Below are 57,154 nucleotides of genomic sequence, written 5' to 3'. Positions count from 1 at the left end.
AGCTGCTCTTCGGTGATATTCTCTTTTGACGGCTTTCTCGGAAGGGGCAAATGGACAATATGCTTCTCTTCCCACGGTGTTTCATAAGCTTCAATTGTTCGACCTTCGGTATTGAGTCCATGTTCTTGAAATAAGCCTGTCAAATCACTCTTCATACGTTCCTTGAGTTCAGGATTTGTCCATGATTCCGCGACTAATTTTTCATAGACATACATGAACACTTCTGCCTTTTTTTTATCAAAGGGTAAATCGAAAGTTCCTGCGGCAGCTCCGAATGGCATAAGTAATCAGCGAATGAATGGTTTTTGAAAAAGTGTCTTATTAATACTGATGATCAATTTTTACCATCCCCTATTTCCCCCCCCTAGGGTGCGGTTACAATGCCTGTGATTGTCTGACTGCTAGTCTTCCCCCCCTCCGCATTGCACTGGCAGCCAGCTGATCCGACTGATCCTGCTGAACATGCAGGACAACTCAACGTACTGGCAGACCCGGCACTACCATTAGTTGATGTACCGCCAGCAATAACTGCTAACTCTTCCTCTGTAAGATTAGTCGAAGCAGGTTTATTGGGTAAAGGAATCTTGATTGATTCAGTTTCAGGATCAGATAAATCTGTCTCAACCATTCGAAATCTGTAACCTTTTTCTTTCATCTCACTGGTATCAAATCCTCGCTCATTAAAGACTTCTTCTGGATTCTCTATTAGTCGAGCGCGAAGTTCTTGATCATCCCAAGATTCTTTAACAAGCTTTTCATACATCAGCATGAATTCTTTAGCCGTTGCTCTTTTTTCAGTGGGATTTTCATACAAATCATCTAATCTAATTTTACCGCTTCGAACCCCAAATGGCATAATAGACTAAGCGAATACTTCATTATACAAAGAAGATCCAAAAATCTCCAATCTTTTTACTTTTTAAACAATTCACTGGAGAGCCTTGGATATTACAAACATGCTTGATGTATCATATGATGACTTGAATAATGACTTTCGTAAGAAGAAAACTTTTAAATCTATCGTTAAAAAAGACAAGGTATTAACCCTCGAACGATGAGTTTAAATAATCTGGTCATTCAAATTCAAATTTGACGTTACTTGGTAATTCATATCCAAGTTCTTTTAATGCTTCGTGCGGATGATCCCTAAGCATGTCTGCAAAGGACTCATCTGACCAAGCCACAGCAATCGCATGCTTGATAGCAAGCTGCGTATCTAAACTCAGTTTTTCAAAATTAATGCTGCTCATTCATGAAATCTACCAGCCTCATGCAAGCCATGTCTTAAATTATTATTTATTAATCAATAGCTTCTTTGTTGTCAAGGCATATACTATAGATTAATCTTACCTCCAAGGCTTGAATCTTTGTTCTTGCTTTTGCTATATTTATTGCACTTTTGATCACATAAAATTTATCTAAGGTCCTCCGATGTCAATCAGGAGTTTATTTTTAAGCCTTGCATCAATTTCCAGCCGTATTAAAGCATCCGATCTTTCTCTTCTCTCCCTATGCGTCAATAGTGAAGCCATCGGTAACAGTTTATTTCACCGAGACATTGATCTAAAGCTCGTTGAATCACGGGAGTTTCAATTTTTCGCTGATCTATTGTCAACCACTTTTTTTTCTGAATTTCTTATTGATATCAATTCTCTCACCAACTATTTCGAATATCAAATTCATTCTGAATTGAAAAAATCATTTACTGAATTCCCTTCGATTCAAAGTTATCAATTTAATACTTTGAGGATCAGCACAAGTTTAGCGGAACAAAGCTATCATATCTTAAGATTTAATACTCAATTTCTCAAGGGAAACAGCCTCAATCAAGCATTTTTATATTGCTATCGCATCGCTGTAATTCTTTCCAACAAGATCCAAGAGTTACTTTTATTTTTAAACGACTTTGATGTTTGCAGAGATGAGATTCAAAAATTAATCATGCCAACTGAGTTTTTGCTGTTTGATGGCCTTGGTGATCCACACAATAATGCTAGGTCGGTCTTGAAGTTGTCTTGTACGAAGACAAGGCAATTTATTTTTTATAAACCAAGATTTTATGATGGTGAAATTCTTTGGGATTCAATTTGTTCTTGTCTATCCCCGCCAGCTCACTATCAATCAACTCAAAGAACTCGTTTATTGGCATCAAATGGATTTTTTGAGGAAGGAGTTAGTTACTCGCAAGTAGCCAGAGATCGATGGCCATCACTTTATCAAAAATTTGGTTTCGAACTTTTTGTTGCCCATCTGAGTCGACATACCGATCTTTGGTTTGATAACTTAATTTGCACATCTGAAGGTTTTATTTTCATTGACCATGAAAATATCATGCAACCGATCTCGATATCTCCCTTCCGACTCCGTAATCAAAATGGTTCTGAAAGAGACATATCCTTAGATCCTGCTTTATCGGTGCTTATGACGATGGCATTGGCACAGCCTATGGCTATGTCATCGTCTTCCATGTTTCAAGATATGGGATGTTTAAGTTATCAGTCTAATTATCGCTGGCCACATCTGCTTAACGATGATTCTATGTGGAGTCATCCCGAACATCTTCCTGATGTAGAGGGTCAGTGTTTTCCTTTTGAGTTCATTGATTCCATTAAGCTTGGTTATACTCAAGCTCATAGTTTAATGATAAAACATAAAAAAAATGTTGCCAATTTATTGCATACATTTAAGGGGCGAACTCGTGTGATTCGGAGATCCACCTTTGACTACTATGACATTCAAAGAAATCTTTTCTCATTGCAAAACTGCATCACAGGCCTTCAAAGATGGACATACTTGGTGAAGACGCTATCAGATCAAATACATACAACATCTTATGGCGACTTTTCCTGGGATGAAAATCTAGCACTCACCTCAGAAGTTATCCAATTAGATAACGGAGATATTCCATACTTTTATTCAGATTTTGATCAGTACAATCTTTTTGATTCTTCTATGAATGCCGTTGGCACGTTTAGTCTTGATATTGATGCGCATCTCAGAAACTTAGATTCTCCTGTTTATATTTCACATCAACTTGAGCTCCTATCGCTTAGCGCATCTCTTCACGCATCTATTTCACCTTCTCAATTACTGGTGTGTTCTGATAATCTTAAACAACAATCAAACCTCACCTATAGAGATGAATCACAGGACTTTGCTCTGATACTTTTCAATCGGCTATCTAATTATTTGGAGCAATTTGTTGAAAGTTCAACAATGTCTCCTGTTATTTTATACAATTTTCATGCTAACTGTTTATACATTTCAGAGCCTATTCCTTATAGTCTTTCTGGCATAGCCTCAACATTGGATGCCTATTTGAGTCTTTTACTTCTCCGTCCAGGTTTCTTTCAACAATCCAATCTGAGCACGCTATCAACCGCATTTCACTCTTTAAATTCATGGCTTGACAAAGAAAACTCTAGAATTACTGATTCCCTATCCAAATTATTATATTTGAATAACATAGATTTGTTGGCACATAAGCTTGGTTTTTGCATGGATTATATTGATCGAATTGATCAGTCAGCAATAGGGTCAGATGGTTGTCTGGATCAAGAAAACACTTTTAAGTTCACATCTGATTTATTTTTGCCCAACTTTTCTTTGCATGAGTTGTCTTTAAACATTAAATCATCAGATCCCAGGGATTCTCTGTCAACGGATAAAATCATCAGTCTTCGGTATAAGACTTATCAAGCGCTAGTTGAACATGATATAGATGCTTTTGGGGTATTCATTCGTGATGAGTCGTTACAGCATTTATTGGTTCCTTCCATCGTAGACAATTCCAATTCCTTGGTTGACTTGTCTATCTCTCAATTATTCGCATCGGCTTGTCGAGGTTTTGATTCCGGCTGGAAAGGCTGGATTAATTGTGGCATTTTCCTCGATTTGGCTCTGATTAAGCATCTGAAACCCATGCGTTGATATAATTTCAGCAACCAAATCTGTATGTTGTTCCTGTTCTTATTCCTTCTAAACTTCAAGCTCTTTCTCGACTAGACATTGGTGGATCGTTTTTTTAGATGGATTCAATATAATCTCTTTTGAATCTTTTTGTTCATTGTTTTAAATCGATGAGTTATAGTTAAGATTGATCTTCGATTACCGGAAATTAAATCTATTGCATTTTTTCTGGTTAACCAAATCGCTGCCTGAACAACCTCCACTGCCACAAAGCATCTGAAAGGGATAGCGGGCGCTTAATATTGCGCCGCTCAGTACATGATGATCATCCGATTCAATCGCTCACAAGACCTGCAGAGATAAACTGTTGATGCCCCGAGGAACAGTCTTCCAGCTCAGGTCATCAGACGGATCATTGATGCGGTTGATACAGATCCATCGGTGTCCACACCAGTCATCAGGGCAGAAACAGCGATATCAGCCGCCGGCCACTTTGAGCCTCGACCACTTGCTCACCAAATTTTCTCAGTTATTGCAATGAGTTTCAGCACTGCGGCACTGTTGAACTCAAACGGCTTCTTTCCACCAAGCCTCGACAGAGATCAGGTTCGACAACGAATCTGGGAGTTGGAAACCGGAAAGGTCGGCTTCTACAGCGTGGGGCTTTATCCCGCTTCTCTCGCCTACAACTGCGCCATGCAGCAGAAGGACGAGGACAATCTGCTGCTGGCCCCAAGACCGGAGCGTGAGCTGCTCGGTGCGTTCTCGCAGTCTGATTTAGACGGCATGGACCCGAAGCACGTTGCCGTCATGGAGCGGATGGGCAGCCATCCAGGCGATGGCGGACGTCAGCCCAACACCCTGGCTGACCTGCTCAGGCGCTGCGAGCTGGTGGTGCTCAGTGCCAACAGCAACCATGTGGAAGAAGACCTGCTTGAAGCGATTCAACTCCGGGATCAACTGGGACGCCAACATGTTGTACTGGCCTGTCTGGCCGGATCGTTCAGCCATGACAACCTGGCCAACGAGTCGTATGTGCTGTGCGAAAAAGTCCCGAGCCTGGGATTTTTCTCAGGGTTTCACCGCCATGGCGCTCTGCGCAATCCTCTCGACAGTTTCACGGCCAACTTCTGCCATCCCAACGCACTGACAGCACTGCTTGGAGCACGAATGCTGGATCGATTATCCCCGAACATCCAGGTCTCAGCTGGCGTTCACAACATCGAGGGGCAGTACATCAAGGCAGCAAAAAACATGTCGTCGGTGTTTGCCGGCTTCGGGTATGCCTACCACCAGGACAACCCTGGTGTGCTTCCAACCCTGCTGACGCTTTTGCTGGACCAGTGCCTGGATCAGGCAGCCACGGTGTCAATGGCCAGGCGCAATCGCCAAAGGCTCTACAACCGCCAACCGTTTGCCCTGACAGAGCTCGGGTATGGCGTCCAAAGAATCGAGGCCGCTCTGGTGCGCGGCGGAGACATGGAGAAGGTGCGCGACCACACCTTTGCGCAACTCACAGCCATGGTGGCTGATGTTCGCGGCAGCATGATGTTGCCGGTTTCGGGAACGCCGACCCGTAATTTCCATGCAGGGCAGGTGTTGGCAGAGCACATGCGAGCCGAAAATCGCTGTCCGCACTCAATGGAAGAGCTGGAGAACTGGTGTGAACAGGCAGGTCTGCGCAAAGGCGGGCTGGAAGGTCTCAAGTCGCTGCGCTACTGGCCACAGATCGTGCGCAAGTACGCCATTCCCGCTCACGACGCTTCGATGGTGAACCTGCTCTACATGGCCATCTATGGAAATTCCACCACCAAGGATGTGGCGTTTTCGGTGATGACCGAAAGCCGGGAGTTGTCGACCTACTGCCAGGAATCGGTACGACCCACCCACAGTCGGCGTTATGCAGAAGCAATCCAGAACCTTGATCAACCAGAAGCGATGGATCTACTGGTGAATGCCGTGATTGCCGATAACGCCCGTCGCTTGATTCGGGATGACAACGGCATCGAGGAATCAGAGACAGCCGACGAACCACCGGCTTACCTCAAAGCCATGAATGTGATCGAAAACGCACTCTGAGTCAGCACCCACCCATTCCAGAACATCAGTGATGATCGAGATCAATCACTGAATCAGCAATCTCTCGGTAGGGATCAGGGTCGCAACTCAGAAGCACCACCTGAAGACCCAGATCGACAGCCTGCCGGAGCATGCAGCCCACCGCTTCCAGTCGCGACGGATCGCTGTTGGTAAAGGCGTCATCAAACAGCAAAGGAAGACAGCCGTCATGGCCATCGCGCAGGGCCTCGGCAATGGCCAGGCGAACGGCGGCATTCAGTTGTTCCTTGAGTCCTCCGCTGAGTTGTGAAAACTCGAGGGTCTGACCTGAACGTTGAAGACGCAGATCCTTCAGACCATCGCTGGCATCAAAGCGGAGCTCAGAGCTGTCGCCGGGGTTCTGCAGAAATGGAGCAATGAAACGGTTGATGCTGGACTTGAGTGGTGATGAGTAGCGCCGTGAAAGATCGGCGCGTGCTTCCTGAAATCGTTTGAGAAGCAGCACGCGTGCCTCAACCAGCTGGGTCTCCTGTTGTTCTGCCTGCTGGGCCACCTCCAGACGATTACAAGCTTCCTCCAGTTCTGCATGCAGTTCCCGACTTCCGAGACGTTCGCAGCGCTCCAGTAATGAGCCGCGTTCACGGCTCAGATCCGTACGCTGACGAATGAGCTTCAGCTCACGGGCATCCAATGCAGACAGTGATGTCTCAACGTCGGCGTCGACATTGAGGCCACAATCACGACTCAACACAAGCAGTTGGTCCTGCAATTGCTCACATTGATGAGACAGCTTCCTGAGATCGTCGGCGATTGTGTTGGCTGTGCCATGCCGTGTCTCGATCTCGTGTTGCTGTTGAAGCTGCTGGGCATGCCGTGCCTCCTGACGCTCCAGTCGAATCTGCAGCTCCTGAAGCTGCTTGGTGTGTCCGTTCTGTTCACGTTCTGCACGATCACAATCGGAACGCAGAGAGCGAACCTGTTCCTGGACTGATTGATAGGTCTTGCGACAATTGTTCAAGGCCTGCTCGAGATCCTCCTCCGCGGCAAGGTCTGGCTCATCTTGATGTTGTTGCAATTCGGCGAGCTGCTGATCAAGTTGTTCAAGAGTTTCACCACCCTTCTGCTCGCCACGGTGCTGCTCCATCAGCTGACGAAGACGTGCTTCGAGAACAGCGAGCTGATGTTGAAGCTCCTTACGTTCCTGCAACTGAGCCTCCGCAGCTTCAATGTTGCTAACCCCCCAGAGTTTGAGGTTGTGCACCAACTGAGCCTCACATCGTGCCCTCTCAGCCAACAGTGAAGACAGGCCTGTTCCTTCACCAGGACTGACAAGCAGGGTGACACCTTCACCGACATCGACTCGGAAAGCCCCCGTCCTTTGTGCAACGTCGCCTTGCCTGAGCTGTTCACCATCAAGACGCACAGTCGTGTCTGAAGACTGCAATTCGATCCTGGATGCCATGCTTTGCAAACGAATATCCAGCTCACGAAGCTGAGATTGCTGAGCCTGCAAGGCAGCCAGAGCGTTGGCATCACGCCCTGGTAATTGCATCAGCTGTTGTTTGAGCACAGATTGCTGTTGTTCCAGTTTGGTCCTTTGATCGCTTTGACGACGAATGCTCTCAATGCGTTGCTGAAGCCGTTGCTGATCCTGACGACGTCGCAGAGCATGGCCACGCTCCTCAAGCGCCTGACGTTTGCGGTCGAGTTGTTCGAAGGCACCCCGTTGTCGAGCGAGATTGCTTGCAAGAGTTTCTGCGGAATCGTTCATCACACCGAGCTCCAGTCGATGCGCCTTCATCGTTGTTTGTGAAGCCTGCATCTCCTGCGCCAGACGATTCAGAACACTGAATTGCTGCTGCCATTGGGTCTGCTGAAGACGCAGCGGGGCTAACTGTTGTTGAAGATCCTTCAGTGAAAGAAGCTTCCGACGCAGCGTCTGCACTTCTGGTGCATCACACTCCAGCTGATCTAGAGCCTGCTCGTTCGCATCGAGCTCGATGCAGGCCGTTTCGTAGCTGAGCAGACGATCCTGTGCTTCAGCCTTGCGTTCAGAAGCCTGCTGCAGCTCCTGCCGACGTTTCCACAGTTCACTGTTCTGTTTCACCCCGCGACTGGTGAAACTGGAGGCAACAAGCTGTTCAAGTTGGTTGAAGACCTTTTGGTCGATCGGCGACTGCAGCGATTGCTCCGCCTGTCCCTCCAGAGCCGTGATCAATCCCTTGAGGTCATAGTGCTCGCCACTGAGTTCCAGCAGATTGCGACCGGCCAGTCCCTGCATCACCCAGAGATGTGCCCAACGGGTGGGAAGCACACGGTTCACCTGGCGGCTGCCGATGATCTCCTCGACTCCAAGCAGAGCGGCCAGTTGATCCTCGGCATCTCCACCGAGCAAAACCTGCTGACCAGCTCGGCTGAGGCGGCAGGTTCCGCCGGCACCGCTGAAGCATTTCAACAACGACCAACGCTGCCCGCCGACATCGAAATCGATTTCCACCTGCGGATGGCCTGCATGTGTGGCAGATCTCAGATCACGAATGGCAGCTCCGGTGGCAGAGGCGCGCACAAACAGAGCCCGATGCATCGCGTCCACAAGCGAGCTTTTGCCGGATTCATTGGCACCACCGATCAGAGTCAGCCCTGGAGCGAAGGGAATCTCCAGAGCTCGATGACGGCGAACGCTTTCCAGCCGGCAGCGAATCAGGCGCATGAGTCGGTGGTCACAGGGTGCGTGGCAACTGGAACCGTTGCAAGTGAATCCCTGGCGCAAAGACGATGCAATTCGATCAGAGCCTGCTCAACCAGAGGATCAGCATTGCTCTGCAGCTCCTCCTGAAGACCAGCAGCGATCGTGCTGACCAGGGGGCTGTCCATCCGAAGCAGCAGCTCATCCCTCTCCTCGGCAGTTGGTTGACGGTGCAGCTTGCCTCGCAGACGCAGGTGAAGAAGCTGTTGACTGAGCAGCGCCAAACGGTCCTGCAGCTGGAGGTGTCCCTGGAGACCCAGTTGACCGTTGAGTTCAAGCCGCAACAGGTCGCGCCCTACGCGACTGCCGACAGACTCGGCCAGCTGTTGCTCCAAGCGGGCCAGATCGGCATCGCCGTTGAGCGTCATGGTGATCCGATGCCAGCGCATTCGACCGGTGGACTGGACCTTCACGATCGGCTGTTGACCTCTCTCCAGATCAACCAGCAGAACCTGTGACCTCAGGTCATCGGGCCCGCTCGGAAAGCGGTCGGGTTCCGGTGTGCCGCTGTACCAGGTTTTGCGATCGATCTCCATCAGCGCATGCCAGTCGCCGAGAGCGATGTAATCGATTTGATCCCGGGGAAGGGAATCGAGGCAAAGCTGATTCACCTGGGCTTCGCCACCGAAACCCTGCACCGAGCCATGGGCCAGAACAACACGGGGTTGCAGAGAATCGAGCTCAGTCCAGTTGAGCTGATTAAGCCAGAGAGACGGGCTGCGGCTCTCCCGCTGCCGAAGCAATGGGCATGGCAACAGAGTGATCCCAGCAACACTGACCGGTTCCTGCTTGAGCAGCAATTGGAGGTTGGCGGCACGCTGCCGCATCTGCCCGAGCAGATCTTCACGCCTCCAGATGCCACCGGCTCCGCCGTGATCATGATTGCCCGGTATCACAACTACAGGTGATGGGATCGATCCGATCGCTTCCAGCACCTCCATGACCATGTCAGCGGCCACAGTGCTCGAGTCGAACAAATCACCAGCAACCAGCACAACGTCCGCCTGTTGCTGACTGGCCTGCTCAGCAATTCTTAGAACCGCATCAACACGCTCCTGCTGCAAACGAGCCTGTTTCTGCGAGTTTTCGATCCAGCGATAGGGCTTGCCGATCTGCCAGTCAGCGGTGTGAAGGATTCGTGGCACCCGTGCCGTTCAAATATCGCTCACCATGCTGCCGCCTTCCCGCCTGATTTTCCGCACACTCATCGCTGGCAGTGGGGGAAGAACACGGCATGTTTCGTGATGAGACCCATGCGATTCGACGTGCCTTCCCCATTCTCCAGCTCCAACTCGATCCTGGAGACCATCGCTGGACTGTTCCACCCGCCAGAACAGATCGACGGGATCAGCCAGCTGGGGTCAGGAAATGTCAATGACACTTTTCTGGTGACACTGAACCGCAGTGCATCACGATCAGCCTTCGTGATGCAGCGTTTGAACACTGAGGTGTTTGAACAACCTGAATTGGTGATGAGCAATCTGCTGAAACTGGGCAACCACGTTGAGCAGCGTCTTGCCCAGCAACCACCGGAACTCCTGGGCCGACGCTGGGAGGTTCCCAAAGTTCTGCCGACCCTCGATGCCCACGGACACTGGGTTGAGCATCAGGGTGAGTTCTGGCGATCCATCACCCACATTGGTGCAGCAACCACGACGGATGTGATTCAAGACGACCTGCATGCCCGCGAACTGGGTTACGGGTTGGGCATGTTTCATCACCTGATCAGTGATCTGGCCACTGACGAACTGGCTGACACGCTGGAAAATTTCCACATTGCCCCGGCCTACCTTGCCGAATTTGACCTGGTGTTCTCCAGGGCGAATGATCGAAACAGCCATCGCATCGCCAATGCTGTCTCCTTCATCGAGAACCGAAGGACAGGGATCGACGTTCTTGAGCAGGCCTGTGCAAGAGGTGAACTGAAGCGGCGACCAATCCACGGAGATCCGAAGATCAATAATGTGATGATCGATAACGCCTCCGGACAAGCCGTGGGATTGATCGACCTCGACACAGTCAAACCGGGCCTTGTTCATTACGACATCGGTGACTGTCTGCGTTCCTGCTGCAATCGATCGGGCGAAGAGGCTCTCGATGCCCAGAACGTCAGCTTTGATTTGGATCTTTGCCGGGCAATCCTTGAGGGTTATCTATCCGTGGGTCGATCATTCCTCACGCCGGAGGATTTCCGCTATATGCCTGATTGCATTCGTCTGATTCCCCTTGAGCTCGGTATCCGCTTTCTCACAGACCATCTTTCCGGTGACCGTTATTTCCGCACAACAAGGCCTCAACACAATCTTGACCGTGCTGAGGTTCAGTTTGCACTCACCCAATCGATCGAAAATCAGTGGAGGGAACTGAGTAACCTGATCGACGAATTATCGCAAGAATTGTGAGATAGAGCATCTTCCAGTGATGATGAATCATCTCAGGTTGAAGTCGATACGATTCACATGATTCGCACTTTAGATCAGACCTTGATCAAAGATAGGGTGATATAAACAAAAATGTTTAAACAAAGAAAAAATAATTTCGTTCTTATCGTTACCAACGACCTGAGAATTGCCGAGGAGGACTCACAGCTTTCAAAAGGACTTCAGCGAAGAGAACGTAATGCGCTGAAGACAACCAACACAAACAGAATGACTGTTGGGTAAAACGTCAAGGCAAAACCGATGGCTCTCGAAGCAGCGCCTTTAAGGAATCCTGTGATAAACAATATCCGTCCAACAAGGAAGCAACCGGCAGAGAGAGGAAGTACTGACAACCACACAGAGGGAGTCATCAGGATCCATAAAAATAGACAATCGCAGCAAGAACCGTTTACTCAAGAGTGTTCTGGAGAATGGATTGAAGGCATAAAAGTGATGAAGATGGTACTGCAACCGCAGTCGAATCTATATCTTCACTAGAAAAGAAGCGGTACCTAGCAATTCTTGCAATGGAGAAGATGAGTACAAACAATGGGATCAGCGAACACCTACCAAACACAACAAGCTTCTCATCAAACGTCTCCAATTCAGGACCAGAGAATGGGTTAAAGATGATGCCGTAGAGAACCAGGAAAAAAGAAATCAATAATCCCAGTCCCATGCCACGCAATACGCTTGCCTGCATTTCTGCCAAGGTCAGTGCCATCTTCATGGGTTGCACTCTTGACCATCAATACTATGACAGCGAACCAAAACCTCTTTGAAGGAATAGAACTTCAAAAATCCGATAACAACAAGAACTGGTGATGACGAAATCACCTACTCAACAGCCATAACAAGGACCTTTCTGCGCAATCCCAAAAAGTGTGCTGGTATCATTGTCCAGTCCTAAATCTTATATTAATTGGTAAAAAATATTATCATGGAATCTCTAAAATTAAATTTACTATGATGTTATTTGCATCAAATTGATTTGAATCCCATACCCCATCCCAAGCCATTTCGCACTTACAAACTGGATCTATTGTTTTAATTAAGCAATTGAAAAAACGACGTTATTCTGTATAAATTAGTTTTTTAAAGGCTTGTTCAATCTGGCCAAATCATAAAGCATGAACAGCCAAATTTTTCAGATCCTTGGCTTTGTTCTCGTCGTAGCAGCCTGCACCGCCAATGATTCTCTACAGACCCTGGGCACCTTCCTGGTCAGTAATCGTGGAAGAACATCCATTCATCTGCAGGTGATATGGATCTGTTTGGCAACAACCTTTATATTGATTTTCGGCTGGTTTATATATTCAGGTGATCCTGCGTGGGGACTGCTGTCTCAGTTCCCATTACCAGGTAATTTCACTCTTTATTATCTGATCCCACCATTGACCGTGGCGGCTCTTACCTGGTGGGGTGCACCGGTCGGGACTTCCATCCTCGTGTTGGCTGCTTTTTCACCTATACAAACATCTGCACTGATTACTACATCAATCTTCGGCGGAGTCTTCGCGCTGATGGCCTCAGCTGTGGTTTATGGGCTGACGTTATGGATTCTCGAGCGACGATTTGTCGTCAATCCACAGGACAGCCATCAGCTACCACGACGGTGGTTAATTCTTCAATGGTTCAGTACTGCCTGGCTATGGTGTCAGTGGATGATTCAGAATGCAGCCAGCTTCTATGTTTACCTGCCGAGAAAACTCAGTTTTTTTGAACTTTTAATCAGTATTTTTGTAATCTGCTGCTCTATTGCATTGATTTTCGCATGGGGTGGAGGAGCTGTACAGAAGATTATTCGTAGAAAGGCTAATATTCGTGATATCCGGTCAGCAACACTTTGCGACTTAGTATTTGGAACAATTTTATTTGCACGAGCACTTAGCTTATCCGTGATTCCGATGAGCACCACATGGGTCTTTCTTGGCTTGCTGGCTGGCCGCGAATTAGCCTTGGTTGCCCGAATAAAAGTTTCAACGCCATTGGCAGCATTCAATCAGCTTGCCAAAGACTTCTTTAAAGCTTTCGTTGGTGTTCTGGTGAGTGTGGGAGTGGTCTCCGTTCTTCAGTGGCTGAAAACCTGAGCCATCCAAACCAACCCTTAGTGTGGGTAAAACCTGAATACAATGTTATTTGTCATTGAGCTGACTTCAGCACCTTGAGACACCAGGCTAACAACTAATCAAGTTAAGAAACACTCTGGAATCAGTAAAGAGAAGCTGATTTCATGAAATTCTGGAATGGTCTTTCATATTTCAAATGTTGCTTCAATGCAACCAATCCAATGGCGACCGATTTTAAAATTCTTTTTTCATAACAGTTATATTGTAATTCTTTGAGATGAGAATAGAGATAGTCGCGATCGCTTGCTGCAGAACAAGATCAGTATGTTGATTCATCTCTTCATTGAATTCGGGAATCATTGCTTCAGAATCCTGTACTTCTGGAGCTGCAATCAGCTTCAAGCGCGCTCGATCGTCCTCTGAACAATGATCAAGCGAATCTCGACAGCAGCAGCGATCAACCAGCTCCTAGCAGTTCTGTATTGATGGGAACAAACATCCAGTCCAGCAGCTTTTGGCATCCTGTATTCCTTGTTAGGCATCAAACCACAATGACTCAATGCAGTCTCAATCGTGACCGACTCGCCCCAACTTCAGTTGGGTCAACCCCTCAGACAGCATTCGCATCACAGAGATTGCTCCTGTGAGCTGAAGTCAACAAATCAGCCCTCATGAGTGTGCTCTTGTTCATCGTTGTGTTCTTGCTCATCGTTGTCGTCCTGAGGGATGGCCAATTCCAACTGATGCCTAGTGAGCTCAACTGAACAGGACTCAATGAGGTCTGCTGCAAGGTCCTGCTCTTCTCCCTCCAGTCGAAGGTCCTGAGAGATCGGTGCTTCTGGGCAACTGATGGCAGCAACCTGCTGCAAAGCATTGGTAATGGCGGAGAGATCGTTTTGCCAGGTCACTGCCAGACCCTCGATCTCAGCGAGCACTTCAGGACTGGCAGCTTTGACACCAGAAGCGGCATTGATCCGAGCAGCGATTCGCCTTTCGTCCCAGACGGAAGCACCGACTAAGTGGGCTGCATGAAGGGTGGCAAGGGAACTGATCGCTTCAGCCTTGAGGGTTTTGACTGAGCGACTGATCACGCGTTGATCAAGCGATAAGGGTTCCACCGAAGGCAGATCGGCAGCATCCGCACAAGTGGAGTCGATGAGGGATTCACCCTCCTGTTCTGGCTCCAACCGCAGCGTCAACTCCCTGATTTCATCGGATTTGACGGGTGGTGCGATACGGCAGGCAGCTCGAATCAAAAGATCAGCAAAGCGTTCTCTCAAACTCATCTCTGGTCAGTTGCCCTTACACCCATTCTGACTATGGCCCTAATCTGCCGATCTCAACAGGCCGAACGGAACAACTCAACAGAAACAACGAGACAGGCCATCAATCACAGAGCTGAACGCACAACTGCCTTCAGGAGGCCGAGGTGGAAGCCGTAACGCTGGATTTGGTGACTGCGGTCAGAGAAATTTGCCTGGGAGCTTTGGCAGCGGAGAGAAGAGGCAGCCACCGGATGCCCAATGTGTTGTTAGGGCGCTCCAGCAACGTCGCGCCAATGCCGATCGACCCCGCAAAATCCTGGTCAACTTCGATCATGGAAAGAAGCAGAGCCTGGTCTCAGCACCGTGCTTGCTTGTGATGGCAAAAGCCAGTTGGAATGGGTTCAGGACCGGCCCATAGTCAATGTCTGCCCCCCCGGGTCAAACGATCGACCGGTGCTCGGGCAGCACGGTGGATGCGGCTGTTGATTGAAGGTCTTGGCCGGAGTGTCTAGTTGATAAAAGGCTTAAATTGTGATTTAGGCTTGAACATCTCTGCTCAATTGCGATCAATCGTGCCAGATATTGGAGGCTTATTCATGGGATTAGTTAGGCTATTGAAGTAATAAAAAACCCCTGCCACTGGTGGGACTTGGGCTGAGTGAGCTAATTGTGAAACTTTCTAGGGTTGGGATTTCTTTTCGAGTGTTTGTGTCTTAATGCTCTTATTAATCCTTTAAGCTAGGAATCCAAGGTGACATGTAGCACTGTCCCCCAGACACGCCTTCCAGCTCCTCTTCACTGAGATGACCGAAGTTGTCAGAAGTGAAATCATGACCATGTTCTTTAGCAATACCTACAACATCTTCAGGTGACTTAGCTGTTTTTAGTTTCTCCTGAAGATTCGAATTATCTTTCACTTTGGCAAGGAAGGCTTTGAGTTGTTCTAGCGACATGGGCATCAAATGTGTTTAGGGGTTATCGCAACGTATTACTGCAGCATCATTAACTAATAATTACTGCACTCAATCGCACCAAGCACCAGAGGATGATTAGTGGAATTCATCATGCTATTTCAGCAATTAAACCCTCAGCATCCTCAGGGGCTTTAATTACTGAATTACCTTATTTCGTTGGAGCTGTATCCATACAGCCCAAACAATCAGTGTCCTTGTTGCCACCAGCCACGCCTTCCAGCTCCTCTTCAGAAATCTCTGATTGAAATAGCCTCTTAGGAGCCTTCTTCAATTCGTCAGCCGAGATGCTAAATCCTGCTTCTTTCGCAATCGCGACTACTGCATCAGGATCAGCAGCTGCTTTTAGCTTCGCCTGCAGATTGTCGTCTCCCTGAACCTTCTCAATAAAGGTTTTCAATTGTTCTTCTGACATGAAAGTGAGATATCTTCAGTATTTATAGCAATTGCACGGAAATTAAATGGTATAAGCTGATGGCCCCTGCTCCTTTTTAGTGAAGATGATTGCATCAAACATTTAGAGCGAAGGTAATGGACGAGTCAATTCATCGCCCTAACTGACCCTCCCCCTGTATCAAAGGTACAAGGAGTACAGGCCTGGCCTCCGGCAAGCCCTTCAAGTTCTTGTTCGCTGATTTGGTTGAGCTGGTCGGCAGTAAACCTATAACCAAGATCTGAAGCAAGACTCACCACATCATCCGCTGACTTGGCAGTTTTGAACTTTTCATGAAGGCTAGTATCTCCTTTGACTTTATCCAGAAATGCTTTGAGTTGTTCTTCAGACATGAATGATTTATCTCCAAACTGTTGATAGCAATAATCAGATAGTGGCTCTGTGCTGAATGTTGCAGCAACAAAACACAAAAGAATCACTGATGATGAGAAGGGAAGCGCTAACTATTTTGAAACAATCAAAAGGCAGTCTTGTGCACTTGACGACAAGTTTTGGGTTATCGGATCACGATTTAAGAGCTTTGCACAGTTGACTAACAAAACGACGCATGGCGGTAGTAGGCAGTATAATTTGTACATTGAATGCAATCACCTCCAACCAGAGCTTCTAATTCTTCATCGCCAAGCTTGTTGATCATTTCTACAGAAACTTCATAACCGTGCGCCTTGGCGACAGAAACTACTTCTTTAGGTGACTTTGCAGCTTTGAGCTTCTGCAGAATACTGTTGTCTGCTTTGACCTTCTGAATGAACGCTTTAAGTTGTTCTTCTGACATGGACATTAGGAGTCTTTAACGGTTATAGCATTAATGGCATTAACTGTCTTTTGCTAATATTTACTGCGCTCAATCGTTCCAGGTATCGGAGGCTGATTTGTGGGATTATTGGCGAGATTGAAGAAGGATAAGCCCCTGGCAAGGCAGGGCCGATGGATGACGACAACTCGCACATGGCTGAGGCTACGGCCTGCATGACAATCGCGATCAGCAAGGGGCTCACATCCTGGACAGTCCGCAGCAGCGAGAGCATTTCGGTCTGGTGATCATCACTTCACTTCAACGACAAGACTGAAGCGCTGAGGAGACAGGTGTTCCCTTTCACGAATCAAAAATTGCCCTCAAAAGAGAGCAATTTGCCAACATCTACGATCTCATTCTTTAGGATAACCGACTTCATGTGGGAGGGACTGCTTGCAAACACATCCCCAAGAACAGCTTTTCTCTACCTTGGCACCTCCACCGCCGGAAACCGCTTCAAGTTCCTGTGCTGAAAGGGAATCACCTGCGTACAAATCATCCACAGGAACTGTGTAACCAAGTTCCTTGGCTATTTCAGCGACAGCCTGGGGACTTGTTGCTGCTTTAAGTCTAGACCGCAGACCTTCGTCAGCTGAAACCCGCTCCATGAAGGCATTGAGTTGATCCTTTGACATCAGAAATAATGGCTTAATTCAACTTTATAGCCATATCTTCTGAAACAATTAGGTGAAATTGGAGCCAAAATCGGGTTAATTTAATTACCTGAGCAAGTTCATTTTTTACAGGGAATTCTCGACTTCGCTCCGATGGCTGATTACTTTCGGAGTTACAAAAAACTGAGGCGAGAGCTTGACAATGTTTTGGTGTCAATGAGATTTCGCGGAATTTAGCGAAAAGGGAAGTTCTCATCACCAAGCAGCTGACCTGACGATCCCAGATCTTGACGGGCAAGAAGAAGCGCTGGACACCCATCAATACCCCGAAATTTTACAAAGCTGTTGCGCTCAATCGTGCCAGGTATTGGAGGCTGATCTGTTGGCTGTTTGGGGTGATTGAAGAAATGAAAAACCCCTGCCGTTGCAGCGGCTTTGATGAGTAAACTTCTACAGCCACTCTCTACAAGGTGAAGTCAGTAGGTGAAGTAACAGCATGCAGTGTCCCGAGCCGGCCAGCAGCCAGTTTCAGCACCTCCAGCCGCTCCTTCCAGCTCACCGTCAGAAAGCTTTGATTGAGCCTTCTTCAAGTCATCAGCGGAGATACTAAATCCTGCATCTTTCGCAATCGCAAGAACTGCATCTGAATCAGCAGCAGCTTTGAGCTACTCCTGAAGGCTCGTGTCAGCTTTGACTTTGGCGAGGAATGCCTTGAGTTGCTCTTCTGTCATGGGTATCAAGTCTGTTCAGGAGTGATAGCAACAGAAAACTGCAGCATCTTTGGTTAGTGCTTACTGCGCTCAATCGTGCCAGGTATTGGAGATTGATTTCTGAGATTTAAGGGATGACTGATGAAGTAAAAGCAGCAAGGCATTTAGTGAGGGGGTTGCGGGTATGAACTACAAACTTATTTGCACATTGCGTGATGAGTACAATCGTCAGAGCACCCATATAACAATGTACCCAAGTTCATTGTTCTCTCTGTACAGTAACCACCAGCCAGGGCCTCTAACTCTTCGTCTGAAAGATCTACTGTTTCTACGTTTTTCAAATCGTCAACAGAAATCATAAATCCTGCATCTCTTGCAATCTCCAGAACAGCGTTGGCATCCGTAGCTGCCTTGAGCTTCAACTGAAGGCTGCTGTCAGCTTTTACTTTTTCGAGGAATGCATTGAGTTGCTCATCTGACATGGGTATGAGGCTTTTTTACGGTTATAGCAAAGGTCTGCGGAAGAGGCTTTGGCTAATACTTACTGCACTCAGTCTTGTGATGTATCGGGGACTGATTTGTAGGATTAGTCAAGCCATTGAAGAAATCAAAACCGTTACGGCAGGGGCTTTGATGAGTAGGTGGGTCAGGATATTTGCAGTTTAGAATTTGATGTGTAGAGTAGAATGCTTAGGCGAGGAATTCAGCCTTTAGAGGCAGCCCATTCTGGACATTTAGGAATATGACATACTCCATACATGTTCGTGGGACCCGTGTCATTTCCTGTGTATTCACCCCCAGAAATAGCTTCCAATACCTCTTCAGCAAGCTCTATCTTTTCAATTAAGTCATCAGCATAAATACTAAACCCAGCCTTCTTGGCAATTGCAAGAACTGCATCAGAATCATCTGCAGCTTTGAGCTGTTCCTGAAGGCTGGTGTCAGCTTGGACCTTCTCAAGGAAAGCTTTGAGTTGCTCTTCTGACACAGGTATTTGGTATTTTTACAATACTAGCAATAGTCTGCTGCGGCATCTTTGAATAATTCTTATTGCGCTCAATCGTGCCAGGTCTTGGAGGAGTTTATGGGATTAGTCAAACGATTGAAACGATAAAAACGAGTGCGGCGGCAGGGACTTTAATGAGTAGACTAATATTTTAATTTGAGGAAGTCTTAAGCAAAGGGTGCTGGTATAGGTTTTCAATAATAGTGGCTTTTATTTCCCCCAACCACTTCTTCTAACTCCTCTTCACTGAGCTGACTAATCTTTTCAGAAGTGAATTCATGACCATATTCTTTGCCAATGCTTACAACATCTTCAAGTGAGTTTGCTGCTTTTAGTTTCTCCTGCAGGTTGGAGTCGCCTTTGACTTTGGTGAGGAATGCCTTGAGTTGTTCTTCTGACATAGGTATCGGGAGTCCTGAACGGTTATAGCAACGATTTGCTAAAGGGCCTTTAGCTAACAATTGGTTCGATCAATTGCACCAAGTAATGATTTTTTTTCAATAGCTTATCAGGCAAATTCAGGAGTTTTAAGCTCATGCAACTGTAGAGATTTAGAGGTAGCTGGCCAAACAATCTCTATATACTTGGCTGCAAATAATGTCGCAAATATTTTTATGCTATATCGTTGAAGTTACCTACAGCCAAATTCGGCACCCATGCCGGTGCCACCACCAGCCACGCCTTCCAACTCCTCTTCACTGAGCTGACTGAACTTGTCAGCAGTGAATTCATGACCATGTTCTTTAGCAATGCCTACAACATCTTCAGGTGACTTAGCTGCTTTTAGTTTCTGCTGAAGATTGGAATCACCTTTGACCTTGGCGAGGAATGCCTTGAGTTGTTCTAGGGACATGGGTAGCAGATCTGCGCAGCAGTCATAGCAGCGACCGGCAACGCGCACTCTGGGCCAAACGGGCTGGACGTGCCTTGGAGCTAGAGCATATGGCAACTGATGAAAAGGTGCTGGATCGGGCTTGACAGGCGTATTGATGGATCGCCCTATTTGGTGACGTAATCCATGGGGTTGTCGAAGGTTTCAGTGCCACATGGGCTCGAATCACGTCCTCCGGGAAGCATCGTGTCGGGAATCATTTTGTCTGAGTAAAGCTGACAGAGCTCTGCAGGGGGACGACTATCCACCCACTGCTGGAACGAAGAATCCTGAGCCAGAAGCTGAGCGACCAAAAGAACTTCGTACATGGCGATGTGATGAGCTATCTCATTACTAGCCAGGTGGAGCCGAGCATCACTCTTCAATCCAAACCAGCACCGGTGTCCTGGTTATACAGGCGTGTCGATTGAACAAAGTTTTACAGCTCACAAGAGACAGAGCGTCCGTTTTTTCGGTCGTAACCCCAAGTATCACTGTCAGATCGTCAAACACGATGATCTGAGCGGTGAAAGGGCTGACAAAGAGTGGTAGATCGGCCAGTTAATCCATTGCGGCGGAAAGCATCCGGTGATTCCGCGCGCATAACCTCTTTTAGAGCGCTTACATGGATACAGGAATGATCAGGTGAGTCAACGCAGATCTCGTTGGTAAAAATGTATTTGCAAAATGCTTAAATAGATTTCCGTTTATCAGTAGGAGAACGAATCTCACCACCTTTGTCATCATTCCTTAGTCGCTTACGCAGTTCGTCTTTAATTGCTTTGTGTTTATTCTTCCAGCCACACTCCTTAAGCTGGTCTATGTAGAGCTCTTCTAGGCGATAAAAGAAATCCCATTCGTCACTGAGTTTTTTTTGAGATCTCTCTAGTTTTTTAACTTTTCCTCTGTATAATTCTATAAGAATTACTCCCACCACTGTAATAAGTGACGGTATAGCGCCTGATATCACCCCCTTCCAATATGAATCAATCCAAAATCCATCCATTTGCAATTTTGCCACTGCCATCAGCATCGTCGACTTTTGGTTCAGCTTCAACCCATGTTTCAAATGATGCAAAATCAGATCGCACCAAGGCTCCTGGACAATGAAGATCCCCGCACTTGAAGGGTGAGTCATTGGTTCAAGGTTTTTTTGCGCAGGGAGGTGAGATTATGCTTGCGGCTATCTCTTGATTGAACCAATATAAAAGACCGATTTTCAATTAAATAAAAAAGTTGCTTATTCGCATACTTCGACAATCAAGGCTTTAACCTCAAGATTAAGCCTGTAAATTCAATTGATTGGTTTACGCAAAGATTACGCACTAAAGCCCTTTGTTGTTAAAAATGTATTTGTTGACAGCTTTGAGGTGAGAGTTGAAGGGTAGATCTCCACGCAGGAGGCAACCATGACAAGAAACAACCACTATGACATTGCTTCCGATCTCAACTTTACTAACTTTTATCGTGTCAATCCAGCAACTACACAATTATGCTAAGCATTAAGTGCATTAACATTTATTGTACTACAAATAATTATCTGAAGACTGCAAATTTACAAACTCATTTTTGAGGATATCCAAATTCAATATCCCAGGACACCTTACAAGCGCATCCAACAGAACAGCTTCTCCCTGCTCCACCACCACCGGCAACACCCTCAAGCTCCTCTGCTGACAAAGAATCACCCGCATACAAATCATCGACAGGAACTGAGTAACCAAGCTCCTTTGCTATTTCAGCGACAGCCTGCGGACTTCCAGCATCCTTGAGCCTTGACTGAAGGCCTTTATCAGCCAAAGCCTTCTCCATAAATGCCATAAGTTGATCGTTGGACATTAAAAACCTAATCTCTCAATTCCTTATAGCAAGAACTGCTATCTCTTCTTGGTGATATTCAAGCCACAACGGTGTTCTTTATTTAGCCTAACATCGTCCAAAATTTTGCCTTTCACTCCTTTTCCGCGTTTGAAGATTGCGAGTATTCGAAGCAGCCAAGAAAAGCAGCTTCCCTAGTGGACTCTTTGACGTTTTTCATTGCTATGAAACTCCCTCTTGTTTCGAATCAACATAGAGAGGAAAGTCTTGGACAGCTGGAGTAAATATCAATTCTCGTTCTGTGCGATGCCGTAGAACACAGCAATCCAAGTGAACGCAATCAACAGATAAAGGATGCTCACTGAACGCCCTGATGATACGAGAATTATAAAGAATACACCCAGAGCGTTGTGAGAAAACTTACAGGGATAAAACTTATACTCCCCCCAATTCAATACCACTGATGGTGGTTTGCTATCGGAAAATGCTCGATCCAAAACAATTAAGTTCCGAGGCAATGAACACTATACGCATGAGTGTGAGACAAAAAATCAGTGAATCACCTCCCCCGGTGTTTTGAAGAGATGAAAGAAATCCAGGACAACTGCGGGAACCACTCGAACTCCCATGAATAAGGATCTGGCACCACCCCTTACCGCATTAGGAAATTCAGGAGCTGTCGCCACAGCGAAAAGGCACTGTCTCCTGCAGACAGCCACTCCCCGTTCAGACATTTCGCATCGTGTGAAATTCCGACTATGGCAAGCATGGCGGCGGGGAAGGGACTTGCACTCCTGCTCGCCTGTTCAAGCAACCTGAACCGAAGGCTGTGGTTGAAGACAACCCAACTTGCGCAAACAGCAAGTTCAACGGCACTCGGATGTTGTTCACTGAAGTCCGCTGCCACTGATGTCTGCAAAGCATGGTCTTACCAGATGGGAGAGATGGCCTTCCTCTATTGGGTCAATGCGAGGTGCTCCTCCCTGCCAACGTCGTTGATCCGATCAGCAGCGGACATCAGCCATGAGACCAGCCGATTTCCATGTGCGGAATCAAGCGGTGAAGTGAGGCTTTCCCAGGTCTGTCGACGGTGCGAAGCTGACCTCAGCGCAACAAGCGAAACGGCCATTCAAGAACCAAATCAAGAACTAAAACCGACGTTGAGATCTAAAGCCGTTGCAGCAAGAGGGGTTTAGAGCGTGGGAAGACATCCGGTGATGGTGAGGCAGGTCTGCCCACTGATTCCCTTCGACTTTGATCAATGTCCAGCAGTGCTCGCCATGGCGGAGTTTGTTTGGAAAGAAAATGCCCCTCTTGAACTGAGCTTCAGTCTTAGCCCAAAGCTGAACACAAGCTCCATCGATTGCCTCGCCTTGAACACCGGCAAGACACATACTTCAGCGCAAAGACTGGACAACCTGTGGAGCCATACCTGCTTCGAAGCTTTTCTGGCTCGTCCGGGTGCGAAAGGGTACTGGGAGATGAATGTTTCTCCGAACGGAGACTGGAACCTTTACCAGTTCAGCGATTACCGAATGGGTGGCATGGCGGACCCTCTGGCCAAGGCCCCTGTTGTGAACTTCAGCATGGATCGTGTCGGTTGCCTCTGCACCATTCAGATACCACTGAAGCCATGGTGGCAGCACACAGAGATTCCTGAAATCGCCCTGACCATGGTTCTGGAAGACCAAAGCGGCTGCCTCAGCTACTGGGCTCTGAACCATCCGCGAGACAAGCCAGACTTCCATGACCGAAGAGGTTTCCTGTGTTGGTGAACAGTCGTTTGCGTGACACCAGGATCTGGGTGCGCTGTTTGTTGAGCATCCCCGTCTTGCTCAGTCCGATCACAGTGGCCTGCAAGACGGTTGCAAGCACCGATACAGCTGAAGTTCAGACCTCGAGCAGCGCCTCAATCCCGATCCTGCCAAACCGGACAGACCTGCCCGTTGCCCCGAATGGGCGGCACTACCCGCTGGTGCCGACGGAGCCAAGTGAAATCGCCGAGCTGATTGTCGACATCGAGGCTGCCTTGATCATTCCTGAGATGTCTGAACAAAACCTCGCTGCGCTTGCCCATCAACAACAGGTGATCTACAGGGTTCTGTCCAAACGCAAGGGCCTGAGTGAAGACGTTCGCACTCAACTGGATCCACGCTGGCGCTGGGTCTTTGACCAGCACATCGCTGCGCGCAGAGAGTTTCTGGCGATGCATCGCGGTCCTGCCTCTTCCACATTGCCAGCCTGGAGGATCAAGACTCCAGCACCGGCGGATCAATTACTCGAGGCTTACCGCAGTGCATCGGCAGCCACAGGAATCGACTGGACCGTATTGGCCGCAGTGAATCTGGTGGAAACAGGAATGGGGCGAATCGACGGCGTCTCTGTAGCCAATGCGCAGGGACCGATGCAGTTTCTACCCACCACCTGGTCAGAGCCGGGCATCGGTAATGGCGGCAATATCCGTGACCCATGGGATTCCATTCATGCTGCAGCTCGCTATCTGGTCCGACGTGGAGGTCTCAAGGACATCCGCCGTGGCTTATGGGGCTACAACAACAGCGATCACTACGGCAGAGCCGTGCTTCATTACGCGGCACTTCTCAAACGAGAACCACTGACCTACCGGAGTCTTCACCAATGGCAGATCCATTACGCCTCCTCCGCTGGTGACCTCTGGCTGCATGAGGGTTATGAGCAACCACAACCCATTGCGGTCAACGCCTATCTGCAACGAAACCGTCACAGCGCGCCGCCAATGTGAGAGCAATCAACCCTGGTCTTTCATCCCCCGGCATCTACGCTTCGGGAACCAGGACTCAACAAGCTGCGTGGCAAAAGAACTTACCCATCGCGCCGATGAACTGGCTGGCCTTGGCTGGTCCGCCGACGACGTGAGTCGCTACGCGGAACTCTGGGAGTATCGGCAGCGCTGGGGGGCAATGAACCTGGAACGTGAGGATCGGCTTTTTCTGCGCAAAGCCGAAGCGGCCCTGCCTGTGCTGACGACCGGTAAAGCAGCCGTCAAAAAGAACACGCAAGACAAGTCTTACTACCGCTGGCTACGTTTCCACCTTGATGCCATGAACACGGCTCAGTCCCAAATGGAACTCGCTGAAGGATCCCAGGGGGCGTGGGCCATTCTCCTGGAGGAAGAGCTGCGTCTTCTGGATCACTATCAGCCGGTCCTGGGTCTGCCCGACACCATCAAAGCCAAAAGCTTCGATGCTTTCCGAGAGCAGATGGCCGAACAGGCAGCTGCGCTTGGAAGCGAAGAAATGCAATTACGCAGCCATGATTTTCAGGCCGCACTGATGGAACTCATAGAAAAGGAAAACAGCAAGTGGCGTCATCTCCGTGAGCAGAGCGGTGACCAGCCCTATCCGGTGTTGCTGGGAGAGACGGTCGATTCCTTCCGGAGCGAAGTGCGCAACAGGCTGACACCACTACTGCGACAGACCCTTCCCTCGTTGGCGGAAACAGACAAACCTGATCCAGACGCGGACTGAGGTCGTCCGATCGCTGCAACGCTAGAAATAAGGTGACTTCCCTGCGATTGCCGTGACGGATCAGCGTTTTGAGACCCTGCAACTGCATGCGGGACAGGTCCCTGATTCCACCACAAATTCAAGGGCGGTGCCGATCTACCAGACCAGTTCCTATGTCTTCAACGACGCGGAACACGGAGCCAATCTGTTCGCTCTGAAGGAATTCGGGAACATTTACACCCGGCTGATGAATCCGACAACGGATGTTTTCGAGAAGCGGGTGGCTGCTCTTGAAGGAGGCGTCGCTGCGCTTGCCACGGCATCAGGTCAGTCAGCACAGTTCCTGGCCGTCACCAACTGCATGCAGGCGGGTGACAATTTCGTGTCCACATCATTTCTGTATGGAGGTACCTACAACCAGTTCAAGGTTCAGTTCCCACGACTGGGAATCGACGTCAGATTCGCGGAAGGAGATGATGTTGCCAGCTTTGCAACACAGATCGATGACAACACCAAGGCGATCTATGTGGAAGCCATGGGCAACCCACGATTCAACATCCCCGATTTTGAAGGTCTATCTGCTCTGGCCAAGGAACGAGATATTCCTCTGATCGTGGACAACACCCTTGGCGCCTGCGGTGCATTGCTGCGACCGATCGAACATGGTGCTGATGTGGTGGTGGAAAGCGCCACCAAATGGATTGGTGGCCATGGCACGAGTCTGGGTGGTGTGATTGTGGATGCGGGCACCTTCAACTGGGGCAACGGCAAATTCCCGCTGATGAGCCAGCCAAGCCCCGCTTATCACGGTCTTGTGCACTGGGATGCGTTCGGCTTCGGCAGTGACGTCTGCAAAATGTTGGGGCTACCTGACAATCGCAATATTGCTTTTGCCTTGAGAGCCCGGGTGGAAGCACTGCGTGACTGGGGCCCTGCATTGAGTCCCTTCAATAGCTTCCTGCTGCTGCAGGGACTGGAAACCCTGAGTCTGCGTGTCGAACGCCATGCCCAGAACGCGATGGAACTTGCCACATGGCTGCAACAGCATCCGAAGGTGACAAGCGTCAGCTATCCCGGCCTGAGCAACGATCCCTATCATTCAGCTGCCAAGAAATACCTTACGGGACGCGGCATGGGCTGCATGCTGATGTTCTCGCTGAATGGCGGCTATGACGATGCAGTGCGGTTCATTAACAGCCTGAAACTGGCGAGTCACTTAGCCAATGTGGGAGATGCCAAGACATTGGTGATCCATCCCGCATCCACCACTCACCAGCAGCTGAGTGAAAGTGAGCAGTCTTCGGCAGGTGTGACTCCGACCATGGTCAGAGTGTCAGTGGGGCTTGAACACATCGATGACATCAAGGCCGACTTCGATCAGGCCCTGGCAACAGGAGCCTGATTGGAGAGGTTGTGACATGGCTCTGATCCTCCCAGCCAACTATCACAAGATCACAGCCGTTGAGCGCAATCGCATTTCCTGGATCAAACCAGAACAGGCAGAACGCCAGGACATCCGACCATTAAGGATCGGAATTCTCAACATCATGCCGCTGGGAAAACAGTACGAATTCAATCTGTTACATCCACTGGGACTTTCGGTGCTTCAGATCGAACCGATCTGGATTCGGCTACAGACTCATGCTTACAAGAGCTGGGACCAATCACACCTCGATGACCTGTATATGAGTTGGAAAGAGGCCAATGCCAAGGGGCCTCTGGATGGATTGATCATCACCGGCGCACCCGTTGAACACCTCAATTTCGAGGATGTCACGTACTGGTCTGAATTCGTGAATCTTGTTAATGAAGCCCGTGTCAGCTGCGCCAGCACTCTTGGCTTGTGCTGGGCGGGATTTGCTTTGGCTTATCTGGCTGGAGTGAGGAAGGTGGCACTGCAGCAAAAACTGTTCGGTGTGTTTCCAATGCGCAGCCTTGTGCCAGGCCATTCGCTGATGGGAACACAAAATGATCAATTTCTTTGTCCACAAAGTCGCTACGCAACGCTTCCAGATACAGCGATGGAGGCAGCCCAACGTCAGGGACGTCTGCGATTACTGGCACATGGAGAATCAGTTGGCTACACAATTTTCGAAACGCCAGATCAACGACAACTCATGCATCTTGGACATCCCGAATACAATGTTGACAGAATTCTGGCGGAGATGGAAAGAGACAAAGCCCGGGGTGATGTTCCACCACCACAAAACTTTGACGCTGATCATCCTCAAACATTGTGGAGATCACATCGAAACCTTCTCTTTCAGCAATGGCTGTGGTTCTGTTATCAACGTGTGAGTTTTCAAGCCTGATTAAAAAACAGTGAACATGCATCCTCTTGAAATATTTGGTCAATGGCGCAGACAATGGTTCGGTTGGCTTCCCAACCAACGACGATGGGAGCGCTTGGGCAGAGACATTGCACCTAGACAACAAGACGATTGGTTATTGGAACCCGTCAGTCAACAGGAAGCATCAGCTCTCTTTCCGCACCTGACAAAGGAGAAAGCCATCCTTCAATATCAGAAATTACGACTACAATTGCGTGAACAGCATGAACGAAGATTCTGAACAAAGCCAGAGCAAATAATTGTCCTGCTCGTAAAACTCGCATCAACTTGATCAACATCCTCTGAATAAAGAAAACAATACCTCAAGAACGAAGTTCTCTTTAGAACCATGAGGCTCAAACCTCAGTGCAATAATCGAGAGCCACAGAAGAGCAAAAAATATCAACTTAGACAATTCAGAACCGAAACGTCCAACATCCAGGTCGCAGAATACAGCTCTGAACGATTGCTTTGATACATCAAGAGTAGAAACATCAAACACAAGATAAAATTTGAACAATCAGACGGGCCTTAGTGGGCCAAGATGGAAAGTGTTGGCCAAACCCCATCAATTAAACTCACGGTTACTGGATTGAATTCGCCATAATCTACGAATGAAAAATTTACTGCTGAAATTTCTTGGCCCGCTACTCGCGATCGCAGGCGTACTGGGTCTAACAGGCTCTTCCATTCTGTGGAATTTCCAGGGTCGCGCCCTTGGACTTCCAGCAACGGTACTTTCTTTGTTGCTTCTTGGTGTGGGCGTTGTTCTGTTACGACCGCTACAACCTGCAGCAACGGCAGAAGCAACGGAAACCATTAAATCCTCAGCCTCAGAGGCAGAAATCACTGCTGGTTCAACAAGTTCCAACGAAACCCAGGAGCCTCAAACCAGTGATTCAACCCAGCCTGAACAAGGGACTACCGAAGCTGGTTCAGTTGATTTGCTGCCAAGTAAACAACCATCATTGACCACAGCTGAAGCCATCGCTGCAGAACTTGCCGCAGCTGAAGCAGATAAACCTGAGCTGATTCTTGTCAATTTCGCTCCAGAGGCACTACGTCCAGGAAATTCGATTCGTTTCAACAAGCGTGTCCCCGGACGCAATTTATCTGGTTATAGGGATATGGCTTCAGAACTCTTCAAATCCAACTAAAATCTGTGTTATTTCTCACTTTAATTTTGATCGATTTTAATCACAATATCCACCCATGACTTACAAATAAGCATTGACATATACAACCATTCAACCGTGAATCAACCATTAAGACAATATTTGCAATTTATTTAGGCTGTTACTATTTACAATATTTTCTCAAGAAACTGATGGACTGCTGATCTCCAAGCTCAACTGCTTGATTCCAATCCAGGCACGCATGCTGAAGATCATTAGACATTTCCATTGCCATACCATGATTAAAATAGGCGTTGCCATCATCAGGATTCATCTGGATAGCAACATCAAAATCAAGGACTGCTCCAGCAACATCTCCAGAACGTGCTTTTGCAATACCACGATTTGCATAGGATTCGGTACTACTTGAATCAAGCTCTATAGATTTACTGTAGTCGATAATTGAACCCTCAAAATCACCATATCTAGCTTTAGCAACTCCACGATATTGATACGCAGATGAATTCCTTGGATCCAGTTCAATAGCCTTGTTGAATTCAATCAGTGCACCTCTGTAATCTCCGGATTCGGATTTTTCAACCCCAGCATGCAGATAGGTATCAACATTCACAGCAAGGCTTGGAGGTACAAAGGTCATCAAACAAATAATTAACGCAACAACAACGTTTCGAGAGAACATCTGCTGACAAGTCTCAGTTCTCCCAGCTTAGTCACCAGGATCAAGAGAGTAAACCAACGAACTCTGAAATCGATGATCGTAGGGATGACCCTTCAGGAGTAAAAAGATATCCAGCATGAAGGGACGCTGAATAAAGCGCTTTTCAAGCAATGGCAGATGACATCCACTCAAAAATTGAATCCACCACCGTGTAAGTGACTTGGACAGCTTTTTTGTGAACAGCGAGCTGCATCAGACATATTCCTTGGTGGAGTTGCCTAACAGGTAACGACGAATCAGCAAGCTCATTCAAAAATTCAACGAGATATGCGTTGGGATGAAATTCTCATTGATTCAGAATACGGGTTACATCAAGATGCCACTAATACAAAAAAAGACTGTAAAATGATTTAGAGAGACAAACAATCAATGACGCACACTATTAAATCGGTGTAGCAATCAAGCTTGAGTGATCGGTTCTTGATCAATCAACACTAACTTCCAGTCATTAGGGTCATACTCACCATCACCAAACATAATATTAGAAGCTTCATCAAAACAAGCCGCTTCGACCTCCACCGTTCTTTCATTTTTCCGATTTAAGAAAGAATAAATATGACCTTCCTCGTAATAAGCAAATGGCTTTGATGGCATTTCGGCATCAGGAAGCCAATCATCCTGATCGAGGATTTTCTGCGTAATGTCTTCAATCATTTTCAACGAATTAATGTCACCGTCCTCAAAATAACCTTGCCAGCTCATCTCTACCCATTTTCCATTGTCTTCCATATACAGAATATAATTGCGATCATCGACTGACTCTCTCATGAGACAAAAGTTTTCTCCAGAAAATCCAAATTCAGCTGACTGCAGTTTGTTGTTCTCAGACATCTTAAAACCTCGGCAACACATCCTACAAGCTAGGAACTCAATGCAAGTTATATCATCATCCAGTATCAAGACTGAAACAATCAAGTTGACTGATTATCCCTCAACATCGGAACTGAAAGCTTTCACGATTACATCCTACACGCCATGACCACTTAGCAAGTGGTTCAGTCAAAGGGGGTTCAGCATGTTATTCCACTGTGATTTACTTCAACGATGTTTAATTCAATCTTGCATTCACACCTCAGCGGTGTGGTCTATTTCAATAACGATTTGTACACTTCTTTCGCCTACTCACATGCTGTTATGATTCACTTTAATTACTCAATTGAGACTTAAGACGTGTTGGAACAGCAGCCAATATCATGAATTGATTGGAGAGTTTCACAGCTCGTACGTGATTAATCATGACCTGAAACGCCCCCCACACTTCCATCGCAAAAGCAGCTATAAGAGACTGCAGAGCCATCCACTGCAATCAGGTCACAGGTCTTTAATTTCCTAAATCATCACGAGAATTCATGACAAATTCAAACATGAGAAGAGCCTGTTACGTTGTTAATCTCAATGATGGTAATCTCCTGGTTGAAGTCAACACCTTTGAGACCCATGCAGAAGCATTAGAACAGTTCAACCAAATCATCCGAATGGGCTCGTTTGGTCGCTGGAAAGAAGTCTATTTAGAGGGAAAAGACCGAGCAGGTGAATTTGTTGATGTGTATTCCGTTCATTACTTTGATCAAAACTAGCCGATTGCGGTGAATGAGCTGCAACTTCAGAAGCATATAACAAGAGTCCAATTTACTAACAATCGACTACACGAGCAATTTCGCTGATGTACCAACACTAAATTCAAGGGATCGATCGATCCTTATTCCCCCCAATAGAGCCAAGCTTGGTGCCGTTTTTGGTACGAATGGGGGAGGACAGCTCAAACCCCAGAGCTGATACTGGGACCAATAGAGGTCTGAAATGTGCTTACTGAATGGTACTGGTATAAGGATCTAACAGACGAACAGAGATGTCTGTACGACGAGCTTCTGCAGATAGAGACAGAGGTTTATCTGAGTCCTCGTGACTGCAAACAACTCGTAAAGGGCTTGAAACGAATAGGAATCAGAACTCCAAAACAACTCAGAGAATGGTTTATTGCCTTAGCCGAAGCAGAAGATGACTAATCAACGAGAGTGGATCATTCATCGCTTAAATCCTGTTCAAACACTGGTGGTTATGGAATTTGCAAGGCCTTCTGAAATGCTGAAACATCTGAGCTTTAGCAGGAACCTTTTACAACCACTCTCATTGATCCTTCATTATTGGAAGTTGTGGCATCCGCATCCAATCTTCCACGAGGAGAGGTCTGCATGGATGAGAAGCTTTTGTGAGTCTAACCATCTTAAACCACATCGATATTCTAAATAGCAACACCATCGACAATATTTACTTCCATCCATTCAGCCGTATTTGCCATCATCATCTTGCTATTCGCTGTATCAACTTTAAAGTATTCCACTAGTGAAGTTTACTCCACATCGATTTGATCCTTAAATGGATACTCATAGGTGCGTTTCATTTCGACATCACACTTCAAATAAACAAAGTCGTCAGCAACGGCAGATGATGCTGAGAGGAGTAGATCTCCAAGGAATGGAAGGCATTTCATTGTCGTTTGTCTCCTTGAAGTTCTGAACAGTCAGGCAGGCTTTTATACACCTCAAGCTGACTTTTCATTTGAGTAAGTTGATCTGTCATCAATTTGTAAGCAATGCCATTCTTCTCAGCTTGGCTCAAGTCTTGAGATAGTTGACCTGCATCCTCCATTTGCCTTGCTATCTCAACCATATTCTCCGGATTTAACACTTGTTGAGAAGCAGTCCGATATAGTCTTTCATACCTTTGCATTTCACTTTCCTTATTTCTTATGCAGTTATTTTGATCATTATCTTGAGCAACGGCAGGTGATAATGTGAGTAGAAGGGTTGAGAGAAGAAGTGGAATTTTCATTGCTTGTGAGAGTATCCTTGGTATCCATTACGAGTGCAGAACTGAATCAGGTAATAATCAAGGACATCATCGATAAAGGTGTGAAAATCCTCTCCCCATTGCCGAAATAAATGCATCCACTTCACCTGTTTCAAAATCAATATCAAATGCAGATGAAACAATGTCACCATCCTCATCTTTGACAGATCTTGATTCAATCACTGAGACAGAATACTTGTGTTCTGTATTGGGATAAGGATGAAAAGTCATTTTATACTTTTCTGCCTCGAAGACTCCACTTCTATAATTCTCATCAGCCGAAGCAGGTGATGCTAAGAGGAGCAAGGCACCGAAAAGGGCGAGATATTTCATATTCACAGGCTAGGGACGAGTCCCTTTTCCATCTACCAGCTAAATAGTTCGGGAGATATGAAATCCTGGGCACTCAGATATAAGGGCTGGATTTCTATGGGTATTACAGTTTTGTTTGCAGTATCAAATGGGGGAGGGGTGAGTATGGAGTTAGAGATTCATCGGCACATCAAGCTCAATCGCCCTTATCATTGCAATAACTGCATCAAAAGCTTGTAAGGAGAACTGGGAGTTTCATTGATTCATACCCTTTTCAGCAGTTTCTCTATCAGTGTCTTGACAAGTACCCGTCATCACCATTTTCAATAAAATATCATCTTGTGAAGCAGTGTATTGCATGTTGAAGACCCCAGGAGGAGAGAACTCTATCAATGCCTTACCTACAACAGTTACTCCATTTTCAACTTCATTGAACTGACCTGTGGCAATACCATTAGCAATAGTTGCGTCTTCCCAATCACCTGAATTATCACTGGTGAGTCGGCTGTTGATGGTATCTATCTTGTAAAAACCTACAGTTGCCAAGTCTCTCTTCTCCAAAATCTCATTCGTGCTTGACTGGATAGTAGTTTCAGTCGCTTTTACATCACATTCCAAATAGATGAGGTCTTCAGCAATGGCAGGTGATGCTGAGAGGAGCAAGACTCCGAAGAGGGCATGGTATTTCATATTCACAGGCTAGAGACGATTCTCTATTCCATCTACCACCTAAACAGGTCTGGAGGTCAGAAATGCTGGCCGGGAAAATTTTGGGTTTGAGCGAACTCAGAGATCGGTCTTGACTGGCTCGGGTGGATATAAAATTTATAGCTTAGGCAAGATATGAGAAGAACTCAGTAAGAGACTTATACAAAACACTCCGTTGCATCCAAAAATAGCCCGTTTGGCGGATGTGCATCAGATGGATGCGGAGATAATCTATGACATCTTGTTTCTTCTCCGAAACACAACTCGGAATTCAAACACAAAGCTGGTTCAGAACATCAAGAAAAATGTCACTAGTGGTCTGGCGTATGGCTCACACCCTTGTGTGTGACCACCACAGACAAGTGTTGTGAGTGGCCCCTATCCCCTACCCCTCACTCATTACATCAATGTGTTGATCATCAATAGCCATAGGCCATAGGGGTACTCCCACCCCTCTCCTGTAACTCCTCACTGAAGATCATCTGAAGGTTCTCCAGCGCCTATGCACGAGCCTCTTCAACTGTGTGTTGACCAGTTGATCGAGTGATGTATCGCCCAGCGTTCCTGTCGTATCTCCTGACTCCAAGGCAACTCCTTCCCTTGTGCTCGTAGATCTCCAGGCCACTGCAAGGGATCACTTCAACGAACTCAGAGGTCCTTGGTCTTGCCACACAGTACAGAGGAATTACTCCTAAGACGGTTTCCCCTTTCAATCAAGCGGGTGGTCAAAACTGGGCAAAACCCAAAACCTGTATTTACCCGTTATCCAAAAAACCAGCCATAACTGTGCAAACCGATGCCCAGCAGATTGACCCCGATGTAACACACAACAATCACCACCAGACCTGATGCCGCAACCAGTGCCGGACGACGACCCTGCCAGCCGCGACTGAGACGGGTATGGAGATAGGCGGCATACACCAGCCAACAAATCAACGCCCAGGTTTCCTTCGGGTCCCAGCTCCACCAGCTTCCCCAGGCCTCATTCGCCCAGACGGCACCGCTGATGATGCCCACTGTGAGCAACAGAAAACCGACCGTGATCGTGCGATAACTCAGGCTGTCGAGCTGTTCAGTGCGACTGAAATGAATGGATGAAAGCTGAACTTCCGGTGGATTTTGCACAGCAACACCTCCTTCTGTGGCCAGAACCTTTGGTCGCCGATAAGCGCCGGTTCCAATGGAGCTGCTGCGGAGTTCCAGTTCCTCTCCACGGTCTGTCAGCAACACCGCAACGGAAAGCAGTGAACCCACCATGAGTGCCGCATAACTGACCATGATCACACTCACATGCATCACCAGCCAGCTGCTGCGCAGAGCAGGCACAAGTGGTGATGCCTGCTGGAGCTGGTCAGGGAGTGCGAAACTGGCAAAGGCGATACAGCCAAGCCCCATCGGTGTGGCGGCAGCTGCCACCAATGGCGAGGACCAGTTGCGTTCGACCAGCAGCTGGGTGAGTGTGCAGGCCCAGGCGAGAAAACAAAGCGACTCGTAGAGGTTGCTGATCGGAAAATGTCCGGATTGCCACCAGCGCAGCACAAGCTGGGCGGTCAGCAACAGGTTGGACAGTGCGATCAGTGAGCGGACACCGCTCGAGCTACGACCGTTGGACAGAGCCCAGAAACTCCAGGGGAGTGCTGCCAGCAGAAGCGCAAAGGCCATCAGACCCAGAAGCAGAACGGGTTCGGAGACGATCGCTTCCAGACCGGAAAAGCCCATCCAATACCTCAAGCAGAGGACTCACTGGTGTTGATTCTGACGGTCTGACTCATCGACTGGCCTGTCTGAGTAAGAAACCGCCACCGCCGAGGCAGATCAGGATCGGGCTCCAAGCAGCCAGTATTGGTGTCAGTGTTCCTTTGACACCCAGTGCACTGAAGCTTGAAGCAAGCAGGTAATACGTCAAAATCATCACGATGCTGAGCGCAAAACCCTGACCTCGATTGGTTCGATTATTTGGTTTAGAGCCAAGGCTTGCTCCAATCAACCCGAAAACAAGGCACGCCATGGGAAAAGTGAATTTCTCCTGGATCCGAACCTGCAATTTCCTTGCGCCCTTCAAATCACCGGAGTTCTGAAGTAGCTGCTCGGCCTGCAACGCCTCAGCCACGGTCATGTTGCGTGCATCCTTCGGCAGTTGGGCGATCCTGATCGGTGCTGCACTAAGCGGGTACAAATACCGATCAAAATCGGCAGAAGTGGTGCTTCCTGATGGGGTCAACGTAAGGATCTGACCATTCAAAAATTCCCACTTCGCTTCCTGTTCATTCCATTGGCCTCTTTCAGCCAGCAACATCTGAGTGAAGCCGACCCTTGAGAAATCAAGCAGGGTGACCCGGGTCATGATTCCGTCTTCGAATTTGCCCGCATAGAAGAGCTGAAGCAGACCTTTGCTGGACGAACCATCAGGTTCCTGCACACGCCCAAAGCGTGGATAGATGATGTTGTTACCTTTCTCAGTGGAGATAGCCCTGCCAAGAGCACTGCTCAGGGTCACTTCCGCCAACCGGTTACTTCGCGGCACCAACACGTCGTTGAACAGAAAGGTGAGGTTGGTCATCAGAAAAGCCAACACCAACGCAGGAATAATCATGCGTGTTGAGGTGACACCAACACTGCGCAGGGCTGTGAGTTCACTGTTGCTCGAGAGTCGGCCATAAGCCAGCAACGTGGCAAACAGGGTGGCCATCGGGAAAGAAAGCACCAGGAAGCTGGGCAGACGCTGCAACAACACCTGTATGGCAATCAGCACAGGCAGATTTTTTTCAGAAATCAGACGAACCAGCTCGAACAGCGCCCCCACAGTGATGGCGAGCACTGTGAACATGGCGATGGCGAACAGAAGGGGGCCGATCAACTCGCCGAGCAGCCAGCGATCAAGGAGCGGAATCCTGCGCAGTTGAGTTTGAATTCTCTGAATCAAAGCCTCGATCACAGCTGAAATCCCTCGCCGAGGTAATGACGGCGCACCAGAGGATCCGATGCCACCTGATCCGAGAGCCCTGAAGCCAGAACGCTGCCGTCCGTGAGGATGTAGGCCCGATCCGTGATCGACAGGGTTTCCCTCACGTTGTGATCGGTGATCAGAATTCCCATCCCCCGTTGACGCAACGCCTGAATCAGTTGCTGCAGGTCAGCCACTGCCAGAGGATCCACACCGGCAAAAGGCTCATCCAACAGCAAATAACGCGGTCCTTCAAGGCCGACCGCCAGGGCACGGGCCACCTCACAACGACGACGTTCGCCACCGGACAGCTGGAAACCCTTGCGATTCAGAAACGGCTGCAGATGAAAATCGTCGATCAGTTGATGCAGGCGTTCACGGGCCTGAGGCTTGGCAAGACCGGTCTGTGACAGCACGAGCTCCAGGTTCTCCCGTACCGTTAATTGTCTGAAAACACTGGGTTCCTGGGGCAGATAACCGATCCCGAGTCGTGCCCTCTCAGGCATCGAGAGGCTGGCAACGGGATGTCCATCCATCAAGACCTCTCCCTGATCGGGCTTGAGCAGGCCGATGACAAGGTTGAAACTTGTGGTTTTACCAGCACCGTTAGGGCCTAGAAGACCAATCACTTCACCCGGTTCCAGCGTCAGCGTGAGGTCTTTCACCAGAGGTCGACCTCCCAGGGAGAGAGAGACCCGATTGAGACTGAGACTCATGGCGTCAGCGGGGTCTGCCCTGGCTGATCAGGGCGCAGGATCATGGTGGAGCGAACCTGCTCGCCACTCGGCGGTACAGCCACAGCCCGTTCATCCTCAAGGTTGTAGGTCACACGTTCTGCCCTGAGTGAGCTGCCATCTTCCTGCACGACGTCGACATCACCACTCAGCACCAGGCGCCCCTCGCGACTGAAATACTGAGCTTGACGGGACGTCGCCACCATTCCGCGCGAGGGGTAAACGATGCGGACATTGCCGATGGCGGTGACCACACCCGTGATGTTGTCAGCCGTCTGGCTGTCGGATTCGATGGTGATCAGACCATCGTCCGACGGTGGACCCTCCAGAGGCGCGACAAACTCCTGTGCCAGCGAAGGTCCTGCCATGGCAAGAACCAGACCCGCGCAAAAGCTCAAGCAACCACGGAGCACGGTTATCGATCGCTGAAACGGAAGGAACACGATCGGCCCAGGCGCTGAGGAAAGGATGTGTCATGGTCCCACGAATCACTCCGCTGCAAGCAGTCGGGGTGGCGGAAGAACCTCTGGGTCCGAGCCGGACTGAAGGGCGCTCAGGCGGTCAGCGACCGCCTTATGCAACGCCGTGAGGTCAAGCCCCAGAGCAGTGGGTAATGAGGGTCTGAGGCGACCGATACCCTCACCGAGAAGAATGGTGGCTCCGCGTGTATTGCCCCGTTCGAGGTGCACATGCGCGACAGCGATCTGCACAATCGCCTGAATCAACTTGCGATCGGGATCGATCTGTTCGTGCCAGATCTCCTCAAAGGCATCGTGGGCCTCGTACCAGGCTCCGGAGTTGAACAGCTCCAGAGCCTGCGGGAAACGGGGATCGTCAGCCGGACTCAACGCTTGGCCATCTTCTTCGCAGGCAGTTTGCGCAGACGAATCGATTCCGGAGTGACCTCGAGCATTTCGCCGGGACCGATGTATTCAAGGGCGCGTTCGAGCGTCATCTGCACGGGAGCCTGCAGGGTGTCGAGTTCTTCAGCACCGGCGGAACGCATGTTGGTGAGCTGCTTCGACTTGCAGACATTGATCTCTAGATCCTGAGGGCGATTGTTCTCGCCGATGATCATGCCTTTGTAGACCTTGGTTCCCGGGGCAATGAAGAACTGGCCGCGATCTTCAGCGTTCTTGAGGGCATAGAAGGTGGCAGTTCCTTCCTCAAATGCGATCAGAACACCGTTTCGGCGGGTGTCGAAATCACCCGTCATTGGCCGGTATTCAAAAAAGGAATGGCTCATGATCCCTTCACCACGGGTGGCGCGAATGAATTCACCGCGGAAACCGATCAGGCCCCGTGAAGGAACAACAAATTCCAGCTGTGTTCGCCCATCAGAACTGGTTTCCATGTTCTGCATCTCAGCCTTGCGTGATCCCAGTTTTTCAATGCAACTTCCCACAGCTGCTTCAGGAACATCCATCACAAGGGTCTCGACAGGCTCACAGGGTGTGCCGTCGATGGTCCTGAAAATCACCTGTGGCTGCGACACCTGGAATTCGTAACCCTCGCGACGCATGGTTTCGATGAGGATGCCGAGGTGCAGCTCACCGCGACCGCTCACTGCAAATCGGTCAGGTGAATCCGTGTCTTCAACCCGGAGTGCAACGTTGGTCAACAGCTCTCGCTGGAGACGGTCGCGCACCTGACGGCTGGTCACGAACTTGCCTTCTTTGCCTGCAAAGGGTGAGTCGTTGACCACAAAGGTCATCTGCAGGGTGGGCTCATCAACCTTGATGAGTGGCAGAGCCTTGGGTTCATCGGGACAGGCAATCGTCTCGCCGATGTTGACCTCGTCGAACCCGGCCACAGCCACCAGATCACCGGCACTGGCTTCAGCGATTTCAACCCGCTGCAAACCTTCAAAACCAAGCAGTTTGCTGATCCTCCCCTTCTTGAGGTTGCCGTCATCTTTGATCAGAACAGCATTCTGACCCTGCTTGATCACGCCGTTGTGCACACGGCCAATGATGATCCGACCAAGAAAATCGGAGTAATCAAGCGTAGTGATCTGAAGCTGGAGAGGCTTGGTGGAATCGCCCACCGGAGGTGGAACATGGCGCAGAATCGCATCGAAGAGCGGACGCATGGTGTCGCTCTCGGTTTTCATATCGGGCTTGGCGAATCCGCCCAGGCCACTTCCGAACAGATAAGGGAAATCACACTGGTCGTCGTCGGCGCCCAGCTCGAGGAACAGATCAAGCACCTTGTCGACAGCAGTCTCAGGATCAACCCGAGCACGATCGATCTTGTTCACAAAAACAATGGGCCTCAGACCCTGTTCGAGTGCCTTTTTCAGCACGAATCGTGTCTGAGGCATCGGACCTTCATTGGCGTCAACGATCAGAAGGCAACCGTCCACCATTCCGAGCACACGCTCGACTTCACCACCGAAATCAGCGTGTCCTGGGGTGTCAACAATATTGATTCGGGTGTCGTTGTAGGTGACAGCCGTGTTTTTGGAAAGGATGGTGATTCCGCGCTCGCGCTCCAGGTCGTTGGAATCCATGACGCAGGTGGGAACTGCTTCGTTGTCACGAAAAATGCCTGACTGGGCCAGCAGTGAGTCGACCAGGGTCGTCTTTCCATGGTCAACGTGGGCGATGATCGCGATATTGCGAATCGCCTTTTGCTGGGCGCTCATAGGGGTCTGTAGGGGGCGGAATGTCTCTGAGCGCCCGCAGGCGCAGTCGACGCACCTTATCTCAACGTGAGATCGTTTCGGGTCGATGTGGACGGTCTGGATGAAGGTTACTCCGGCTCAAAGCTCCAGATCAGAGCAATCCAGCTGTGCTGACCGACAGTCGGATCAGCGTCAATCACGACCATCAACCCCCGTTGGCCAGGCGACGTGCGGGTTCAAACCTACGCAATGCATCTGCTGAACCTTCAAAACGCCAGTGCCAGGGCTCATAACTGACACCTTGCGAATTCACAGCAGGGAAAGAGAGCGTGAAGTGATAGCTAGCGGCATGATCCTGAAGCCAGCTGAAGGCGTAGGTCTGCTCAAAAGAGGTGGACAGATTCGTGGCCGGGTCGTCTCCATCACCGAGGTCGACGGCATAGCCGGTGCTGTGCTCGGAATATCCAGGTGGTGCCGAAACCTTGGCCCGCTCCGCAGCGGTTTGATTGCGCTCGGATTTGACGTCGAAGAAAATACTTTTCTGAAGGTCCTGGGAGCGATAACCGCTCAGCAACCTCAGATCAACACCATCGGCTGCAGCGGCACGACGCATGGCATCGAGTGAAATGGCGGCATCTCGATGCAATTCAATTCCCGCCTCCACTGGCACCAGTTGATCGACAATCGCCTCCGGATAGGGGAAATGACCGAGCAGGCGACCATCACGGCCTGGCTGTTCATCAATGCCCTCAACCACCTGGGTCTTGGAGCCGAAGGGCAGCAGCTCCGGAAGGAACAGCACCGTGGCCAGAGACAGTGAGAAGACAACTCCACAGGCGAGCAGAAGTCCCAGACCACTCCCACGCTTCGGTTGTGAGGAACGACTGCGGCGGGCGATGGGGATGTCATCGCGGCTGCTGTCACGCTTCCTGCTTCGGGTTGCGACAGCCCGGGACAAAAGAACACCTCACTGATGTTTCGATCGTAAGGGGGTGCGCCAGTGCCAGCAGCGAAAGGACTGATTGCGGTGTAACTTCGATTTAGAGTCCAGCGGAGAGTGCTGAGATGCTGAGAGTTGCTGTCATCGGCGGAGGTCCGAGCGGATCCTGCGCCGCTGAAGTGCTTGCAAAAGCTGGCATCAACACCTGGCTGTTCGAGCGCAAACTCGACAATGCCAAGCCCTGTGGAGGAGCGATCCCACTCTGCATGGTCGAGGAATTCGAACTTCCCGAATCGATCATCGATCGAAAAGTCCGCAACATGAAGATGATCTCCCCCTCCAACAAGGAGGTGGACATCAGGCTGGATCCACTCGGCTACGACAACGATGCCTACATCGGCATGTGTCGTCGTGAGGTTTTTGATGCCTTCCTGCGCAACCGCTCCGCCGAGCTAGGGGCGACTCTCGTGAATGCGCTCGTACAGAAAATTGATACCGGAACCAATCGTCAGGGCCCATACACCCTGCATTACGCCGACTACAGCAATGGAGGTCCAACCGGAGAGCTGAAGACTCTGGAGGTGGATCTGATCATTGGCGCTGACGGTGCAAACTCCCGCGTCGCCAAGGCCATGGATGCCGGTGATTACAACGTGGCGATCGCTTTCCAGGAACGCATCAAGCTGCCTGCCGAGGAGATGACCTACTACGAGGATCTCGCCGAGATGTATGTGGGCACCGACGTCTCACCTGATTTTTATGCCTGGGTGTTCCCCAAGTTCGACCACGTTGCTGTGGGAACAGGAACGATGCAGCAGAACCAGTCGCTGATCAAAGGCCTTCAGAAAGGGATTCGTGAGCGTGCACGCAAGCGTCTGTTCAAGGGTGAGGTGATCAAGGTCGAAGCCCATCCCATCCCCGAACATCCCCGTCCAAGACGGGTCGTGGGTCGAATGGCCCTGGTTGGCGACGCCGCTGGCTATGTCACCAAGAGCTCCGGCGAAGGGATTTACTTCGCAGCCAAGAGCGGACGGATGTGTGCGGAAGCCATCGTGGAGATCTCCGCGAATGGAAGCCGCATCCCCACGGAGAAGCAGATCAAGTCGACCTACCTGAAGCGCTGGGACCGGAAGTACGGCGCCACTTATGCGGTGCTCGACATACTCCAGAGGATTTTCTACAGGAACGACGCCGCCCGGGAAGCCTTCGTGGAAATGTGCGATGACCGCGATGTTCAGAAACTCACCTTTGACAGCTACCTGTACAAGCGGGTGGTGATGATGAATCCCTGGCAGCAGGTCAAACTCACCCTGCGCACGGTTGGCAGCCTGTTGCGCGGTCAGGCCCTTGCACCGTCCAACTACGGGTCTGTTCCCTCAGCGGTGGGACGCACAGACGGTGACTTCCTGGCGGAGGAAGCGGCCCAGGCGATCAAATCGCAAAGCAGTGAAGACCACGCCTCAAGCGGCGAGGAGCGTTCAAAGGTCACCACCAGCTGATCCCATCAGCGGCTGAGCTCATCATCTGTTGAGATCAGCCGCTTGTTCAGGACTGGATGTTGTCGAAACGCGCCAGAACGGAAGCCTGATTGCGCAGGACGCCAAGCAGGTTCAGACGGTTGCGTCTCACAGCATCGTCATCAGCCATCACCATCACGCTGTTCTCACCGTCGAAGAAGGCTTCAAGAGCTCTTGCAGCACCCTGAAGCTCAGACGCCAGGCCTCGATAATCACAGGCCTCAGCTAGCGGCCCGAGCGTCTGCAACTGGTTCAGCAGATCAGACTCACTGGGTGAATCGAACAACGAGGCTTCGATCACTGATCCCGGAACCAGTTGAGAGGTGTCGAGATCACCTTTCTCAGCAAGTTTGGATGCGCGTTGAACCACTGCCTGAACGGCCTGAAGCCGATCGCCATCCCGCAGTTCCTGCAGCAATAAAAGTCGTTCACGGGCATCGACCGGATCCTGAAGCAGACGGGCGCTGCTCACCCCCTCTCCGCTCACTGCCTGCACAAGGTCAGGAGGAAAACCATCCTCCTCGAACTGAGACACCATGCGTTGCCGCAACAGCTGGCCCAGATCATTGGCAAGACCAGCGGCATCGAACTGAAACGCCGGGAACAGATCTGCCCAGTGATCTGCCGCTGTGGTCAGCAGCGTCTGCAACGGCAGCCGCCAGCCACGGTCCCAGAGAATCTGAACGATCCCATTGCCGGCGCGTCGGAGCGCATAGGGGTCGGACGAACCCGTCGGGCGCTGACCTTTGGCGAAAATGCTGAGCAGAAGCTCAAAGCGCTCGGCCAGCGCCAGCAGGGCACCGGCATCGCTGGAAGGGGGTGCGTCCCCCGCACCAGCGGGTTGATAGTGCTCCGCCACTGCCAAGGCAACATCACGGTGCTCCCCCTCTTCAAGCAGATATTTACCGCCCATCAGCCCCTGCAGTTCAGGGAATTCACCCACCATCTGGCTGACAAGATCGTTCTTGCAGAGATGGGCTGCACGGCGTCCATGGTCTGCCAGTGAGTCGCTGGTTGCGAGGGCCTGAACCAGCTGGTCCATCACCCAACTGATCCTCTCAGTGCGATCCAGCAGGCTGCCGAGACCTTCAGCGAACGTGACGCGATCGAGCTCCTGACGCCGTTGCTCGCTGGGCTGACGGCGATCAACGTTGAGGAAAAACTCAGCATCCGCTAGACGGGCACTGAGAACTCGCTGATTACCGCTGACAATCGTCATGGAGGCATCAGGCAATCCGTTGCCGACAAGCAGAAAATCGGACCGCAAGACGGTTCGAGCGCTGAGCTGCAGCGGATCGGCAGTCGTGTTCGGTTGCCTGAGGGGGACATAGCGTTGATGCGACTGCATCACCGTGACAATCACTTCCGGCGGTAAATCCAGATACTGATCTGCGATTTCACCCTTCAGCACGAGGGGGGCTTCCACCAGATCCACCAGCTCCTGAAACAGGCTTTCCGGACAATCAGCCTCACCACCGCAGGAGGCTGCCTCGGCAGCAATGGAGCTGCGGATCACTTCGGCACGCTGATCGCGGTCAACCATCACACCGGCTTCAGCAAGACGCGATGGGAGTTGATCCGCAGACTTCAACTCAGCGAGCGAGTCATGAAGACGATGGCCTCGACTGTGACGACCACTGCGCACAAGAGGATCAGAGGCGTCGAGAGTCACAGGAATCAGGGCCTCACCAAGCAGCGCCACAAGCCAGCGCACAGGTCGACTGAACCGCTGCTCTCCGCTTCCCCAGCGCATGAACCGACGCCCCTGAAGGCTGTCGATCCACTGGGGGATGAAGTCCTGCAACAGAACAGCACTCGCCTGACCAGGGGTGCAGACGCGAGCAAACAGACATGGACCCTTGGGCGTATCCCTGGTTTCAAGCTGCGAGGGGTCCACGCCGCAACGCTTGGCAAAACCAAGAGCAGCCGGTCCTGGCTGGCCGTCAACAAGAGCCTGGGACACAGGAGGGCCCTTGCGATCCTCCTCCAGATCAGGCTGTGAATCGATGAGATCGCTGATCTGAACTAGCAAACGACGTGGTGTTCCCGTCACCGTGAGCGGTCCATGGTCGAGCCGCAGTTCCTTCAGATCAGTGCGGACACGCCGCTCCAGCTGCTGAAGCGCTGAGCGCACGAAATCGGCCGGTAGTTCCTCGGTGCCGATCTCGAGCAGAAACGTGTTTGCCACTCCACGTGCCAATGCAGGTGGCGACTTTATGAGACGCCGCTTCGCTAGTTTCAAATGCAACAACGGTGCACGTGTGAGCGACGGACTGACAGCCACATCCAATGCGCAGGAGGCCATGGTGGCTTCTGTGCTGGATGGGCCTGCAGCGCGCACGGAGTCCATCGACACAGCGCTGTCAAAAGCTGAGAAAAGGAAGCTTTACAGCGGTCATCTGCGCGAGCCGCTGCAGTCGGAACTGCTGAACGAGGACATCCGTTTCAGTGAAGATGCCGTTCAGCTGCTGAAATTTCACGGCAGCTATCAGCAGAACCATCGCGAACTGCGCAAAACCGACAAGGTGCGCTGCTGGCAGATGATGCTGCGCCTGCGCAATCCAGGTGGCCGGGTTCCTGCTGACCTGTTCGCCGCTCTCGATGACCTCTCCGACCAGTACGGCGATGGCACCCTGCGTGCGACAACGCGGCAGGCCTTTCAGATGCACGGGGTGCCGAAGGGTGACCTGAAGACCGTGATCGGCACGATCATCACCAATCTGGGGTCAACCCTGGCCGCCTGTGGTGATATCAACCGCAACGTGATGGCACCCCCTGCGCCGTTCGAGAAGGGTGCCTACCCGGCAGCAAGGGCACTCGCTGATCAAATCGCTGATCTGCTCAGTCCTGAAGCAGCGGAGGGGTCCTACCTGGACATGTGGATTGACGGCGACCACAGCTACCGCTTTCAGCCAGCCAAAACCGTACGTAAGGCCCGCAGCCGTCAGCAGAAGGGAGGCGTCTTTTCCGGCAGCGGAGCCGAACCTCTCTACGGCGACACCTACCTGCCCCGCAAATTCAAGGTTGCCGTCACCGTGCCAGGCGACAACTCCGTTGATCTGCTGACACAGGACATCGGACTGGTGGCTTTTGCCGATGCCTCAGGAGCACTGAAAGGCTGCAATGTCTATGTGGGGGGCGGGATGGGCCGGACCCACAACCAGGAGGACACGTTTGCAAGAACCGCCGACATGCTGGGTTACGTGAAGGCGGAAGACATCTTTGATCTGCTGCAGGCGATCATGGCTCTGCAGAGGGATCACGGAGATCGTGAAGTTCGCAAGCATGCCCGTATGAAATATCTCCTGCACCAGCGGGGGATCACCTGGTTCAGATCAACACTGAAGAAGAACTACTTCAGAGGTGAACTGAAGGGCCTCCGCCAGGAACCGGTTGCCAAGCTCCAGGACTACCTTGGTTGGCACCGTCAGAAGAAAGGTCTCTGGTTCGTCGGACTTCCGATGATGTGTGGACGTCTCGAGGGCGCGGTGAAAAATGGCTTGCGCAAGATTGTGCAGACCTATCAGCTGGAAATCCGCCTGACGGCCAATCAGGATCTGCTGCTCTGCAACATCGGTGCCGCACAGAAAACATCGATCAAGCAGGCACTCGCAGAACTTGGGTTTGAGCTTCCAGGCGAACCAGCCCCGCTGGCACGTCATGCAATTGCCTGCCCAGCCCTACCCACTTGCGGGCTGGCGATCACAGAGGCTGAGAGGATTCTCCCCGAGGTGCTTGACCGCCTGGATGCGTTGTTGCAGAAACTGGGCATCGACCAGTCGGTGCTGGTGCGCATGACCGGATGTCCCAATGGATGCGCCCGTCCCTACATGGCCGAACTGGCTTTGGTGGGCAGTGGTTTGAATCAATATCAGCTCTGGTTGGGTGGCACTCCGAATCTTCAGGTCCTCGCCAGGCCGTTCCTGCAGAAGATGCCCCTTGATCAACTGGAATTAACGCTGGAGCCCTTGCTGATCAGCTGGAAACAGTGCGGAGTGAGGCGCAGTTTCGGAGCTCATGTCAACCGACTCGGAGACGAGTTGGTTCAACAGCTACTGGGAACAGAGGCATAGATCGCTCCTGGGGTCTGTTGTTGCCAGGCCCAGAGCTGATCACCGTGGCTGAAGTGCCACCACTCATTGGGATGTCTGGCAAAACCAGCCTCGGACATCACCTCGTTTAGCAGACAGCGTCGACGGTGCCAGAGAGCCGCCTCACTGCGAGGGTTCGCCTCAGCTTCGTCGGCATGGTGATCAGGAATCGACTGATCGCCGATGGCATCGATGTCACCACCCATCTCCAGTGGATCTCCAGAGCAGTCCGCAAGGGTGAGATCAACAGCGGCACCGGTGCTGTGAGGGGGAGGTGTGCAGGGATCCGGACTCGGAGGAGCCCAGAACCGGGCCACATCCTTTTGCACCTGTTCAAGCGCTGCAGCCATCAAAGGGTCGGCGGCATCAATGCCCTGTGAGCGACATTGCTCCTGAACGGCGTACTCAACCATGAAAGCCTGGACACGAATCGGCCTCCACGCATCAAAGATCGCCAGCTGCACCGTGCCGACCTCCGGGTCACGGCGCAGCGACAGAAGGGTCTGCGCAGCAACCAGACGCTCCAGAACGCCGGAGCGCAATCGATAGGGATCGGCATCCTCGCCATAAGGGGCTCCCACGCAGGCATAGGGATGGGGCTCAAGGCACAGAAAGCGAGGCTTGAGCGACACAAGCGGTTCACCGCAATCGTCGATCACCACATCGCTCCAGGGACGACGCATCCGATCTCAGAGCGCAAGGCAGCCATCGTATGGGGAGATCCTCAGCAGCGAAACGATGTGATTCAGTTGAGCTGAGCCGACGATGTCACACGACTGCGCTGCTCATCGAGAAGACGCCTGAGCACGGCGTACTCCCTGAGCTCGGGATCCTCACGCAGGATGTCTGCAGCTTCTTCGCGCGCTTCCTCAAGCACCGATCCATCATCAGCAAGGCTTGCCAGCGCCAGATCCGGCAGGCCGGATTGACGAGTGCCAAGGACCTGGCCAGGTCCACGCAGCCGCAGATCCATTTCAGCGATCTCGAAACCGTCGGTGGAGCGCACCAGAACCTCCAGCCGTTGGCGGGCGAGGGGGTTGCGGCTGTCATTGATCAGAAGGCAATGGGAGGCAGCCGCGCCACGACCGACACGACCCCGCAGCTGATGCAGCTGCGCGAGGCCGAAACGGTCGGCATGGTCGATCACCATCACGCTGGCCTCCGGCACATCCACTCCCACCTCCACCACGGTGGTTGAAACCAGAACCTTGGTCTCCCCTGAAGCGAAGGCTCTGATCACGGCCTGCTTGTCCGCACTGGCGAGACGTCCGTGCAGGAGTCCTACCTGAAGATCAGGAAACACCTCATCGGCCAGCTGCCTGTGCACATCCACAGCAGAACGCAGATCCATCTTTTCGGACTCCTCCACCAGTGGAAGCACGACATAGGCCCTCTGGCCCTTGTCCACTTCGTCCCGGATCAAGTCGTAGGCCTCGTCGCGATTCGAGCCGGTGATCATGGCGGTGCGAATCGGCGTCCGTCCGGGCGGCAATTCATCGATCTGGCTCACATCCAGATCACCATGCAGGGAGAGCGCCAAGGTGCGGGGAATCGGCGTTGCCGTCATGGTGAGCAGGTGAGGCTGCAACCCCTTGCCGAGCAAACGGTTGCGCTGACGCACACCGAAACGGTGCTGTTCGTCCACAACCACCAGGCCAAGACGGGAGAAAGCCACCGGATCCTCCAGCAGGGCATGGGTCCCGACCAGAATTTTGCAAGCACCTGAACCAACGTCAGCGAGGATCCTGCGGCGTTGTTTCTGGGGGGTAGAACCCGTCAACAGCTCAACGGTGACATGCAGAGCTGGCATCCAGCCGCAGAGACTGCGGTAGTGCTGCTCAGCGAGCACCTCGGTGGGAGCCATCATTGCCCCCTGCCATCCGGCCTGAATGGCTCGCAACAGAGCAGCCACTGCCACGACAGTCTTGCCGCTGCCCACATCCCCCTGAACCAGTCGAGCCATCGGTTCCTGCCGGTTCAGATCCGCCTCGATTTCCGCCAGAACCCGCTGCTGCGCAGCAGTGAATTCGAATGGCAGCATCGCCAGGAACCGACCCAGCAACCCATCACGATCCGATGCGCTGCTGGTCAGGGAGGGGGCGGAGCGCTGCTTCAACGCCGCGCGGCGTTGCATCAAGCCGAGCTGCAGCAACAGAAACTCATCAAACACCAGGCGATGCCGGGCCTGCTGAAGTTGATCGGACGACTCAGGACGATGAATCGCCACCAGGGCCCGATCGCGACTGAGCAGCTGCCGAGCATCGCGCCGCACCCTGGGAAGAGGCTCCGGCCACAGACGCACCGCTGGCAGGACGCGTTCGATCAGTGCACGAAAGCGATCCGCCGTTAGCCCTTCCGTGAGCGGATACACAGGCAGAAGTCGGCCGATGCGGCTGGAACGAAGTGGTGCTTGAGCACTTTCCATCACTTCGATCAGTGGATCCTGAAAACTGATTCCATAAGGCCCGCTTTTGACGAGGCCACTGACAGCAACCGTGGCGCCATTGGGGTACTGGCGGGTCTGACCATGCAGATAAGAGGGATTACTGAACCGCTTTCCAGCCAGGAAACGGGTCACCTTGATCCGTCCTGTCGGATCCTGAAGCTGCAGCTCAATGATCGACAGATTGGGATTGCGCGGACTGGTGAAGCCGTGGCAGCGACGCACGGTGGCCACAATCGTGGCTGTTTCACCCGGCACAAGGGCATCAATTCGTCGCAGTGCCGAATAGTCGACGTAATCCCTGGGGTAGTGAAGAATCAGATCACGCACCAACAGGAGCCCGAGGCTGGCCAACCGTTCAGCAAGTTTCGGCCCAATGCCTTTCACCTGAGCCAGTGGACTGTCGAGACCCGGTGCGGCCTGAGTGGATGGAGAAGACGACGAGGATCGTTGCGCAACCTTCAGACGCGGTGGAGCCATCGGTGCTGATGGTTCCAGCCGCTGGCGCAGGGCATGAAGCCACTGCCTGACCAGCGTGACCTGTCGGCGGCGAGCTGGATCATCCAGGGATGCGTAGTTGGCGAATCCCTCCGCCAAATCCTGAAGACGAGGGGGAACATCGCCAGGCAGAGGAATCTGCGGAGGAGTTGCCAGCTCGCGCTGCATGAAGCTGTGAAAGCGTTCATTGCGGCCCTGAAGATTGCTGAAGCCGCGTTCAACCTCGAGTGACAGCGCCTGCTGCAGGGGTCGGATCCATACCAGAAACCGTTCCAGAGCCTGGTAATCCAGGCCGGCATTCAACTGAGTTGAGGAGTTTCCGGCTGGTTGGGCCACCAATGATTCTGGACCTCTCGGACACTGGCGCGACGCTGCCAGTGTCGCTCCTTCAGCAGCAAAGTGCCTAGATCACGACGTTGCAAGCGCAGGCGACTGCGACTGCGTCTCAGAGCATGGTCATCGAACTCAAGCTCGGATGGGCGCATCAAGATGCAGGCGGTGTCTATCGCCTGGTCGTCAACGACCATCGACAGAGGCAGGGTCAGTCTCAGCACATTGGAGGGTGCCGACTGGGATGGCAGCTGACCACTGTTAACGGCATCCAGAAGCTGTATGGGAAGCAGGCTGCGTGTCACCCCCGCTCGCATCAGCTCAACATTCACAGCATGGGAGACATTGCGCAGCCTGCGGATCAAGGCGGAATCCACTGAATCCATCCAACTCAACAGGCCGCTTGCGGTCGAAGGCATCAACTGATCGCTCGACTGAGCCAACGGGTCCAGATGGGATTCGTCTGGTTCAGGACCGCCCTGCAGCTCCTGGGGGGACTCTCCCTGTTCCAGTGATTCACCGGCCATGACGAACAGCGATCGCAGGATCTCCAGTTCGGACATCTCGGACCCTGAATCAGCTGATGTCAGTGACTGAGTCTCCTTGACATCGGAACGATCCACCAGATCATCAGCCGTCGAGCGAGGATCGTTCGGCAGCAGACCCTCCAGCAGATCTGGGCGTTCCAGCGGCAGATCCAGTCCCAGCTCAATGCCAGGGGATGGTGCTTCCGTCACAGCTGGCTCAACGCTGCTGGAGGAACGGTCGGCGAGATTCTGAAACTGCTGGATGCGGGATCGCCGCTCTTCATCCTGCAGGCGCGCGGCCAGAACGAGCAGCTGCTCAATCGTGATCATCGATGAAGCACGCTGAACGAGTGCATCGATCCGTTGCTGCAACAACGTCTGACGCTCTGAGAGCGATGCGCGTTGCAGAGGGGAGAGAGAGCAGAGCAGGTGGCGGATCGCCGCTTTGACAGCGATAGGTAAGATCAGACGCACCAGTTCCAGATACTGGGCCTGCTCTCTATAGAGAAGTGGAGCCAGTGAGTTACACCGCTCTTGCAGACGTGCAAGTTGCACGCCTGGATCGTGCGCGTGACGACTCCCCGGTAATCCCGTCAAGATCAGCCTTTCGACATGGAAGCGACTTCAGCAGCGAAGTCGGTCTCTTCAATCTCAATGCCCTCTCCGAGGGTGTAGCGGGTGAATCGACGCACCTTGACGTTTTCACCGATCTTGCCTGCTGTCTGCTTCACGAGGTCCGCCACGGTCAGGGAGCTGTCTTTGATGAAAGGCTGTTCCATCAGGGCCAGTTCCTTGAGGCGCTTGTTGATGCGGCCCTCAACAATTTTTTCTTTCATCTGCTCAGGCTTGCCTTCCAGATCATCACGACCCATTTCGATCGATTTCTCGCGCTCACGGATCTCAGCAGGAATCTCATCGGTGGTGACGTACTCCACACCAGGACAGGCAGCAACCTGCATGGACACGTCGCGCAGCAACTCCTGGAACATGTCGCCACGCGCGACGAAATCGGTTTCGCAGTTGATTTCGATCAGCACACCGACACGGGCACCCGTGTGGATGTAACTGCCGATGGCTCCCTCAGCAGCAGTACGACCAGATTTCTTTTCAGCGCTGGCGATACCTTTCTGACGAAGCCACTCAACGGCTTTGTCGGCATCACCATCGGTTGCTGCAAGAGCTTTCTTGCAATCCATCATTCCAGCGCCGGTCTTGTCGCGGAGTTCCTTGACGAGCTTGGCGGATACGGCAGCAGCCATCGGATGTGTTGGTGAAGGACGTTGGGACAAAAAGATCCGCCTTCCCGCTCTGACGGGAGGGCGGCGTGAACTTAGCGGCTAATGCGACTCAACCTTGGTTGTCGGAGCCACGCTGCTCGTTGGAACCATGACGACCTTCGTTGATGGCATCAGCGAGGCGGCTCAGCACCAGCTGCACTGAACGCACAGCATCGTCATTGCAAGGGATTGGCACCTCGCAGAGATCGGGGTCGCAGTTGGTATCAAGCATCGACACCAGAGGGATGTCGAGCTTGCGGGCCTCGAGCACAGCATTGGTCTCGCGACGCTGATCCACCAGGACCACCACATCCGGGAGTCGGCGCATGTTCTTCAGACCGCCGAGGTACTTCTGAAGACGATCCAGCTCCCGGCGAAGCACAGCTGCTTCCTTCTTCGGGCGCATGGCGATCGCACCGCTGGACTCCATCCGCTCCAGATCCTTGAGGCGGTCAATCCGAGCCTTCATCGTGGTCCAGTTGGTGAGCATTCCACCCAGCCAACGTTGGTTCACGTAGGAAGCGCCACAACGTGCAGCTTCATGAGCCACGACTTCGGAAGCTTGTTTCTTGGTGCCGACGAACAGAAACCGCTTGCCGCTCCTGGCCGCAGTCCGTGTCCATTTGTAGGCGTTGTTCATGCAGACAGCGGTCTGCACGAGGTCAATGATGTGAACTCCGTTGCGCGCGCAGTAGATGTAGCGCGACATCTTGGGATTCCAGCGACGGGTCTGGTGACCGAAATGGGCACCAGCTTCCATCATCTCGGCGAGAGTGACGACAGCCATGGTTGTTTAGAGGTTTCGGGTTCGCCTCCACCTGTCAGGGATGGTGTGATGAACCGAGGTTCAGATCACAACCAGCACCCGAAACAGACAGGTGTGCGGTTTGAAGGTACCCGGCGAATTTAACAAAGCACCGGCTCAGGACAGCCCTGCCTGACGCGCTTCTCGATACAGAGCCTCGACACCGATCCGGTTGAGCGGAAGTCTCAGCAGCTCGAGTGCCAGGGAAGGTTGACCCAGTCGGATCAACCAAGCCAGCAAGGGCCTCAAAGTGCGTTCGTTAAGCAAACCTCCCAAGGTCAGCAGCCCCCACAACAGCCGATGCATCCAAGTGAACTGGATGATCATTCGCACCCGTCGACTCGGATGCTTTCTGTAGAACACAAGCCCCATGCGGGCGCGTTCGCGTTCGACCCTGATCAGGTCGGGGATCTGCGCAAGGCGAAACGCAGGATGCCAGTGATAACCAACGGCTTCAGGACAGCGAACCAGCTGCACTCCCATCTGACGTAACCGTTCACCGAGTTCGAGGTCCTCCCAGCCGTACAACCTGAATCCCGTGTCGAACAGGCCGGACCGTTCCAGCACCTGTCGATCGATCGCAACATTTCCGGTTGCGAAATAAGCCCAGGACAGATCACGCAACTTGTGACGCTCTCCGGTTGGATTCTCGAAATCAGCGGTGTTGATCACCGCGCCGTAGGTGAAACAGAGACGATTGCCGGACCGCTGCCATTGCCTTGCAAGCGCTCGCGCATGACTGGCCAGGAATGTCGGTGTCACGACCAGATCACTGTCGATGAACACGATCACGTCGCCGCGGGAGTGAGCAACACCACGGTTGCGTCCCTCTGCCGGCCCCCCATGGCTTTGCTCGATCAAGCGCACCCTGGCGAAAGTCGCCGCAGATGTTCGAAGCCAGTCGGGCGTGCCATCGGTGGACCCGTCATCCACAACGACTACTTCGTAGTCATCGATCTCGTCAAAGGCGTTCTGGCATTGCAGAGCACGCAGACATTTCTCGAGGATGTCGCGTCGGTTGTAGGTGGGAATGACGACGCTGATGAACATCCGCCCGCTCGGTGAGCCGTAGTGAGCCAGCCTAAAGGCAAGAAAAAAGGGAGCCTCAGCCCCCACAGATCAGGTTGATGGGAAAACGATCAGTCGGCGGCACCACCGTTGTTGGCAGTTCCTGTCACACCATTGCCGGCGCCTTCACCACGGCCATCGTTGCGCATCTTGCGCTTCTTGAATTTGCGCGCATAAGCGCGGTTGCGCTCCTGCTTTTCCTTCTTGAGGTTTCTGCGCTTGGCCATTCTTGAATCCGGAACTTCTTGATGATCACCCCAACTTACTCAATGGCCTGAAGCAAACGGCCATCCTCCATTTTCACCAGCCGATCAGCAACATCAAGAATGCGCGGGTCGTGAGTCACCATCAGTACGGAACAGGATTGCTCGCGAGCAAGACGCTTCAGTAATTCAACGACCTCCCGACCGGTGCTGCTGTCAAGCGCTGCCGTGGGTTCATCGGCAAGCAACAGCTGGGGCCTGGCCGCCAGAGCCCTGGCAATGGCCACGCGCTGTTTCTGGCCTCCCGAGAGGTCCTGAGGAAGCTTGCTGAGGTGATCCTCCAGTCCCACGGCCCTGAGCCACTCCCTGGCCTGATCACGGCGACCGCGGTAACTGAAACCCTCGAGCAGATCGGCTCCCATCTGCACGTTCTGCTCGGCGGTGAGGCAGCGCAGGAGGTTATGACCCTGAAAAATCATGCCGATCCTGCGGCGAAGCAGCTGTCGTTGTCCCCGGCCGGCACCCTGGAGCTGCTGACCGAACACGCGCACATCACCCTGCTGAACCTGACGAAGAGCGCCGATCAAAGTCAGAAGGGTGGTCTTGCCACACCCTGATGGACCGGTCAGCAGCACCACTTCACCAGCTGCGATCTGAAGATCAACCGACTGAAGCACCTGTCGTCGCGTTGACCCACGCCCATACCAGTGGCTGAGGTTTTCGATCCTCACTGTGCTGATCAGATCAGCTCCCTGCTGTTGCGCTGGATGGGAAAGAACCGTCATGGCCTCAGAAAATCTCCGCCGGATCGGCATCCACCAGACGGCGCATCGCCAGACCTGCCGATGCCATGCACATGACCAGAATCATGCTGAACACCGTCATTGCACGGCTGAAATCCATGGCCACGGGGAGCGCCGTGGCACTTCTGACCAACAGATAAAGCCCCTGCCCAGCGGCATAAGCGGGCAAATATCCGAAGAGAGCGAGCAACAGTCCCTCCCGTACAACCACACCCAGAAGGGTTCTGAGCTTGTAGCCCATCGCCATGAGAGTGGCGTACTCCGGAAGATGGTCACTGACATCGGAGTACAGCACTTGATAAACGATCACGCAGCCGACAACAAAGCCCATGGCAGCACCAAGCGTGAAGATGAAACCAATGGAAGTGCTGGTGCGCCAGTAGTTCTGCTCGAAATCAATAAAACCCTGCTTGGTGAAGACAGTGACGTCTTCGGGTAGCAGGGCGTTGAGTTTCTCCACCACTGCCTCGGGGTCCGAGCCAGGCTGCAAACGAACCAGTCCAACCTCGATGCTTCCTGGTGGAGTGTTGGGAAGAAGATCGAGGAATGTTTCGCTGCTTGTGAGCAGATTGCCATCGGCACCGAAGGAGCTGCCGAGCTTGATCAGACCGGCCACACGCACCCTTTTCCCTGAAATCTCACTCTCAACTGTTCGTCCTGAGCGGAACCATTCGGCGACGGGACCAAACTCAGGCCTCGACTTTTCGTCGAACAGAACCCGACCTTTCTGGGTTAATACCTGGGCCTTGGGAGCCAGGGTCGGATCGACAAACAAAGGATCCCCCGGTTCGAAGCCGAGAGCAAGGATTGAACGGGTGCCGCGTGTCTTGGGATTGCGCCAGAGCAACAGGTTCCAGTGCACCGGCGTGATGCCCTCGACCTCAGGCAATGCCATGGCCTGCACCAGACGACGTCGAGGAAAACCAGCCATGCTCACTGAACTGGTCGAGCGTGGACTGATCAAAACAATGTCGGCATCGAACAGTCGATGAACGGTGACGCTGGCATCGAACAGTCCGTCGCGGAATCCCAGCTGCATGAACATCAGAATTCCCGCGAAACTGATTCCGGCCAGCGCAACAGCCAGACGAACCGGCTGACGCACCAGCATCAGTGAAGCCAGTGGAATTCGTCGGCCGCTCAGGAAGCGGCCGATCATGAGGACCCGAATCGGGCGATCACCTTCAGGCCCGACAGCCTTGATACGCGCTGAGTGGATCCTGGATCCAACCTGACCAGAACCTCAACGATCCTGGCGTCGGCATCGCCGGTGGGATCCGTGGACAACACCTGTCGCTGACGCACCTGAGGACTGATGCGCTCAACCGTTCCCCGAAGCTCTCCCTCGAAACCGCCGTTCTCACTGATCAAAGTGACGGGCTCTCCAGCCTTGATGCGATTGATGTCCGACTCATAGACCTCGATCAGAGCCTCCATCGACTGACTGGCTCCAACTTCCATGACACCTTCAGCACCAGGACGCTCACCCACCCGGGCACGAAGCTTGAGAACAGTGCCATCGATTGGAGAACGAAGTTCGCTGTCGTTCAGATCAGCTTCAAGCTTTCTGCGCTCGGCGATCAACTCCACCTTTTTGCGCTCAAGCATGGTGAGTTCATTCTGTTTTTCCTCGAGCAAAACAACTTTCGCCGCACCCTGCCGAGCAGCCTGGGCAATACGGGCCACCTCCTTTTTCTTCAGAGGAATCTCTATCTCGGTACTGCGAATCTTCTCGTTGAATGAGGCAAGATCCGCTTCGATCTTCGGCCTGTTGTCGAATACAGCGAGTACCTGTCCTTTGCTCACCGGATCGCCTTCCTTGACCAGCAGCGACGACACCCTCGGTGAGCCACCAAAACCGCTCACCGGCGCAGCCAGACGACGCACCTCACCTGCGGGCCTGAGACTTCCAAGGGCTGCAACAGACTCTGGCTGTCGGGTCGCCAGCTGCTCCGCGTCTGCGACAGGGGTGGGGGGTTGCGGACGGCGCAGCATCAGAACTCCACCAGCAACAGCAAGGACCGCCAGAGCACCAACGCCGACCCAGATCCGACCCAATCCGCTCAGGGGCGCAGAGGCTCGTCGAAAAGCAGCTCCTCGATGTACCGATCCGCCCATACCGTCCCGAAGGCTTTCTCCAGAACCCGCCGCGTTTTGTCGTTGCGTTTCTGTTGCCGGCAATAGGACACCTGTCCGTGATATCGGGCCAGAGTAGAAGGAGCGCTGGGGTCATCGGGCTCCGCAGCCTGCACGGCATCACCCAGAACCTGGAGGTAATCGTCGACCAGTTCCACAAACCAATCCTCTTCCTGTTGGTTGACAGGGCGGATGAATCGCACGAACGGCGAGAAAATCGTCGCCCAGGTGGGGAGTTCTCGCACCTGTTGGAAGGCAGGAATCACAGCGGCTTCAAGCCCGCATTGAATGCGTTCTGGCAGCTGATCCCCGACTGGGGAAAGATCGATGATGGCGGCGGAGATCCCTGCGGGGCTGGCGACGATATCGGCACCGAACACCGGCAGATCAAAGCGAGGATCGGGGAAGAAGACACAATGAAGAATCTGGAGCCCGAGTCCAAGTCGTGCGATCTCCAGGTGCAGTTTGCGAAGTCCTCGGCAGGAATGCACCTCGTTACGGATAAACAGATCCTCACCGTCGAGGGTGCCGATGATCTCCTCGAGGTCACCCGACAAACCGAGTGGACTGAGCTCCGGGAAGCCTTTCCTGCACTGACGGATACGAGCAGCCATAGCCATCACCAGCGGATGCAACTCCTGACCGCTCGGGGACGCAGGCATCAATCCGATCCGTAATTGCACAGAATGGGACTTTGCCACGGGACCCTGACTGCGATCCCATCCGGTCCGGTGCTCGAACACCGCACACTTGCCAACGGCAGCAACCTTGTGACAGCCGCCATCCCCGACGCGGCCCTCACCTGTCTGGATTTCTGGTGCCAGGGGGGAAGCGCCTGGGAGAGAAGTGGCGAGGAGGGCATCGCTCATTTCCTTGAGCACATGGTGTTCAAGGGGAGTCGACGCATGGGGCCAGGGGAATTCGATCGAAGAATTGAGGCACTGGGAGGCAGTAGTAATGCCGCCA

Annotated in this window: 58 protein-coding genes and 1 pseudogene (2 of these 59 only partly in view); 14 read left to right on the top strand and 45 right to left on the bottom strand. The window is 51.8% G+C overall.

The genetic code is table 11. The annotated features are described in order from the left end of the window. From SynBIOSE41_RS08185 to SynBIOSE41_RS08175, 3 genes are all read right to left on the bottom strand, one after another. Window positions 1-281, bottom strand: the 5' portion of a protein-coding gene (locus SynBIOSE41_RS08185) for a hypothetical protein (RefSeq protein WP_186540448.1). Its footprint begins 172 nt before the window's first position; only the first 281 of its 453 coding nucleotides appear in the window; it begins with the start codon at window positions 279-281; the stop codon falls past the left edge of the window. An 83-nt stretch (window positions 282-364) separates the two neighbouring features. After that, complete coding sequence (locus tag SynBIOSE41_RS08180) at window positions 365-856, bottom strand: hypothetical protein (RefSeq protein ID WP_186540446.1); 492 nt, start codon at window positions 854-856, stop codon at window positions 365-367. A 217-nt stretch (window positions 857-1,073) separates the two neighbouring features. Continuing rightward, on the bottom strand, window positions 1,074-1,250 hold the full coding sequence (locus SynBIOSE41_RS08175) for a hypothetical protein (RefSeq protein ID WP_170953583.1): 177 nt from the start codon (window positions 1,248-1,250) through the stop codon (window positions 1,074-1,076). Between the two features lie 181 nt (window positions 1,251-1,431). On the opposite strand from SynBIOSE41_RS08175, the gene SynBIOSE41_RS08170 reads away from it, so the two are divergent. Next, window positions 1,432-3,930 carry a DUF4135 domain-containing protein gene (locus SynBIOSE41_RS08170; RefSeq protein WP_186540444.1) on the top strand — a complete coding sequence of 833 codons (2,499 nt, stop codon included), beginning with the start codon at window positions 1,432-1,434 and terminating at the stop codon, window positions 3,928-3,930. A gap of 516 nt (window positions 3,931-4,446) precedes the next feature. After that, window positions 4,447-5,988: a hypothetical protein gene (locus SynBIOSE41_RS08165; protein WP_066906257.1), complete on the top strand. Its 1,542-nt coding sequence runs from the start codon at window positions 4,447-4,449 to the stop codon at window positions 5,986-5,988. A gap of 25 nt (window positions 5,989-6,013) precedes the next feature. Here the strand turns inward: SynBIOSE41_RS08165 and SynBIOSE41_RS08160 are convergent, their stop codons facing one another. Then, window positions 6,014-8,677 (bottom strand): AAA family ATPase, encoded by a 2,664-nt coding sequence (locus SynBIOSE41_RS08160; RefSeq protein ID WP_186540442.1) that lies wholly within the window; start codon window positions 8,675-8,677, stop codon window positions 6,014-6,016. After that, window positions 8,668-9,858, bottom strand: a complete 1,191-nt coding sequence (locus SynBIOSE41_RS08155) for a DNA repair exonuclease (protein ID WP_186540440.1) — start codon at window positions 9,856-9,858, stop codon at window positions 8,668-8,670. Before SynBIOSE41_RS08155 ends, SynBIOSE41_RS08160 begins: the two co-directional genes overlap by 10 nt. A 108-nt stretch (window positions 9,859-9,966) precedes the next feature. Between SynBIOSE41_RS08155 and SynBIOSE41_RS08150 the strand changes: the two genes are divergently transcribed. Further along, complete coding sequence (locus SynBIOSE41_RS08150; protein WP_186540438.1) at window positions 9,967-11,115, top strand: phosphotransferase enzyme family protein; 1,149 nt, start codon at window positions 9,967-9,969, stop codon at window positions 11,113-11,115. 427 nt (window positions 11,116-11,542) lie between these two features. Here SynBIOSE41_RS08150 and SynBIOSE41_RS08145 read toward each other — a convergent pair whose 3' ends face one another. Beyond that, a complete protein-coding gene (locus tag SynBIOSE41_RS08145; protein ID WP_186540436.1) occupies window positions 11,543-11,863 on the bottom strand; it encodes a hypothetical protein in 321 nt (106 codons plus the stop codon). Between the two features lie 400 nt (window positions 11,864-12,263). On the opposite strand from SynBIOSE41_RS08145, the gene SynBIOSE41_RS08140 reads away from it, so the two are divergent. Then, window positions 12,264-13,223 carry a hypothetical protein gene (locus SynBIOSE41_RS08140; protein WP_186540434.1) on the top strand — a complete coding sequence of 320 codons (960 nt, stop codon included), beginning with the start codon at window positions 12,264-12,266 and terminating at the stop codon, window positions 13,221-13,223. A gap of 641 nt (window positions 13,224-13,864) precedes the next feature. On the opposite strand, the gene SynBIOSE41_RS08135 is transcribed toward SynBIOSE41_RS08140, so the two are convergent. The 15 genes and pseudogenes from SynBIOSE41_RS08135 to SynBIOSE41_RS08065 form a co-directional block, all read right to left on the bottom strand. Further along, window positions 13,865-14,488 (bottom strand): hypothetical protein, encoded by a 624-nt coding sequence (locus SynBIOSE41_RS08135; RefSeq protein ID WP_186540432.1) that lies wholly within the window; start codon window positions 14,486-14,488, stop codon window positions 13,865-13,867. A gap of 130 nt (window positions 14,489-14,618) precedes the next feature. Beyond that, window positions 14,619-14,801, bottom strand: coding sequence for a hypothetical protein (locus tag SynBIOSE41_RS08130; protein ID WP_186540430.1), 183 nt, complete (start codon window positions 14,799-14,801; stop codon window positions 14,619-14,621). Between the two features lie 391 nt (window positions 14,802-15,192). Beyond that, complete coding sequence (locus SynBIOSE41_RS08125) at window positions 15,193-15,420, bottom strand: Nif11-like leader peptide family natural product precursor (RefSeq protein WP_186540428.1); 228 nt, start codon at window positions 15,418-15,420, stop codon at window positions 15,193-15,195. Window positions 15,421-15,589: 169 nt separating this feature from the next. Further along, window positions 15,590-15,853 (bottom strand): Nif11-like leader peptide family natural product precursor, encoded by a 264-nt coding sequence (locus SynBIOSE41_RS08120; protein WP_186540426.1) that lies wholly within the window; start codon window positions 15,851-15,853, stop codon window positions 15,590-15,592. 125 nt (window positions 15,854-15,978) lie between these two features. Then, the gene (locus SynBIOSE41_RS08115; protein ID WP_186540424.1) at window positions 15,979-16,224 is read right to left on the bottom strand and encodes a Nif11-like leader peptide family natural product precursor; all 246 of its coding nucleotides are present in this window, start codon (window positions 16,222-16,224) and stop codon (window positions 15,979-15,981) included. A gap of 200 nt (window positions 16,225-16,424) precedes the next feature. Beyond that, complete coding sequence (locus SynBIOSE41_RS08110) at window positions 16,425-16,667, bottom strand: Nif11-like leader peptide family natural product precursor (RefSeq protein ID WP_186540422.1); 243 nt, start codon at window positions 16,665-16,667, stop codon at window positions 16,425-16,427. A 374-nt stretch (window positions 16,668-17,041) separates the two neighbouring features. After that, window positions 17,042-17,323 carry a Nif11-like leader peptide family natural product precursor gene (locus SynBIOSE41_RS08105; RefSeq protein WP_186540420.1) on the bottom strand — a complete coding sequence of 94 codons (282 nt, stop codon included), beginning with the start codon at window positions 17,321-17,323 and terminating at the stop codon, window positions 17,042-17,044. Between the two features lie 455 nt (window positions 17,324-17,778). Further along, window positions 17,779-18,033 (bottom strand): annotated as a pseudogene (locus SynBIOSE41_RS08100) (Nif11-like leader peptide family natural product precursor). Between the two features lie 176 nt (window positions 18,034-18,209). Beyond that, window positions 18,210-18,494 (bottom strand): Nif11-like leader peptide family natural product precursor, encoded by a 285-nt coding sequence (locus SynBIOSE41_RS08095; protein ID WP_186540418.1) that lies wholly within the window; start codon window positions 18,492-18,494, stop codon window positions 18,210-18,212. Between the two features lie 221 nt (window positions 18,495-18,715). After that, window positions 18,716-19,000, bottom strand: a complete 285-nt coding sequence (locus SynBIOSE41_RS08090) for a Nif11-like leader peptide family natural product precursor (protein WP_186540416.1) — start codon at window positions 18,998-19,000, stop codon at window positions 18,716-18,718. Window positions 19,001-19,212: 212 nt separating this feature from the next. Continuing rightward, window positions 19,213-19,419: a Nif11-like leader peptide family natural product precursor gene (locus SynBIOSE41_RS08085; protein ID WP_186540414.1), complete on the bottom strand. Its 207-nt coding sequence runs from the start codon at window positions 19,417-19,419 to the stop codon at window positions 19,213-19,215. A 230-nt stretch (window positions 19,420-19,649) separates the two neighbouring features. Continuing rightward, a complete protein-coding gene (locus SynBIOSE41_RS08080; RefSeq protein ID WP_186540412.1) occupies window positions 19,650-19,871 on the bottom strand; it encodes a Nif11-like leader peptide family natural product precursor in 222 nt (73 codons plus the stop codon). A 146-nt stretch (window positions 19,872-20,017) separates the two neighbouring features. Further along, complete coding sequence (locus tag SynBIOSE41_RS08075; RefSeq protein WP_186540410.1) at window positions 20,018-20,218, bottom strand: hypothetical protein; 201 nt, start codon at window positions 20,216-20,218, stop codon at window positions 20,018-20,020. A gap of 362 nt (window positions 20,219-20,580) precedes the next feature. Then, a complete protein-coding gene (locus SynBIOSE41_RS08070) occupies window positions 20,581-21,027 on the bottom strand; it encodes a hypothetical protein (protein ID WP_186540408.1) in 447 nt (148 codons plus the stop codon). 425 nt (window positions 21,028-21,452) lie between these two features. Next, window positions 21,453-21,728, bottom strand: coding sequence for a Nif11-like leader peptide family natural product precursor (locus SynBIOSE41_RS08065; RefSeq protein WP_186540406.1), 276 nt, complete (start codon window positions 21,726-21,728; stop codon window positions 21,453-21,455). Between the two features lie 1,178 nt (window positions 21,729-22,906). On the opposite strand from SynBIOSE41_RS08065, the gene SynBIOSE41_RS08060 reads away from it, so the two are divergent. The 6 genes from SynBIOSE41_RS08060 to SynBIOSE41_RS08035 all read left to right on the top strand — a co-directional run bounded on the left by SynBIOSE41_RS08060 (window position 22,907) and on the right by SynBIOSE41_RS08035 (window position 28,679). After that, window positions 22,907-23,482: a DOMON-like domain-containing protein gene (locus SynBIOSE41_RS08060; RefSeq protein WP_186540404.1), complete on the top strand. Its 576-nt coding sequence runs from the start codon at window positions 22,907-22,909 to the stop codon at window positions 23,480-23,482. Then, entirely contained in the window at window positions 23,476-24,468 is a 993-nt protein-coding gene (locus SynBIOSE41_RS08055) for a transglycosylase SLT domain-containing protein (RefSeq protein WP_370594203.1), read from the top strand. The genes SynBIOSE41_RS08060 and SynBIOSE41_RS08055 overlap by 7 nt, the downstream gene beginning before the upstream one ends. A 67-nt stretch (window positions 24,469-24,535) precedes the next feature. Beyond that, complete coding sequence (locus tag SynBIOSE41_RS08050) at window positions 24,536-25,213, top strand: hypothetical protein (protein WP_186540402.1); 678 nt, start codon at window positions 24,536-24,538, stop codon at window positions 25,211-25,213. Window positions 25,214-25,265: 52 nt separating this feature from the next. Beyond that, window positions 25,266-26,594 (top strand): O-acetylhomoserine aminocarboxypropyltransferase/cysteine synthase family protein, encoded by a 1,329-nt coding sequence (locus SynBIOSE41_RS08045; RefSeq protein WP_186540400.1) that lies wholly within the window; start codon window positions 25,266-25,268, stop codon window positions 26,592-26,594. A gap of 16 nt (window positions 26,595-26,610) precedes the next feature. Beyond that, window positions 26,611-27,504: a homoserine O-succinyltransferase gene (locus tag SynBIOSE41_RS08040; RefSeq protein WP_186540398.1), complete on the top strand. Its 894-nt coding sequence runs from the start codon at window positions 26,611-26,613 to the stop codon at window positions 27,502-27,504. A 632-nt stretch (window positions 27,505-28,136) separates the two neighbouring features. Beyond that, a complete protein-coding gene (locus SynBIOSE41_RS08035; RefSeq protein WP_186540396.1) occupies window positions 28,137-28,679 on the top strand; it encodes a hypothetical protein in 543 nt (180 codons plus the stop codon). Between the two features lie 142 nt (window positions 28,680-28,821). On the opposite strand, the gene SynBIOSE41_RS08030 is transcribed toward SynBIOSE41_RS08035, so the two are convergent. Both SynBIOSE41_RS08030 and SynBIOSE41_RS08025 read right to left on the bottom strand, forming a co-directional pair. Continuing rightward, on the bottom strand, window positions 28,822-29,337 hold the full coding sequence (locus SynBIOSE41_RS08030) for a tetratricopeptide repeat protein (RefSeq protein ID WP_186540394.1): 516 nt from the start codon (window positions 29,335-29,337) through the stop codon (window positions 28,822-28,824). Between the two features lie 438 nt (window positions 29,338-29,775). After that, window positions 29,776-30,207, bottom strand: a complete 432-nt coding sequence (locus SynBIOSE41_RS08025; RefSeq protein WP_186540393.1) for a hypothetical protein — start codon at window positions 30,205-30,207, stop codon at window positions 29,776-29,778. A gap of 518 nt (window positions 30,208-30,725) precedes the next feature. On the opposite strand from SynBIOSE41_RS08025, the gene SynBIOSE41_RS08020 reads away from it, so the two are divergent. After that, window positions 30,726-30,953: a hypothetical protein gene (locus SynBIOSE41_RS08020; protein WP_186540391.1), complete on the top strand. Its 228-nt coding sequence runs from the start codon at window positions 30,726-30,728 to the stop codon at window positions 30,951-30,953. Between the two features lie 910 nt (window positions 30,954-31,863). Here SynBIOSE41_RS08020 and SynBIOSE41_RS08015 read toward each other — a convergent pair. The 10 genes from SynBIOSE41_RS08015 to SynBIOSE41_RS07970 all read right to left on the bottom strand — a co-directional run bounded on the left by SynBIOSE41_RS08015 (window position 31,864) and on the right by SynBIOSE41_RS07970 (window position 40,508). After that, the gene (locus SynBIOSE41_RS08015) at window positions 31,864-32,208 is read right to left on the bottom strand and encodes a hypothetical protein (RefSeq protein WP_186540389.1); all 345 of its coding nucleotides are present in this window, start codon (window positions 32,206-32,208) and stop codon (window positions 31,864-31,866) included. A gap of 66 nt (window positions 32,209-32,274) precedes the next feature. Next, entirely contained in the window at window positions 32,275-32,559 is a 285-nt protein-coding gene (locus SynBIOSE41_RS08010) for a hypothetical protein (protein ID WP_186540387.1), read from the bottom strand. A gap of 234 nt (window positions 32,560-32,793) precedes the next feature. Further along, the gene (locus tag SynBIOSE41_RS08005) at window positions 32,794-33,201 is read right to left on the bottom strand and encodes a hypothetical protein (RefSeq protein WP_186540385.1); all 408 of its coding nucleotides are present in this window, start codon (window positions 33,199-33,201) and stop codon (window positions 32,794-32,796) included. An 807-nt stretch (window positions 33,202-34,008) separates the two neighbouring features. Next, window positions 34,009-34,965 carry a c-type cytochrome biogenesis protein CcsB gene (gene ccsB / locus SynBIOSE41_RS08000; protein WP_186540383.1) on the bottom strand — a complete coding sequence of 319 codons (957 nt, stop codon included), beginning with the start codon at window positions 34,963-34,965 and terminating at the stop codon, window positions 34,009-34,011. A gap of 49 nt (window positions 34,966-35,014) precedes the next feature. Beyond that, window positions 35,015-36,169 carry an LptF/LptG family permease gene (locus SynBIOSE41_RS07995; RefSeq protein ID WP_066906605.1) on the bottom strand — a complete coding sequence of 385 codons (1,155 nt, stop codon included), beginning with the start codon at window positions 36,167-36,169 and terminating at the stop codon, window positions 35,015-35,017. Between the two features lie 8 nt (window positions 36,170-36,177). Further along, window positions 36,178-36,906 carry an LPS export ABC transporter ATP-binding protein gene (gene lptB / locus SynBIOSE41_RS07990; RefSeq protein ID WP_066906320.1) on the bottom strand — a complete coding sequence of 243 codons (729 nt, stop codon included), beginning with the start codon at window positions 36,904-36,906 and terminating at the stop codon, window positions 36,178-36,180. Then, window positions 36,903-37,292 carry an LptA/OstA family protein gene (locus tag SynBIOSE41_RS07985; RefSeq protein ID WP_255476004.1) on the bottom strand — a complete coding sequence of 130 codons (390 nt, stop codon included), beginning with the start codon at window positions 37,290-37,292 and terminating at the stop codon, window positions 36,903-36,905. The genes lptB and SynBIOSE41_RS07985 overlap by 4 nt, the downstream gene beginning before the upstream one ends. Before the next feature lie 120 nt (window positions 37,293-37,412). Then, entirely contained in the window at window positions 37,413-37,772 is a 360-nt protein-coding gene (locus tag SynBIOSE41_RS07980; protein WP_186540379.1) for a DUF309 domain-containing protein, read from the bottom strand. Then, window positions 37,769-39,571, bottom strand: coding sequence for a translational GTPase TypA (gene typA, locus SynBIOSE41_RS07975; RefSeq protein ID WP_066906326.1), 1,803 nt, complete (start codon window positions 39,569-39,571; stop codon window positions 37,769-37,771). Before typA ends, SynBIOSE41_RS07980 begins: the two co-directional genes overlap by 4 nt. A gap of 184 nt (window positions 39,572-39,755) precedes the next feature. Beyond that, window positions 39,756-40,508 carry a M15 family metallopeptidase gene (locus tag SynBIOSE41_RS07970; RefSeq protein WP_186540378.1) on the bottom strand — a complete coding sequence of 251 codons (753 nt, stop codon included), beginning with the start codon at window positions 40,506-40,508 and terminating at the stop codon, window positions 39,756-39,758. A 107-nt stretch (window positions 40,509-40,615) separates the two neighbouring features. Here SynBIOSE41_RS07970 and chlP point away from each other — a divergent pair, with 107 nt between their 5' ends. Further along, window positions 40,616-41,989 carry a geranylgeranyl reductase gene (chlP, locus tag SynBIOSE41_RS07965; protein ID WP_186540376.1) on the top strand — a complete coding sequence of 458 codons (1,374 nt, stop codon included), beginning with the start codon at window positions 40,616-40,618 and terminating at the stop codon, window positions 41,987-41,989. A 46-nt stretch (window positions 41,990-42,035) separates the two neighbouring features. Here chlP and glyS read toward each other — a convergent pair whose 3' ends face one another. Then, a complete protein-coding gene (glyS, locus tag SynBIOSE41_RS07960; RefSeq protein WP_186540374.1) occupies window positions 42,036-44,195 on the bottom strand; it encodes a glycine--tRNA ligase subunit beta in 2,160 nt (719 codons plus the stop codon). A 115-nt stretch (window positions 44,196-44,310) separates the two neighbouring features. Between glyS and SynBIOSE41_RS07955 the strand changes: the two genes are divergently transcribed. Beyond that, window positions 44,311-46,080, top strand: coding sequence for an NADPH-dependent assimilatory sulfite reductase hemoprotein subunit (locus SynBIOSE41_RS07955; protein WP_186540963.1), 1,770 nt, complete (start codon window positions 44,311-44,313; stop codon window positions 46,078-46,080). On the opposite strand, the gene SynBIOSE41_RS07950 is transcribed toward SynBIOSE41_RS07955, so the two are convergent. The 11 genes from SynBIOSE41_RS07950 to SynBIOSE41_RS07900 all read right to left on the bottom strand — a co-directional run bounded on the left by SynBIOSE41_RS07950 (window position 46,053) and on the right by SynBIOSE41_RS07900 (window position 56,850). Further along, the gene (locus tag SynBIOSE41_RS07950; RefSeq protein WP_186540372.1) at window positions 46,053-46,781 is read right to left on the bottom strand and encodes a M15 family metallopeptidase; all 729 of its coding nucleotides are present in this window, start codon (window positions 46,779-46,781) and stop codon (window positions 46,053-46,055) included. The genes SynBIOSE41_RS07955 and SynBIOSE41_RS07950 overlap by 28 nt on opposite strands. Window positions 46,782-46,843: 62 nt before the next feature. Further along, entirely contained in the window at window positions 46,844-49,378 is a 2,535-nt protein-coding gene (gene recG / locus SynBIOSE41_RS07945; RefSeq protein ID WP_186540370.1) for an ATP-dependent DNA helicase RecG, read from the bottom strand. Beyond that, window positions 49,339-50,451, bottom strand: a complete 1,113-nt coding sequence (locus tag SynBIOSE41_RS07940) for a hypothetical protein (protein ID WP_255476003.1) — start codon at window positions 50,449-50,451, stop codon at window positions 49,339-49,341. The genes recG and SynBIOSE41_RS07940 overlap by 40 nt, the downstream gene beginning before the upstream one ends. 44 nt (window positions 50,452-50,495) lie before the next feature. Then, window positions 50,496-51,155, bottom strand: coding sequence for a translation elongation factor Ts (tsf, locus tag SynBIOSE41_RS07935; RefSeq protein ID WP_066906340.1), 660 nt, complete (start codon window positions 51,153-51,155; stop codon window positions 50,496-50,498). 88 nt (window positions 51,156-51,243) lie between these two features. Then, complete coding sequence (gene rpsB / locus SynBIOSE41_RS07930; RefSeq protein ID WP_066906341.1) at window positions 51,244-51,960, bottom strand: 30S ribosomal protein S2; 717 nt, start codon at window positions 51,958-51,960, stop codon at window positions 51,244-51,246. Between the two features lie 135 nt (window positions 51,961-52,095). After that, on the bottom strand, window positions 52,096-53,028 hold the full coding sequence (locus SynBIOSE41_RS07925) for a glycosyltransferase family 2 protein (RefSeq protein WP_186540365.1): 933 nt from the start codon (window positions 53,026-53,028) through the stop codon (window positions 52,096-52,098). Window positions 53,029-53,117: 89 nt separating this feature from the next. Next, window positions 53,118-53,273, bottom strand: coding sequence for a hypothetical protein (locus SynBIOSE41_RS07920; protein ID WP_006850288.1), 156 nt, complete (start codon window positions 53,271-53,273; stop codon window positions 53,118-53,120). Between the two features lie 35 nt (window positions 53,274-53,308). Next, window positions 53,309-54,034, bottom strand: coding sequence for a DevA family ABC transporter ATP-binding protein (locus SynBIOSE41_RS07915; protein ID WP_186540363.1), 726 nt, complete (start codon window positions 54,032-54,034; stop codon window positions 53,309-53,311). Window positions 54,035-54,038: 4 nt separating this feature from the next. Next, on the bottom strand, window positions 54,039-55,211 hold the full coding sequence (gene devC, locus SynBIOSE41_RS07910) for an ABC transporter permease DevC (RefSeq protein WP_186540361.1): 1,173 nt from the start codon (window positions 55,209-55,211) through the stop codon (window positions 54,039-54,041). After that, window positions 55,208-56,047, bottom strand: coding sequence for an HlyD family efflux transporter periplasmic adaptor subunit (locus tag SynBIOSE41_RS07905; protein ID WP_370594226.1), 840 nt, complete (start codon window positions 56,045-56,047; stop codon window positions 55,208-55,210). The genes devC and SynBIOSE41_RS07905 overlap by 4 nt, the downstream gene beginning before the upstream one ends. Before the next feature lie 68 nt (window positions 56,048-56,115). Further along, window positions 56,116-56,850 carry a phycocyanobilin:ferredoxin oxidoreductase gene (locus SynBIOSE41_RS07900; RefSeq protein WP_186540357.1) on the bottom strand — a complete coding sequence of 245 codons (735 nt, stop codon included), beginning with the start codon at window positions 56,848-56,850 and terminating at the stop codon, window positions 56,116-56,118. Between the two features lie 24 nt (window positions 56,851-56,874). On the opposite strand from SynBIOSE41_RS07900, the gene SynBIOSE41_RS07895 reads away from it, so the two are divergent. Further along, window positions 56,875-57,154 carry the start of a pitrilysin family protein gene (locus SynBIOSE41_RS07895; protein WP_186540355.1) on the top strand. It continues 1,010 nt past the right edge of the window, so the window shows 280 of its 1,290 coding nt (coding positions 1-280); the start codon lies at window positions 56,875-56,877; the stop codon falls past the right edge of the window.

This window comes from Synechococcus sp. BIOS-E4-1 (assembly GCF_014279995.1).
Taxonomy (GTDB): domain Bacteria; phylum Cyanobacteriota; class Cyanobacteriia; order PCC-6307; family Cyanobiaceae; genus Synechococcus_C.
The sequence above is the reverse complement of the archived record's forward strand: the minus strand, read 5'-3'. Positions and strand labels throughout refer to the sequence as shown.

Bases quoted from the DNA above. Each gene is read 5' to 3' on its own strand.
- SynBIOSE41_RS08180 (WP_186540446.1), bottom strand. From the start codon at position 856: ATGCCATTTGGGGTTCGAAGCGGTAAAATTAGATTAGATGATTTGTAT.
- SynBIOSE41_RS08175 (WP_170953583.1), bottom strand. From the start codon at position 1,250: ATGAGCAGCATTAATTTTGAAAAACTGAGTTTAGATACGCAGCTTGCT.
- SynBIOSE41_RS08170 (WP_186540444.1), top strand. From the start codon at position 1,432: ATGTCAATCAGGAGTTTATTTTTAAGCCTTGCATCAATTTCCAGCCGT.
- SynBIOSE41_RS08165 (WP_066906257.1), top strand. From the start codon at position 4,447: ATGAGTTTCAGCACTGCGGCACTGTTGAACTCAAACGGCTTCTTTCCA.
- SynBIOSE41_RS08160 (WP_186540442.1), bottom strand. From the start codon at position 8,677: ATGCGCCTGATTCGCTGCCGGCTGGAAAGCGTTCGCCGTCATCGAGCT.
- SynBIOSE41_RS08150 (WP_186540438.1), top strand. From the start codon at position 9,967: ATGCGATTCGACGTGCCTTCCCCATTCTCCAGCTCCAACTCGATCCTG.
- SynBIOSE41_RS08145 (WP_186540436.1), bottom strand. From the start codon at position 11,863: ATGAAGATGGCACTGACCTTGGCAGAAATGCAGGCAAGCGTATTGCGT.
- SynBIOSE41_RS08140 (WP_186540434.1), top strand. From the start codon at position 12,264: ATGAACAGCCAAATTTTTCAGATCCTTGGCTTTGTTCTCGTCGTAGCA.
- SynBIOSE41_RS08135 (WP_186540432.1), bottom strand. From the start codon at position 14,488: ATGAGTTTGAGAGAACGCTTTGCTGATCTTTTGATTCGAGCTGCCTGC.
- SynBIOSE41_RS08130 (WP_186540430.1), bottom strand. From the start codon at position 14,801: ATGATCGAAGTTGACCAGGATTTTGCGGGGTCGATCGGCATTGGCGCG.
- SynBIOSE41_RS08125 (WP_186540428.1), bottom strand. From the start codon at position 15,420: ATGTCGCTAGAACAACTCAAAGCCTTCCTTGCCAAAGTGAAAGATAAT.
- SynBIOSE41_RS08120 (WP_186540426.1), bottom strand. From the start codon at position 15,853: ATGTCAGAAGAACAATTGAAAACCTTTATTGAGAAGGTTCAGGGAGAC.
- SynBIOSE41_RS08115 (WP_186540424.1), bottom strand. From the start codon at position 16,224: ATGTCTGAAGAACAACTCAAAGCATTTCTGGATAAAGTCAAAGGAGAT.
- SynBIOSE41_RS08110 (WP_186540422.1), bottom strand. From the start codon at position 16,667: ATGTCAGAAGAACAACTTAAAGCGTTCATTCAGAAGGTCAAAGCAGAC.
- SynBIOSE41_RS08105 (WP_186540420.1), bottom strand. From the start codon at position 17,323: ATGTCAAAGGATCAACTCAATGCCTTCATGGAGCGGGTTTCAGCTGAC.
- SynBIOSE41_RS08095 (WP_186540418.1), bottom strand. From the start codon at position 18,494: ATGTCAGATGAGCAACTCAATGCATTCCTCGAAAAAGTAAAAGCTGAC.
- SynBIOSE41_RS08085 (WP_186540414.1), bottom strand. From the start codon at position 19,419: ATGTCAGAAGAACAACTCAAGGCATTCCTCACCAAAGTCAAAGGCGAC.
- SynBIOSE41_RS08080 (WP_186540412.1), bottom strand. From the start codon at position 19,871: ATGTCCCTAGAACAACTCAAGGCATTCCTCGCCAAGGTCAAAGGTGAT.
- SynBIOSE41_RS08075 (WP_186540410.1), bottom strand. From the start codon at position 20,218: ATGTACGAAGTTCTTTTGGTCGCTCAGCTTCTGGCTCAGGATTCTTCG.
- SynBIOSE41_RS08070 (WP_186540408.1), bottom strand. From the start codon at position 21,027: ATGACTCACCCTTCAAGTGCGGGGATCTTCATTGTCCAGGAGCCTTGG.
- SynBIOSE41_RS08065 (WP_186540406.1), bottom strand. From the start codon at position 21,728: ATGTCCAACGATCAACTTATGGCATTTATGGAGAAGGCTTTGGCTGAT.
- SynBIOSE41_RS08040 (WP_186540398.1), top strand. From the start codon at position 26,611: ATGGCTCTGATCCTCCCAGCCAACTATCACAAGATCACAGCCGTTGAG.
- SynBIOSE41_RS08035 (WP_186540396.1), top strand. From the start codon at position 28,137: ATGAAAAATTTACTGCTGAAATTTCTTGGCCCGCTACTCGCGATCGCA.
- SynBIOSE41_RS08030 (WP_186540394.1), bottom strand. From the start codon at position 29,337: ATGTTCTCTCGAAACGTTGTTGTTGCGTTAATTATTTGTTTGATGACC.
- SynBIOSE41_RS08025 (WP_186540393.1), bottom strand. From the start codon at position 30,207: ATGTCTGAGAACAACAAACTGCAGTCAGCTGAATTTGGATTTTCTGGA.
- SynBIOSE41_RS08020 (WP_186540391.1), top strand. From the start codon at position 30,726: ATGACAAATTCAAACATGAGAAGAGCCTGTTACGTTGTTAATCTCAAT.
- SynBIOSE41_RS08015 (WP_186540389.1), bottom strand. From the start codon at position 32,208: ATGAAAATTCCACTTCTTCTCTCAACCCTTCTACTCACATTATCACCT.
- SynBIOSE41_RS08010 (WP_186540387.1), bottom strand. From the start codon at position 32,559: ATGAAATATCTCGCCCTTTTCGGTGCCTTGCTCCTCTTAGCATCACCT.
- ccsB (WP_186540383.1), bottom strand. From the start codon at position 34,965: ATGGGCTTTTCCGGTCTGGAAGCGATCGTCTCCGAACCCGTTCTGCTT.
- lptB (WP_066906320.1), bottom strand. From the start codon at position 36,906: ATGAGTCTCAGTCTCAATCGGGTCTCTCTCTCCCTGGGAGGTCGACCT.
- SynBIOSE41_RS07985 (WP_255476004.1), bottom strand. From the start codon at position 37,292: ATGGCAGGACCTTCGCTGGCACAGGAGTTTGTCGCGCCTCTGGAGGGT.
- typA (WP_066906326.1), bottom strand. From the start codon at position 39,571: ATGAGCGCCCAGCAAAAGGCGATTCGCAATATCGCGATCATCGCCCAC.
- chlP (WP_186540376.1), top strand. From the start codon at position 40,616: ATGCTGAGAGTTGCTGTCATCGGCGGAGGTCCGAGCGGATCCTGCGCC.
- SynBIOSE41_RS07955 (WP_186540963.1), top strand. From the start codon at position 44,311: ATGGTGGCTTCTGTGCTGGATGGGCCTGCAGCGCGCACGGAGTCCATC.
- SynBIOSE41_RS07950 (WP_186540372.1), bottom strand. From the start codon at position 46,781: ATGCGTCGTCCCTGGAGCGATGTGGTGATCGACGATTGCGGTGAACCG.
- tsf (WP_066906340.1), bottom strand. From the start codon at position 51,155: ATGGCTGCTGCCGTATCCGCCAAGCTCGTCAAGGAACTCCGCGACAAG.
- rpsB (WP_066906341.1), bottom strand. From the start codon at position 51,960: ATGGCTGTCGTCACTCTCGCCGAGATGATGGAAGCTGGTGCCCATTTC.
- SynBIOSE41_RS07925 (WP_186540365.1), bottom strand. From the start codon at position 53,028: ATGTTCATCAGCGTCGTCATTCCCACCTACAACCGACGCGACATCCTC.
- SynBIOSE41_RS07920 (WP_006850288.1), bottom strand. From the start codon at position 53,273: ATGGCCAAGCGCAGAAACCTCAAGAAGGAAAAGCAGGAGCGCAACCGC.
- SynBIOSE41_RS07915 (WP_186540363.1), bottom strand. From the start codon at position 54,034: ATGACGGTTCTTTCCCATCCAGCGCAACAGCAGGGAGCTGATCTGATC.
- devC (WP_186540361.1), bottom strand. From the start codon at position 55,211: ATGATCGGCCGCTTCCTGAGCGGCCGACGAATTCCACTGGCTTCACTG.
- SynBIOSE41_RS07905 (WP_370594226.1), bottom strand. From the start codon at position 56,047: ATGCTGCGCCGTCCGCAACCCCCCACCCCTGTCGCAGACGCGGAGCAG.
- SynBIOSE41_RS07900 (WP_186540357.1), bottom strand. From the start codon at position 56,850: ATGCCTGCGTCCCCGAGCGGTCAGGAGTTGCATCCGCTGGTGATGGCT.